The sequence below is a fragment of the Dolichospermum heterosporum TAC447 genome (genome assembly GCF_024584745.1).
GTDB classification, from domain to species: domain Bacteria; phylum Cyanobacteriota; class Cyanobacteriia; order Cyanobacteriales; family Nostocaceae; genus Dolichospermum; species Dolichospermum heterosporum.
This window is the reverse complement of the sequence record NZ_CP099464.1, coordinates 3,664,455-3,722,125: the sequence shown is the minus strand read 5'-3', so window position 1 is coordinate 3,722,125 and position 57,671 is coordinate 3,664,455. Positions and strand designations below refer to the sequence as shown.

Genomic DNA, 57,671 nt, shown 5'->3' with positions numbered 1-57,671 from the left:
TTCCACAAAATCAACACCAGTGCGGGATGCTACCAAAATATCTCCAGGATTAAAGTTACTGGCATCCATAGCATTATGAACTACCCTAGCGCGACCACTCACAGAACCCTGTCCCAGTCCAATGCCTTGACCTAGTACAGCAGTGACTATTTCTACCTTAATCAAGTCCGTTGACCCAGAAACCCCCTGAAGCGTACCAGCGGTCATGACCACTAAATCACCTTCAGTGAGGAGGTTTTTTTCCTGGGCGACATTAATAGCGGCTTGGAATGTCTGACCTGTAGAAGGTAGTTCTAGCACCAACAGCGGTCTAACTCCCCAGACCATCTGTAACTGTCGGGCTACATTAACATGAGGTGTAATGGCTAAAATTGGCGTTTTCGGGCGAAACTTAGAAACGTTGCGGGCTGTAGCCCCGGTTTGTGTCAAAGTCATAATTGCCGCTGCACCTAAATTCTCAGCAATTTGACTAACAGCTTGGCTAATCGCGTTGGGAATAGAACGCCTATTATCTCGTGATAGACGGGAATTGGTGTTCAGGGTTTCCTCTTGTTCAATTCGTTCGGCTATTCTGGCCATAGTGGCTACAGCTTCTATGGGGAAACTACCAACGGCGGTTTCATTGGACAGCATGACCGCATCTGTGCCATCTAAAATGGCGTTGGCGACATCGGATACTTCTGCACGGGTAGGACGGGGGTTGCTGACCATGCTATCTAGCATTTGGGTAGCGGTAATAATGGGAATTCCCAGGCGGTTGGCTGTGGCAATGAGCCGTTTTTGTAGCACGGGTACGTCTTCCGCCGGTAGTTCCACCCCTAAGTCACCTCTGGCAACCATCACCCCATCACATAAAGACAAAACTGCTTCCATTTGTTCAATGGCTTCGTGCTTTTCGATTTTGGCAACTACAGGGACATTTTTGCCGGTGCTGGAAATTAGTTCTTTAATTTCGATAATGTCCTGGGGGTTGCGGACAAAGGAAAGGGCTACCCAATCAACACCTTGGTCTAAACCAAACATCAGATCCTCGCGGTCTTTATCGGTCATAGCTTTGATGGATAAGTAAACTCCCGGAAAGTTAACACCTTTGTTGTTGGAAAGTTTACCTGGAACTGTTACCCGACAATGTAAATCGCCTTTTTCGCGGTTAATTTCCTCCACTACCATTTCGACTTTGCCATCATCGAGGAGGATATTTGAACCGACGGGGACTTCTTCGGCTAAGTAATCGTAGGTAACGCAGCTTATTTCCTGTGTTCCTTCTATGGGGCGATTTGTCAATGTGAAGCGATCGCCTTTTGCTAAAATTATCGAACCAGTTTCAAACCGCCCCAAGCGAATTTTCGGACCCTGTAAATCTTGCAGAATTGCTACCGGTCTATTCAGTTCAAAAGCGGTTTGCCGAATTAATCGAATACTCCGCTGATGGTCAGCATGAGTTCCGTGGGAAAAGTTGAGCCGTAGTGTTGTTGCACCCGCTTCAATAATCCCTTTCAGCATTTCTGGACTGCTGGTAGCAGGTCCGATAGTAGCAACAATTTTAGTTCGGCGCTGAGAATCTCTTAATTGCGTCATGGGCTGGGTTCAAAATTTTGGGGATCTACCTGGGAATTTATCGTCATCTTTTCTCATGCCATTTAATATCTGAGATTTTGGATCATGAAAACCTGACTGTATCAGCAAATCATTTTTCCATTGATCGCCATCTTTTTGCAAATGGTTATGAATTAAACAGACTCTCTCTTTTGGGTCACTACTATATCAATGTTATAAGCAGTTAGAGAGCTAATCATGGTATAGTTTTGATATCGTACACTAATCTGATCGGCCACTTTCTCCTCAGAAAGTTTTTTGTCTCAAAGCACTGCTTTAGCCAAGAATCATAGCCTTATTTACACATTCTTAACCACAACTCTGGATAAATCTTGCTTTACATAACTTTACTCTTCACTAAGATTAATAGTATGATCCGTAAAGATTCATTATGAAAGGAGTTAAGAATGATCACGTCGGAGGCACAAAAGCCACTGACAATTCCCCCCAAAGAACTTTTATCACCTCCTGGTGATTTTAATCCCACCCTATTAATGTTTTTAGTTGTGGTGATGATGTTAGTTTTGTCTAACTTTGGGTATTGGCTTTGGGAATGGCCGCATTGGTTGTGTTTTAGTGTCAATACTCTAGCGCTACATTGTTCAGGAACGGTGATTCATGATGCTTGTCACCAATCTGCCCATCGCAATCGAATTGTTAACGCTATGTTAGGCCATTGTAGTGCCTTGATTCTAGCTTTTGCTTTTCCAGTATTTACACGAGTACATTTACAGCATCATGGTAATGTTAATCATCCCCAAGATGATCCAGATCATTATGTTTCTACAGGTGGTCCCCTGTTCTTAATTGCGGTGAGATTTTTGTACCATGAAGTATTTTTCTTTCAAAGACGGTTATGGCGTAATTATGAACTACTAGAATGGTTTATTAGTCGCCTAATTATCATTACTATTGTTTATATTTCTGTCCAATATCATTTTTTGGGCTATATTCTTAACTTTTGGTTTATTCCCGCTTTCTTGGTAGGAATAACTTTGGGGTTATTTTTTGATTATTTACCTCACCGTCCTTTTGTTGAGAGAAATCGCTGGAAAAACGCCCGCGTCTATCCTGGCAAGGTTCTCAATATCCTAATTTTGGGGCAGAATTACCACTTAATTCATCATCTTTGGCCTTCGATTCCTTGGTATAATTACCAGCCAGCTTATTATTTAATGAAGCCATTATTAGACGAAAAAGGCAGTCCGCAAACTTCCGGGTTATTGCAGAAGCAGGACTTTTTGGAATTTGTCTATGATATCTTCATAGGTATTCATTTTCATCACTGAATTTAGCAATATAATGTAGGGGCGGGGTTTCCCCTACATTACGATTTGCTGACTGGATCTCATGGAAGTGCATACCGCTATAAGTAGGTTGGCGTTGAAAATTGTCGTTATGACAAGGCAAGAGGCAAGAGTAAAGAAGTTTTCAGCGATTTTACGTTTCTTTACACAGGTTGGTTTTATTGTGTTCACCTACTTAGTCGTTAATTGTTGGTAATCTATGTTTAACGACTCAGAATAGACAACAAACTATGATTTGGACGGAAATTGATACCCATATTAGCCGAGTTACTGACGAAAAATTTGTCAGTCAGCAGCATTTATCCATCAGTGGTGGGTGTATTAATCAGGGTTTTGCTATCAGCGATCGCCAATTGACTTACTTTGTTAAACTAAATCAAGCTTCTCAAGTCTCAATGTTTGCAGCAGAGATGCTTGGTTTACAGCAAATGTCCACCACAGCAACTATCCGCGTTCCTGGTCCAATCTGTTGGGGAACTACAGGCAATTATAGCTATCTTGTCTTGGAATGGCTAGAAATGACCACTGGTAACCATAAGTCTTGGCAAGAAATGGGACGCAAATTAGCAGCAATGCACAAAACTACCAGTAATCAAGGTTTTGGCTGGGATATTAATAATACTATCGGTTCTACACCGCAAATTAACAATTTTTCTAACTCTTGGGTTGAATTTTATATTGAACACCGTTTAGGTTATCAATTTCAGTTAGCAAAAAAACGCGGTGGTAGTTTTCCATTAGCAGAAAAACTATTAGCAGCTATTCCCGAATTATTAGCAAATTATCAAGTTCAACCGGCTTTAGTCCATGGGGATTTATGGGGGGGAAATGCAGGTTTTACGGTTGAGGGTGAACCAGTAATATTTGATCCTGCAACTTATTTTGGTGATAGAGAAGTTGATATCGCTATGACAGAATTATTTGGAGGTTTTCCGCCAACTTTTTATCAAGGTTATGAGGAGATATATCCTTTACATACAGGATATAAAACCAGAAAAACATTATATAATCTGTATCATGTTTTAAATCATTTTAATTTGTTTGGTGGTAGTTATAGTTCCCAAGCTAATCGGATGATTGAAAAAATTTTAACCCACATTCCGCACCCCAAACTGTTCCAGAGGGAAATTACGGAGATAAAAAATCAAAGTTAGCATAAAAACAGACATATACAGTGAAAAAAGGCATTTGAGAAACAGTAAATCACCAAAAATGGCATCAAAACCCATTCTCAATAAGGAGCAATAAGAATGAACACCACCTGGAGAGGTCAACATATAAATAAAAGAAGATATTCAAGAGAAAAATCATAAAATAGACTAATATTTACAGGATAAAAATGAAATTATAGACATAGTAAAATGGAGCTATAAATCAAAGAGATTAGCTCATCTTCACTTTTGAAAAATTAAATTGATAGAGATAATAATTAGGTGACTAATTGATAGTAACGTAAACAATCATCTGGTAAAAGACGCAAGATAAAATCTCTGTCCTGATTCCAATTAGAAATATATTCTTCCTGATTGATTGTCACCAAATGAATACATTGAAAGCATTGAAAAATCCAGCGTAAAGTAGGGCGGTTAGTTGCTTTACCTAATTGATTTTTAATTGTTGATTTAGACTCTTTCAGAGCATTTCTAATTTGTCGTTGAGCCAAAGTATAAACCAATAGACATAAACCCATAATCATTCCCAAAGACTCTATTCTTTCAGGACTTTTGAGGAAAATACTGTCTGCAAAAAATAATGGGTCTTTGAGAAAACCAAACCCTCTTTCACATGACTGCTGGGCTTTATATTCACTGAGCATGGAATCATCGCTAAGTTCTTTTGAATCTAAAACATTCGTCGCAATAATAAAACGTCCCGCACTCAGCAATTCTGTATTAATTTTACTTTCATCCTGGGAGACTGTAGCTGATATTTGGTAACATATTTCTTGTGGAGAATCTTTTGTCTTAGATTTGATTTGAGTAACAATACTTACGTTAATTTGGTGATATTTGAATTGTTTTGATAATTTTGATAATGCTTTGATAGCATCTGCAACATGCAAATTCTTCTTGTGATAATTTTTTCAAATCTTGCACAGCTTTTGATTCTGCTTTGATAATTTTTTGGGTGAGTTTACGCAGGTCTGATTCTCTTCTCTCTTGACTTTGTACCACTAGCCATCTTTGTTCTATTCCGGCATAATTTTCGGTTTTTGATGCTAATTTATATCCTGGTATTGTACTATCAATAAATTCTGATTCTGGTATTGTTGATATTAATGATTTTGCTGCTTTTATGGTTAATGGTACTCGACATAACCACTGTAAATCTGACATCATTTTTAGGTTTGATTCTGTATATAATGCCGAATCAGCAACAATGAGACTATTAACTTCTAATTGTTTTTGATATTCTACTGCTATTTGACCAAAGCATGATGAATCTGTTTGGTTTCCTGATGCTAGTTTTAAAAATATTGGGATGTCTCCATCCCCTGAACATATCATTTCTATAATGAACTGTTTTAAGTCTGGTCTGTGGTCACGGGAATAACCGTAGGTAATTGTAATTTCTTTTGGTGATTTTACTGCTAATTCCTCTAATTCTTGGTTATCTCCTACTTTTTGATTCTCAAATATTACTTCTGGTAAGCTAGTGTTATACTGCCCATGCACGTGCATTGATGATGAGTCTAGGTGTGATGTTGATAGTGATACTCCAAATTTTTTGGCTGCTTTTACTGCGATGATAAAAAATATTGTATCCAATCCTTTTATAAATAGTTTATCCATGACTCTCCCCAGTTTATCGTCGTTGAGATATTCTGGTTTTACTCCTGCTCCTATTAGATGTTCACAGGCGATTGTTTCAAAATATTTGGGAAACATATATAACGGTTTGGATACAAATCCTAACCCGTTTATGATCATGGCTTTTACTACTTGACCTGCATTTACTTTTTCGTCTTTTTCGATTCCTATTAATTCATTTATTATTTCTACTATTCCTATTGAATCTATTATTCCTGCTACTATCCCTAGATGGTCTATGTTCTGAATTTCTATTTCTTGCGGTTTTAATTTCACAACAGTTGCCTCTAATATTTCTGTTGTCATCAATTATTTCTTATTTGGTTATCAATTCATTTTTTTCTTTTGTTACCAAGTTTCACTTTCTCACACCATGCCCTTTCTAATGCTACTTCTTCTCATTAAGTATCTTAATCTTTGAGTTGTCTTTAGTTATTATGTACTACTTGGCTGGCTTTTTTGATCTGTGAAAGTTTAGGGTGCGGAATGTGGGTTACAAGGGGAAAGGGGGGTAACAATGTGATGAAAATTACGGGATACGACTTTTCAAACATCCTCTAAAAATTTATATGATCATAAACTCCGGGATATGATCTTAAATCTTGAGAGGTTATCAATTTATTCATTTTATGTCTATTTATCTGTTTCAAGCTACTCGTCGGCGGTTGGCAATTTGGTACACGGCTATAACGGCAATTTTACTATTATTATTTGCTAGTGGAGTATATTTATATGTTCGTAGTACATTAGTTGAGCGCATTGATGATACACTATATCATGTAGTGGAAGTTGTCGAGCGTTCTTTAGTAATTGAACCGATAAAATTTCAACCGACTCAATTACGAGTAAATGTAGAAGCTAGTTTTCCTAATAATGCTGAAAATGCCGAAGATGATCGGATTGATTTAGAGTGGTTTAGTCCTAATGGTGAATTATTGTGGTCAACTTTTTCGGAAATACTAGATATTCCTATTCATGCTCATCATACAGGTGAAACTGTGCGAATAGAGGGCATGGGAGGATGGGGAGAATCTGCACAGTTATTTAGACAAGTTACGAAAAGGATAGAAAAAGGAAGACAAGTTTTAGGATATTTACGAGTTAGTCATCCTTGGTTTGAGGTGACGAAACCTAGCCGGGAATTAATTTTCGATTTGGCTTTAGGTATTAGTTTAATGCTATTGTCAGTGGCGGCTAGTGGTTGGTTTTTATCGGGTAAGGCGATGGAACCTGTGGGAGAATCTTATCAACGCCTAAAACAATTTACTGCTGATGCTTCTCATGAATTAAGAAGTCCGATTGCTTTAATTCAAACTAATGTTCAAATTGCTTTGGCTGATTTGGATGCAGGGGAAGAAGAAAAGAATACGGTTGAATATAAACAACAATTAAAGGTAGTAGAACGACTTACTCAAAGATTGGGGAAGTTAGTTAACGATTTGCTATTTTTGGCTAGACAAGATAGTGGTATTAGCACAGATTTATTTTCATCTTGTCCTCTTGATGCTTTATTAATGGAAGTTGTAGAAGAACAACAACTGGTAGCTAGAGAAAAACAAATTAATCTGGTTTTGAATTTAGTTGATTCTGCGCTGACAAAAGTTAATCCTGAATTACTAGAAAATTGGTTTACTCTCAGGGGGAATTGGGAACAATTAGTCAGGCTATTTACAAATTTGATTGGTAATGCTTTGCAATATACTCCACCTCAAGGAGTCATAAAAGTGGAGTTAGAAAGAATAGAGGGGATAAATCGAGTTACAGGCAGGCGTTACACTAATTCTCATTTACAAATAAAAGTTAGTGATACTGGCACTGGTATTCCTGCGGACGCGCTACCAAAATTATTTGACCGCTTTTATCGAGTTGATCCAGCACGAACTCATAGAGGTGGGAAAACCGCTACAGCCACAACTACTGGTTCAGGATTAGGATTAGCGATCGCTCAAGCCATTATCAAGCATCATCAAGGACAAATTCAAGTAACTAGCAATCTAGGCGAAGGTACTACTTTCACCGTTACTCTGCCAATTTTGTCCCAGGAGTCAGGAGTTCAGGAGTATGGCTAAGAGGGTGTTTGAAAAGTCTAATTTATTACTTGCAAGGGCGACTAGAAGGTGCGGAATGTGGGTTCAAAAGCCTTGATTTTTAGTTAGTCCACGCAGGTGGTCACTGAGCAGTTCGACAAGCTCACTGTAACACCTGTCGAAGTGTGGACTTTGTTTGTGTAGTAGCGTATCCCTAACGGGAGCCGGAGGTATCTTTCTAATCGCCGGAAACTTTTCAAACATCCTCTAACGCCACGCTGCGCTATCAGGAGTTCAGAAGGAAGAAGGAGTACGATTCGTTGTGAGTGAATCACGGTGAAAGTCCGTAAATAACCTCACCAACCAAACCCGACGACGGAGAAAGGTTGAACTCTCGGCTAGATATGGGTGAAAGTCCCATCTACCAGACTCAGGTATGAACCCCTATCTGTCCACACTGACCAGACTCGGTATCTGGAGGGTGAAGCTGGAAACAGGGCGCAATCAGACATCCATTGTGGGGTGACACTGGCGCTAACGGGAAGTTCCCATGATGAAACCGAGCCTGGAAAAGCAACCTATCCGATTGCGGGACACAATACAAAAACCCGACCTCACTGGAGTTAATTCCCGCCGCATTTTCTTTCAATAGCGGCTTGAGTCCAGGGAATCCAGTGGTTGAATTGGCTACATCTAACGGAACAATCAATCAACGGAGGGAACGAATAAAAACGGATTGAAGGTCTAAGAGAGGTCAAACCCTAAGTAGGCTAGACGAGCAGTGGAATCCCTTCAATTCGGGTAGGACAGACCGTAATTGGTCTGAGGTGTTCAGAACACACAAATTAGAGTAGAGCATGGTTAGGCACAGTGACAACATTAGTGAACCTTGGATGACATTACCCACAGAAGAAATTCCGCCGTGATTTTATTCCGCCTACAAAAACGAGTGTATAAAGCGATTCTTGCAGGAGACAAGCGCAAACGCGAAAGCTAAGAACATCGGAAGCTGGGTGCAGTGAAAGCCGCACGCCCAGATTTAACAGAGAGGAGCGCGGGATAACCTGAGTTCGACTCTACCAGAAGGAAGAATAAAATTACCCAATGACCAATGACCAATGACCAATGACCATCCTATCTGATTTTGTTAAGCTATCTTAAGCGAAAGCGTTAGCGATAAGATTCTAATATTCGGACTAGAAGGTGGTAGTGTGCCAAAATATATTCGGTTAATTTCGCTTTTAGTGGCAATCAGTTTATGGAGTTTGCCAAAAGCTGCCCATGCTCAGGCATTCATTCCGCATACAGTGCAAGTTGATAATGCTCAGTTAGAGAAACAGGGCTTGAATTTAGCCCAGGAAGCGGCTCAATTAGCTCAGTTTCAGCAAGTTGAAACAGCTTTACTTAGAGCGCAATTGGCGGTGAAATTAGCCCCACAGAATGACAAAATATGGTGGTTACTGGGAAGTTTACATTTACAAAATCGAGATCTTGATCAAGCTGTCATCTCCTTGAACAAAGCCCAAACCCTCAATCCTAAAAATCCTGAAGTGCTGTTTGCATTGGGTTCAGCCAAATTTCAAAAAAAAGATTACCAAGGAGCTATTAGCCATTATCAAGCGGGTTTGAAATTAAAACCCAATTATTCCGGGGGTTTGTTTGATTTGGGTAATGCTTACTTTATGTTACAGAAATTCCCAGATGCGATCGCTCAATTTAATTTAGCAGTTAACCAAGATAAAAAGTTTTGGCCAGCAATTAACAATATTGGTTTAATTAAATACGAACAAGGTGACATTCCGGGCGCAATTCAGCAGTGGCAAACAGCAGTTAATATTGACAAAAAAGCCGCAGAACCTTTACTTGCTTTAGCCGTAGCATCCTATAATCAGGGCGATAAACAAAAAAGTTTAGAAATGGGAGTATCCGCACTCCGCATAGATTCCCGTTATGCCAATTTAGATTTTCTCAAAGAAAACCTATGGGGCGATCGCCTACTTGCAGAAACCAAAAAATTCTTAGAAATACCAGCAATTAAATCAGCCTCACAGCCAAAGGAGGAAATACCCTAATAGGGGAGTGGGGGGAGTGGGGGGAGTGGGGGGAGTGGGGGGAGTTGGGGGAGTGGGGGGAGGAGTTTTACTGATGACAACGGACAACTGACAACTGACAACTATCCTTGTGGCAAAAGAGCCATAATTTGGTCAATAAACAGTTGGTGATCGACGACAGGCTTAGAAATATAACCATCAGCACCACTTTGGTGCAAAAAATTCTCGCGATCGCCTTCCATCGCGTGTGCTGTTACTAAAATCACCGGTAAATTAGCTGTTTGTGGGTCAGACTTTAACATTTGTGTAATTTTGATCCCATCAACAGACTTACCTTGGTATACACTATGTGATAGGGACACATCCATCAAAATTAGGTCAATTTCATGGGATTGAGCTATTTTCATCACCTCCTCTACATCTTCTGTATGTTTTACATCCAACCCCCCACGTTTACTCAGTATTTTAGAAAAAACACGAGCATTAATTAAATCATCTTCAACAATTAGAACAGTTTTCATGAGATTTCATACTAAATAGGGCTAACATCTGATCAAAATCTATTGTATTTTTAATAATCCATAAGCATAGATCACATCAAAAATAATACTACTGCTTTTTCTCATCATGAGTATCAAGATTATGTGAGTATTTCTATTTGATCATCCGTTATGCTGTAATTTTAGAGCGTGTTATCTTCTAGCGGCTGTTGTGTAGTGAAAATTCAGGGAAAAACCTCATGGCAAAACAGTTAAACCTTCTCTCCAAGGGACAGGTCATCACCACCGCCCTGCACACCGAAATGCAACGGTCATACCTAGAATATGCCATGAGTGTGATTGTGGGGCGAGCCTTACCAGATGTTCGAGATGGATTAAAACCAGTACATAGGCGCATTTTATATGCCATGCACGAACTGGGTTTAACACCAGATCGACCTTATCGAAAATGCGCCCGTGTGGTGGGAGATGTTCTCGGTAAATATCACCCTCACGGCGATCAATCAGTTTATGATGCCTTAGTTCGGTTAGTCCAAAACTTTTCCAGCCGTTATCCCCTACTCGGTGGACATGGTAACTTTGGTAGCGTGGATAATGATCCACCGGCAGCCATGCGTTACACAGAAACCCGTCTTGCACCTGTAGGACATGAAGGAATGCTGGCGGAAATTGCCGAAGAGACAGTGGAGTTTACTGGCAATTTCGACAATTCTCAACAAGAACCAACCGTACTCCCCGCTCAATTACCATTTTTGTTACTGAATGGTTGTGCGGGTATTGCTGTCGGTATGGCTACAAATATTCCCCCCCACAATTTGGGAGAAATCGTTGATGGCTTAATCGCCTTAATTGACAACCCAGATTTAACCGATGAAAAATTATTTCAATTAATTCCCGGTCCAGACTTTCCTACTGGTGGGGAAATTGTTGATCATGGTGGCATTAAAGAAGCCTATACCACTGGCAAAGGTGGTATTGTCATGCGCGGTATCGTCACAATGGAAGAAATTCCCGCCACCAGGGGAACTAAACGCCGCACAGCATTAATAGTCACAGAACTGCCCTTTCAAGTTAATAAAGCTGGATGGATTGAAAAAATCGCCGATTTAGTCAATCAAGGTCGGTTACACGGAATTTCTGACATTCGAGATGAGAGTGACAGGGAGGGAATGCGCGTAGTCATTGAACTTAAACGCGATACCAACCCTCAAGAACTGCTCCAGCATTTGTATCACCAAACAGCTTTACAAACCAGCTTTGGCGCGATTCTCTTAGCTATAGTTGACGGACAACCCCGCCAACTAACATTACGGCAACTATTACAGGAATTTCTCAAGTTTCGAGAACACACCCTCAACCGTCGCTACAGTTACGAATTAGGGAAAGCGGAAAATCGGGTAAATGTCCTAGCAGGATTGTTAAAAGCTTTAGCAAATCTAGATGATGTCATTGCTATATTACGACAAGCCCCCGATGGCAGTACAGCCAAGATGACACTTTGTAGCCAGCTAGATTTAACGGAGGTACAAGCAGATGCCATTTTGTCTATGCCATTACGTCGTCTCACTGGTTTAGAACAGCAAAACTTACAACAGGAATTTGACCAACTTAACCAGGAAATTAGCCTATTGCGAACATTACTAGCAGACAGACGGGAATTACTCAAAGCCCTGAAAAAAGATTTGCGAACTCTCAAACGGAAATATAATGATCCTCGACGGACGAAAATAGTTCACATTACAGAAAAACCAGTTTCCGAAGAGAAAGGTAAAGCTAAACCAGCAGCAGTAGCCGCAGAAGAACATTCTCCAGCGAAAATCCCCACTCCTAAACCGGAACAACCCCCAGAAGAAACCATTTTAGAAGTTACTCAACGAGGTTATGTCCGGCGAATTTCCCCCAACAGTAAAAAAACAAAAGGGGAAAATGGCTTGCTAGATCATGATTTCCTGATCCAAACTGAATTAACTAATACTCACAAAGACCTGTTAATCCTCACCAGCGGTGGTAAAGTTTACCCGATTACGGTGGGAGATATTCCCCTAACTACTGGACGTTCAGCGCGAGGAACGCCATTGATTACGATGCTTACCAGTACCGCCCAAGGTAACACGGAAGCTATCATTACCCGGTTCTTGCTGCCAGAAAAACCCGAAACCTTGGAAATGGTTTTGTTAACTAAGGAAGGACGGATTAAACGCCTATCTTTATCAGAATTTGTCAATCTCTCACGGCGCGGAATTACAATTTTGAAGCTTAAAGACAAGGATGAATTAGCGTTTACCCAATTCCTCAGCAGCGGAGAACATCTAATTTTAGCGAGTTCTAGCGGTCGTCTACTCAGGTTTCCCGTTAATGATGAACAACTACCGATTATGGGTCGGGCTGCAATGGGATTACAAGCTTTCCGCCTTTTGAAAAATCAGCAAATGGTTGGTTGTGTCAATGTCAGTAAACATCATCAATTATTGTTGGTTACTGAGGAAGGATATGGCAAAATTATGGCTGCAAATCAGTTGAGGGCGGCGAATCGGGGGGATTTAGGAATACAACTTTTGAAATTTAATAATAAAACGGACAATTTAGCGGCTATGGTTCCCGCAAAACCAGGTTCAGAGGTCGCATTATTAACAAATAAGGAGCGAGTAATTCGCGTATCGGTAGATGCAGTTCCTAATCTCAACAAAGATAGTAGGGGTGAAAGTATTTGTCAACTTAACAGGGATGAGAGGATTATTAGTGTGGTGGAGGTAGAGTAGGGTTATAAGAACCCCACCCCCAACCCCCTCCCCGCAAGCGAGGAGGGGGCTATGATGTAACCTTGTTTAATAATTTCATTTTGGGTTTTCATCATTGCTTTCCTCTGTTTGTATTACTTCTGTCGACGTAGTTATTCACTCCCCCCCTCTAAAATTATCGAAACCCTTGATCTCTCGTTAAAGATAGGGGGGGAGTGTGAGCAGTTAAGTAATTGGACAAAAATATTTACAGTCATTGCGAGGGAAGGGAAGCAATCACAACCCTGGCGATTGCTTCATTTCACTTCGTTCCATATAGCTAACGCCACGCTGCGCTTACGCAATGACATTGTGTAATTAATTCTGTCTCACTACTTACCATCCCCGCAAGCGATGAGGGGCTAAGATGTAAGTAATTGGACAAAAATATTTACAGTCATTGCGAGGGAAGGGAAGCAATCACAACCCTGGCGATTGCTTCATTTCACTTCGTTCCCTATGGCTAACGCCACGCTTACGCAATAGCACTGTGTAATTAATTCTGTCTCACTACTTAATCTCCCCGCAAGCGATGAGGGGCTAAGATGTAAGTAATTGGACAAAAATATTTACAGTCATTGCGAGGGAAGGGAAGCAATCACAACCCTGGCGATTGCTTCATTTCACTTCGTTCCATATAGCTAACGCCACGCTGCGCTTACGCAATGACATTGTGTAATTAATTCTGTCTCACTACTTACCATCCCCGCAAGCGATGAGGGGCTAAGATGTAAGTAATTGGACAAAAATATTTACAGTCATTGCGAGCGAAGGGAAGCAATCACAACCCTGGCGATTACTTCATTTCACTTCGTTCCATATAGCTAACGCCACGCTGCGCTTACGCAATAACATTGTGTAATTAATTCTGTCTCACTACTTAAGATTGGAAATCGCTGTAAACTAAAATTTACTAAAAAATTTTCGGGTTATTTAGTCATCAAAAGACAACTTTTGCTATGAGACTGGGAATATGGCTAACGCCACGCTACGCTATCATTCCCAGGCGGGTTAAAGGTTTTTTGTCTACGGAATTTGTATGGTTATGTCACGCAAGCTAATCGCCGGATGTTTTTCAAACATTTTCTAAAATTATGCCTCTTAAACTCAGTGATTGGGATCAAGATTTACCAATAGAAGAAGATGAAGAATATCAAGCCTTTATTCGTACACTTCAGTTTACAGAAGGCTTTGGTATATTATTTGTGCGTTGTTCTCCGGCCGGAGGTGAACAATTAATTAGTCAAGTAAAAGCAGATATTCATGATCAAAATATAGAAGTTATCAAATTAGATAAAGATGTTACTAGTTTATATGAAATAGTTAATAAATTACCTAACAAAAACAATATCAATATATTATTTATTACAGGCTTAGAGTCTTCATTTTATAAATACGAAGAATCCAAAACTCTAGTAGGTTGGACTAGTCGAGAAACTCATCATTATAGTTGGGAAGGTGTACCACCAATTTTAATTAACATCAACCAACAGCGAGAACGGTTTAGAGATAGTTTTAATATTTGTTTTGTTTTCCTATTACGACAGTTTGCAATTAAATATTTTATTCACCGCGCCCCTGATTTCTTTGATTGGCGTTCTGGTTTATTTGATTTTCCTTTAGATTCAAAAACTCTAGAACAAGAAGCTACAAGGATTATTCAGGAAGGAACTTATGAGAAATATGCAAATTTAACCAATGAAGAAACAAATCAGAAAATCTTAGAAATTACAGAAATTATTGAACATGAAATAGATAATGAACAAAAAGCTGAATTATTTTTTGAATTAGGTTATTTGCAAAGAGTTAGAGAAAATCATGAAGAAGCCATATCTTCCTACGACAAAGCTGTGGAATTTAAACCTGATAATCACCAAGCTTGGTACAACCGGGGCTATTCCCTACGTAAATTAGGCAGGTATGAAGAAGCCATATCTTCCTACGACAAAGCTGTGGAATTTAAACCTGATAATCACGAAGCTTGGTACAACCGGGGCTATTCCCTATACAATTTAGGCAGGTATGAAGAAGCCATATCTTCCTACGACAAAGCTGTGGAATTTAAACCTGATAATCACCAAGCTTGGTACAACCGGGGCTATTCCCTACGTAAATTAGGCAGGTATGAAGAAGCCATATCTTCCTACGACAAAGCTGTGGAATTTAAACCTGATGATCACGAAGCTTGGAACAACCGGGGCTATTCCCTACGTAAATTAGGCAGGTATGAAGAAGCCATATCTTCCTACGACAAAGCTGTGGAATTTAAACCTGATAAACACCAAGCTTGGTACAATAAAGCTTGTGGTTATGCCTTGCAAGGTAATATTGAACAAGCAATTGAAAATCTGCAAATAGCAATTAATTTGCATCCTGAAGTTAGAGAATGGGCAAAAACTGATTCAGATTTTGATGCTATTCGGGAAGATGAACGTTTTCAAGCTCTACTTTAAAATAATCCCTACTTTCCCCAGGGCTAAGTAGTGAGACAGAATTAGTTACACAATGTCATTGCGTTAGCGCAGCGTGGCGTTAGCCATAGGGAACGAAGTGAAATCAAGCAATCGCCAGGGTTGTGATTGCTTCCCTTCGCTCGCAATGACTGTAAATATTTTTGTCCAATTACTTAATCCCTACTTTCCCCAGGGCTAAGTAGCGAGACAGAATTAATTACACAATGTCATTGCGTTAGCGCAGCGTGGCGTTAGCCATATGGAACGAAGTGAAGTGAAGCAATCGCCAGGGTTGTGATTGCTTCTCTTCCCTCGCAATGACTGTAAATATTTTTGTCCAATTACTTATTTAAATCTCGGTCAATGTCTTCATGGAAGATTCGCCGAGAAGTCCACACTCACCTGTTCGCGCAAGCGTGTCGCAGGGAATATGGGAGTGTGTGGAGTATGTCATTAATAGATAAACTCTGGCAATATGCTGTATATTTTTATTAATTGAAATTTGATAGAAAAATGACAACTACAACTGAGCATTTACAAATTTTAGAAAAACGGGTTTGGATTTGGAGAGATTACCAAATTCAATATACTGTGATGGGTACAGGACAGCCTTTGGTACTAATTCACGGTTTTGGCGCGTCCATTGGTCATTGGCGCAAAAATATCCCGGTTTTGGCTAGTGCCGGTTATCAGGTGTTTGCCTTAGATTTGTTGGGATTTGGTGGTTCTGATAAAGCTGTTATAGATTATAGCATGAATGTGTGGGCAGAATTATTAAAAGATTTTTGCAATGCACATATTCAAACACCAGCAATATTTATTGGTAATTCTATTGGCGCTCTTTTAAGTTTAATTGTTTTAACAGAATACCCAGAAATTGCGGCTGGAGGGGTCTTAATTAACTCTGCTGGTGGTTTGAGTCACCGTCCCCATGAATTAAATCCAGTTTTGCGAGTGGTAATGGCAACTTTTAACAAATTAGTGGCTAACCCAGTTACAGGTAAATTCGTTTTTAACCGTATTCGTCAAAAATCGCAAATTCGCCGGACTTTATATCAAGTATATAGCGATCGCACTGCGGTGACAGATGAACTTGTAGATTTACTTTATAACCCATCTTGTGACCCAGGAGCGCAAGAAGTTTTTGCTTCTATTCTCACCGCACCTCCCGGTCCTAGTCCAGAGGAATTATTACCAAAGTTGGAATTTCCGTTATTAGTAATTTGGGGTGCAGAAGATCCTTGGACACCAATTACCGGCGCGAATATCTATGAAGCAGCGCGAGAAAATGGTCAAAATATTAAAGTTGTTCCTATTCCCGGCGCTGGTCATTGTCCCCATGATGAAGTTCCAGAGATTGTTAATAGTGAAATTATTGATTGGTTAGGAGAAGTAACGGGTAATGGGTAATTATTAATTTACTGAATTTTAACACCAACATAACCGATAATAATTTTAGTTGGTTTTAAAGGATGAAAATGAAGTCTCCATGCACCTGGAGTCATCCGAATATGCCAACTAAATAATCTTTTTTCTCCATCAAGACATTCAAAAGTTAACTCTTTTTCAAAATTATCTAATCTTGATTTACTTTCTGGTATTACTTTACTAGCAAAATCATCTTTATTAAAAGTACCTGACATCCATTTTTTAGAATATTCTTCAAGTTCAGATAATTTTTTCATAATTTGTTGGAATATAGGAGAACCATTATTAATATTTTCTAATTGTTTCTCTACGGAATCACAAAATTCTAAATGAGGAAATATCTCTTTTCTGTTATTCCATAAATCTAAACCAGAATTAATATTATCATAAAGACGATTTTTAATCCATTCTTCATGTTCAATAACATGATTTTTACTACTTGCGTGTTTAACTTCTATAATTTCTTCCAGTAATTCTCCATCTTCGTTATTTGTAATTTGCAGGAGAGATATAACATTATTATTCCATAATTCATGGGTTTTGAAACTAACAGATAATACCTTTGATGTATGAGTACAAGCATAAATAAATCCTTGAGGGGTTTCATTATAATCTTCACAAGCATATAAGACTTCATTCGACTGAGATTGATCAAAAAATTCATCAAACTCATCAAACTCAAAAAATTGTATACTTAAAATAAAATCCTGTTCAACTTGATCAACATTTTGATCATTAAGCCATTTAGATATAGGATAATTAGAGGCAAGATTAATATTATGAAAACTATTATAACTTAGTAATTGTTGTTGTATTCCTTGTTCTAATGCTTCTCTTAAAGTTTGAATAAAGTTAGACATTAATTCTCTAGCTTTATATTCGTCATTTTTTAAAGTCAAAAGACATAATTCATTAAATACCAGTTGAATATCCATTATTTAATCTCCCACTGGTGCTAATAATGCTCTTGAACTTTTATTCCATTCATCAAAGAAATTTTTAGGAATTATATTAATACGTCCTTTTTTGTCTAATTTAGGAGAAATAATTTTAATTTCATTCATTTGACTTTGTATTTCAAAAAAGTGTAATTGTACATCTTCTGGCTTAATTTTGCCATCATGAACAGCAATTCTTATACCATTTAGAATATGATCACTGTGACTTTCAATGATTACTTGAATACCATGATTTGCAGCTAAAGCTAATAATTGACCTAGTTGTGATTGTCCTTGAGGGTGAAGATGAGATTCAGGATTCTCAATAATTATCATTGTTCCTGGTTTAGAGGAAAGAATTGCTGTTAGAATGGGTAAATAATAAGTGACACCAAAACCTACATTAAAAGGGGAATATTCTTTACTAACTCCAACTTTACTAACTCCAAAAGAATATTTTATTGTCATTGCATTGGCAACTTGTCTTATGTTAATATTAATATTGGGACTAATTTCTCCCATCCAAGCATCAACTTGATCTTTTAAACTTTGAGATTTACTGCAAGGATGACTTAATTCACTAATGGGAATATCTTGATTACCAAATTCATATAAAAAATGTGCCGTATATTCTCCTTTTTTACCTATTTGTCTATGTTTAACAACATCATTTTCAGATAAAGGATAAGATTCCTCTGGTGTAATTCTTTCTGCACCTAAATAGTGAAAATTATCATTAAATAAATTAAATTGATTAACTTGAGCATCATTAATTATTAATGCAATCGGTAGCACATTACTACTAGGAGAATCATAATCAAAATTCCAGATTGTTTGCTGATCATTTTCCCAAGCAATTCCAAAGCTAATTAATTCTTCTTCCGCATTTTCATATAGAGCATCTTCAGCAGTACCTATATAAGCTATCTTATTATCAAGTTTTATCCCATTATTAGGTAAATAATCTGTTATATAAGCATAGCGTAATAAAACTAATGATTGAATTATAGAAGATTTACCTGTACTATTTAAACCAGAAATTAAGGTAAGAGGTTTAAAATCAAAATTTTCATCTGCAAATGCTTTGAAGTTTTTTAAATGTAATTTTTTAATCATGACAATATACTTTGAATAATTCCTTGAATATGCTTAAATCGCTCTTTGACGATGTTAGCATCTCCAGCACTTTTATATAAGATACTATCAAACTTACCATTTTCTTGTTCTTTTAATAAAACTTTAAGTAAATCTTCTTTTCTTTGTTTAAGAATATTGATTTCCTGATCATTTAATTTAGCCAGGTTAATTGACCATGCTTCCAGTAGTGCTTTATTGATAGGATATCTTGGTTTCTCTCTTGGCTTCCTAAATGCTTGTCCCTCAAATAAATCATGAGCAAGATTCATAATTAACAAAAATCTTTGTTTAATGTTCTCTATTTCAGAATCATCCATTTGATTCATTTCGGTCATTTTTTTATCTAAAAAATAATCATAATCTTTGAAAGTCAGGTTATCTATATTACTTGTCATTAAAGATAAAACTTTTAAAATACATTCTTGGTCAATCATCCTTTTATCTTTAATTCCCTTATCTGTTGTTTTTTTAAATTCTGGAGATTCAGAAAGTTCTTTTAATAAATTTGTGATTTTATTTGAAGAGTTTTTAGCATAACGCATTTCCTGAGCAGAAAGTGCAGTTCCTCCTTGATTAATCCGTTTAAATATATTAAAAGTAATTTCGGGTGATGTTCCTCTTAAAAGTAAATATACTGTTAGTTTTGTTTCTTTAATTCTTCTTTTCCACCGAGGTGTAAGTTCCTGATATTTTTTACCATGTAAATCAGTGAAAAAATCTAATCCATTCAGATTAAAACTTTGATCAGTGACAAATTCCTTAAATGTTGTTATTCTTTGGATTCCATCTATGACTAACCATTGATCATCATTAGTTGCATCAATATAAAAAGCAGGTAAAGGAATTTGCAATAAAAGAGATTCAATTAACCGACTTTTTGCAGTTCTAGTCCAAATACCTTCTTTTCGTTGAAATTCAGGTGTGATCATTCGATGATTATTTAATCTGTCCAGAATTTGCTGTACGGTCATGATATTAGTTCCCATACTAATGCAAGTCGGATCAAATCCTTGAGAAAGAGTTGGTTCTTCTTCTTCCTCTTCCTCTTCAATGTCTATATCTTCCTCATATTCTGAATTAATATTATTTTGTTGCAAATAGTTTGTTTCTGTCATAATTATATTCTTAAATTATTGCTTGTACTTCCTCTACTAATGTATTTTTGCCCTCGACGGGATACCAAAATAAATCTTCATCTACAAATATATTTGGAGCATTAGCAAACAGATAATCTCAGTTTTGCTGAATTTCTACAAGAATAGGAAACTGAATTGTGTTATTTGCCACCAGTCGTCCGTCACAATCTGGGTAAATGACCTCTAGCTGGGCTGGTGCGGCGATTTGTGAAACCATAACCCTATCCTCAGCAAGATTTTTTCTAATTATCTACTAAATCAAGAAAATATAAAGTGATATCCTGGTTAGAAAATTAAGATGATTGATACTTTACTATAACCTGAGTAAAGATAGTATTATTAAGGATTGTTTCACTGTGTAATCTTTCCTTAGCCTGTCAATATGTCAGAAAATCTAGCTGCTTCTTTAAACGATGTGCTTCCAAACGCTCACAATAGCCAAAATACTATCCGTATTCGAGGTGCTAGGCAGCATAATCTGAAAAATATTGATTTGGAATTACCCCGCGATCGCTTAATTGTCTTTACTGGCGTTTCCGGTTCGGGTAAGTCTTCTTTGGCGTTTGATACCATTTTTGCCGAAGGTCAACGCCGTTACGTAGAATCCCTCAGTGCCTATGCTCGGCAATTTTTGGGACAGTTGGATAAACCAGATGTGGAAGCCATCGAAGGTTTAAGTCCGGCAATTTCCATTGACCAAAAATCAACTTCCCATAATCCCCGTTCGACGGTGGGGACGGTGACGGAAATTTATGATTATTTGCGGTTGTTATACGGTCGCGCAGGTGAACCCCATTGTCCAATGTGCGATCGCTCTATTGCCCCTCAGACCATTGACCAGATGTGCGATCGCATCATGGAACTTCCCGACCGTACCCGCTTCCAAATTCTAGCCCCTGTAGTCCGCGGGAAAAAGGGAACTCACCGTAAATTAATTTCTGGTTTAGCCGCCCAAGGATTTGTCCGCATTCGGGTAAATGGAGAGGTGCGAGAGCTATCGGATTCCATTGAGTTAGATAAAAATAACACACATACTATAGAACTGGTTATTGACAGATTAGTTAAGAAAGATGGTATTCAAGAGCGTTTGGTAGATTCCCTAGCAACTTGTCTTAAGCAATCTAACGGAATTGCTACAGTTGTCATTAGTCAGCCAGTGGTGAGTGGTAATGAAGAAACAACTGACAATGGACAACTGACAACGGACAAAGAAGAAGAAATGGTGTTTTCGGAAAACTTTGCTTGTCCCGAACATGGTGCGGTAATGGAAGAATTATCGCCCCGGTTGTTTTCTTTTAACTCCCCTTATGGTGCTTGTCCCCATTGTCACGGGATTGGGACTTTAAGAAGATTTTCCCCGGAATTGGTTGTACCTAACCCAGATTCGCCTATGTATGCAGCGATCGCTCCCTGGTCAGAAAAGGAAAACTCCTATTATTTAGAATTGCTGTATGCTGTCGGCTTGAATTATGGCTTTGAATTACAAACTCAATGGGGGAAGTTGACACCGGAACAGCAAAAAGTTGTCTTGTATGGGGAAGAAAACAAGAAAACTACAGAAGAGAAAAAGCAGAGTTTCAAAGGTGTAATTCCCATTTTACAAAGACAGTATGAAGGGGGAACAGAATTAGTCAAACAGAAATTGGAAGAATATTTAATTGACCAACCCTGCGAAGTTTGTGGTGGGAAAAGATTAAAACCCGAAGCCTTATCCGTAAAGTTAGGACAATATGGGATTTTAGATTTTACCAGTGTTTCCATTCGGGAATGTCGGGAAAGAATAGAAAAATTAAAATTGAGCGATCGCCAAACCCAAATAGCCGAATTAGTTCTCAGAGAAGTTAAAGCCAGATTACAATTTTTATTAGATGTGGGCTTAGATTACCTCACCTTAGATCGTCCCGCCATGACATTATCAGGTGGAGAAGCCCAACGCATTCGGTTAGCCACACAAATTGGTTCAGGACTAACAGGAGTTCTTTATGTTTTAGATGAACCCAGCATTGGATTACATCAACGAGATAACGGCAGATTACTCAAAACATTAACCAAATTACGCGACTTAGGAAATACCTTAATCGTCGTCGAACATGACGAAGAAACTATCCGCGCTGCTAACTATATAGTTGATATTGGTCCAGGTGCCGGAATTCATGGTGGAAATATTATTTCCGAAGGCAGTTTAGAGAATTTACTCAATGCTGAAGAGTCTTTAACTGGTGCTTACCTATCAGGAAGAAGAGTCATCACTACCCCAGCTAAAAGAAGAGAAGGAAATGGTCGCGCCTTAACTATTAGAAATGCCCATCGCAACAACTTACAAAATATAGATGTAGAAATTCCCTTAGGAAAACTTGTTTCGGTTACAGGTGTTTCTGGTTCAGGAAAATCTACCTTAATTAACGAATTACTTTATCCATCCCTACAACATCATCTTCTCAAAAAAGCTCCCGCACCCAAAGATATAGATGAAATTAAAGGTTTAAACTGCGTTGATAAAGCCATTGTCATTGACCAATCACCCATAGGTAGAACTCCCCGTTCCAACCCCGCAACCTACACTGGAGTTTTCGATATTATTCGTGATGTCTTTTCCCAAACCGTAGAAGCTAAAACTAGAGGTTACAAACCTGGACAATTTTCTTTTAATGTCAAAGGTGGCCGTTGCGAAGCTTGTAGTGGACAAGGTGTAAATGTCATCGAAATGAACTTTCTCCCTGATGTTTATGTCCAATGTGAAATTTGCAAAGGTGCGAGATATAACCGGGAAACGCTCCAAGTTAAATATAAAGATAAATCAATTTCTGATGTTTTGAATATGACAGTTGAAGAAGCATTAGATTTTTGTCAAAACATTCCCAAAGCCGTAACGAGATTACAAACATTATTTGATGTTGGTTTAGGTTATGTGCAATTAGGACAACCAGCCACAACCTTATCCGGTGGCGAAGCCCAACGGGTGAAATTAGCCACAGAATTATCTCGACGTGCCACAGGAAAAACACTTTATTTAATAGATGAACCAACCACAGGTTTATCTTTTTATGATGTTCACAAATTGTTAGACGTTCTCCAAAGATTAGTAGATAAAGGCAATTCCATTTTGGTCATTGAACATAATTTAGATGTAATTCGTTGTTCTGATTGGGTCATAGATTTAGGACCAGAAGGAGGAGATAAAGGCGGAGAACTGATTGCTGCGGGAACGCCAGAAGAAGTGGCGAAAAATCCCCGTTCTTATACTGGTCAATATTTACAGCAGGTATTGGCACAATATCCAGCGGTGGGGTGATTTTTCCTCATGCAAAGACCCAAAAAAAGAAAAAAATAAGACGTGAGGCTAGAATATTAATGCACAATCAAAAAGTAACGAGTTATGAATAAGGAGAAACTCAATGAATGATCAGGAGTTAGAAATTCTCCTAAATAATATGGAATCAGATGGAGTGGAACGTAAGGCTTCAATATCCGATAGAGGTAAACTTTGTGAAGCAATTTGTGCATTTGCTAACGATTTACCCAATCATCAAAAATCAGGAGTTTTATTTATTGGGGTTAATGATAATGGAACTTGTGCGAACCTGACCATAGATGATAAACTTCTGCTGACAGTTTCAGGTATGCGGGATGATGGCAACATTTTACCTTTTCCATCAACGATTGTCCAAAAACGCAATATTGGCGGATGTGAACTGGCAGTTGTAATTGTCGAACCATCGGATGCTCCTCCTGTACGTTTTAAGGGACGAGTTTGGATTAGAGTAGGCTCCCGCAGAGCTACTGCAACAGCAGAAGAAGAACATCGTTTAGCTGAAAAAAGACGTTCCAAAGATTTACCTTTTGATTTAAGACCTTTAACATCAGCAAGTTTAAATGATCTCGATTTAGAAATTTTTCGTCGAGTTTATTTACCCTCATCTTTAGCAAATGATGTTTTGCAAGAAAATCAACGTTCAGTTGAACAACAACTCAAATCAATGCGGTTTGCCACAATTGATGCGTTATCTAAACCAACTATTTTGGGTGTATTAGTTATTGGTAATGACCCTAGACAATTCGTTCCCTGTGCCTATATTCAATTTCTTCGTATTGGTGGTACTGAGTTAACTGATCCAATTAAAGATCAAAAAGAAATTGGTGGTGCGCTTCCAGATTTGTTGCGGATGCTCGACGAAATTTTTCAAGTTAATATATCTGTTGCTACTGATATTACAGCCCAACCAATTGAGTTACAACAACCTGATTATCCCATAGTTGCCTTACAACAATTAGGAAGAAATGCAGTGATGCACCGTACCTATGAAGGGACAAATGCACCAGTCAGAATTACCTGGTTTAATGATCGCATCGAAATTCAAAATCCTGGTGGACCTTTTGGTCAGGTAAATCGGCAAAATTTTGGTCAACCAGGGATAACTGACTATCGCAATCCTCACCTGGCTGAAGCAATGAAAAATCTTGGTTATGTGCAGAGATTTGGTTTAGGAATTGAACTTGCTCGTCAGCAACTTCTAAAAAATGGTAATCCCCCTCTGGAATTTACTGTGGAAGATGCCCATGTTTTGGTAACACTGAAGAAAAAATCATGAATGCAAAGATTATTGCTTTCTTTAATAACAAGGGAGGAGTTGGTAAAACTTCCTTAGTCTATCACTTGGCCTGGATGTATCAAGACTTAGGATTGCGAGTAGTTGCTGCTGATCTAGACCCCCAAGCTAACCTTACTACTGCTTTTTTAGATGAGGAACGCTTGGAACAAATTTGGTTAGGAAATAGTGAACCAACAACTGTCTTTGATTGCGTACAACCATTATTAAAAGGTATTGGTGATATTGATAATCCACATTTAGAATATATCCCAGAATCTGAAAACTTAGCTCTTTTAGTTGGAGATTTAGCTCTTTCTGGTTTTGAAGATGAGCTTTCAGCACAGTGGCCTAATTGTCTTGGTGGAGGTGGACAAGAAAGAGCTTTCCGCGTAATTTCTGCTTTCTGGAGGATTCTCCAACAAACAGCCGTTAAACACCAAGCAAATTTAATATTGATGGATTTGGGACCCAATTTAGGAGCAATAAATCGTGCAGCCTTAATTGCTGCTGACTATGTTGTTGTTCCCCTTGCACCAGATTTATTTTCTCTCCAAGGCTTGCGTAACCTTGGACCCACATTAAGAACTTGGCGTGCAGAGTGGCAAGAAAGGTTATCCAAAACAAATTCTTCAGGTAAAAAAAGTTTAGCAAAGGATTTACAACTTCCCCAAGGAATAATGCAACCTGTTGGTTATATTGTTTTGCAGCACTCAGTTAGATTAGATCGTCCAGTTAAAGCTTATGAACGTTGGATTGCTCGTATCCCCACAGTTTATAGAGAAGATGTTTTAGATCAGCCTGGTGAAAATATAATTTCTATCGAAAATGATCCCAATTGTTTAGCCTTACTTAAAAACTACCAAAGTTTGATGCCAATGGCTCAAGAAGCTCATAAACCGATGTTTTACTTAAAACCTGCTGATGGTGCTATTGGCGCTCATACTAAGGTAGTGAGAAATGTTCATGAAGATTTTCAAAAATTAGCTTATAAAATAGCCGAAAGGACACAAGTTGACATTCCCCAAATATAATTAATAAGTAGTGAGACAGAATTAATTACACAATGTCATTGGGAATGAAACGAAGTGAAATGAAGCAATCGCCAGGGTTGTGATTGCTTCCCTTCCCTCGCAATGACTGTAAATATTTTTGTCCAATTACTTACTGTATTAATCAATAGGAAAATAATGATCAAGGATTTATAAAACATCCTCTAAGACAATTACGTCAAAATCGCGCCACCCATTAACCGCTCATACCTATACCTTAACTCATCCTGCATTAATGGCCAACGCGCTAAACTTGCATCCATATCAATCACTTTTTCTGCTGCTTGTCGCGCTAACAGCAAAATGTCCTCATCTTCCACCAAACTCGCTAAAGTAAAATCTGCTACACCAGATTGACGAGTTCCCATCACCTCCCCAGGACCGCGAAACCGCATATCCATTTCTGAGATAAAAAAACCATCTTGGGACTGTTCCAACACCTTCAAACGTTGTTGAGCATCGGGACTTCTGGTACTACTCATTAGCAAACAATAAGATTGTGCTGCACCCCGTCCTACTCGTCCCCGTAATTGGTGCAATTGTGATAAACCGAATCTTTCCGCGTGTTCAATCAACATTACAGTTGCATTAGGCACATCCACACCCACCTCAATCACAGTTGTAGAAACAATGATTTGAGTTTCATTATCACGAAATTTATTAATTGCTTCTTCTTTTTCGGCTGAAGTCATGCGTCCATGCAATAACCCAACTTGAAAATCAGGAAACACACTTTCTTGTAACTTCTGATGTTCATCTACAGCCGAACGCAAATCTAATTTTTCTGATTCTTCCACCAAAGGTAAAACTATATAAACTTGTCTACCTTGGGCAACTTCTCGGCGGATTAAATCATAAGCTTGGGGACGCTGTTGTCCACTTAACATCGTCGTTTGAATTTGTTGTCTTCCTGGTGGTAATTCGTCAATTTGACTAACATCTAAATCCCCATGTACAGTTAATGCTAAAGTGCGGGGAATGGGTGTAGCCGTCATCGTTAAAACATGAGGTTGTTCGCCTTTTTGCTGTAACTTTGCCCTTTGTTGTACACCAAACCGATGCTGTTCATCTATGACAACTAAACCCAAACGTTGAAAATTGACTTTATCTTGAATCAAGGCGTGTGTTCCTACCAATAAAGGTAATTCACCTGTTTCTAACTGGGAATGAATTTCTCTTCTTTTAGCTACTTTTGTCGAACCTGTTAATAATTCAACTGGTAAATGGAGGAGATTAAACCAACTTACTAATTTACGATAATGTTGTTCTGCTAATACTTCCGTAGGAGCCATTAACGCTGCTTGATAACCTGATTGAATTGCTGCTAAAATAGCAATAACAGCAACAACAGTTTTCCCTGAACCAACATCACCTTGGACTAAGCGATTCATAGCTACAGGTTTTTGTAAATCGGTGAGAATTTCATTCACAACTCTCTGTTGTGCGCCAGTTAATTGAAAAGGGAGAATTTCGTCAAATTGTTCTAATAATTTACCTGTGGGTGTCAGTATGGCACTGGTTTGAATTTCTCGCGCTTTTTTTTGCCGTTGCAGTAAGCCAAGTTGTAAATAGAAAAATTCATCAAATACTAACCGACGACGGGCAATTTTTAAAGAGTCACTATCTTTGGGAAAATGAATATTAGGAATTGCCTCTTTCAATTCCATCAAAGCATATTTTTCTCGTAAACCTTTAGGCAAAGGATCTTTTAAATTTACGGCTGCTGTTAAAGCCGTCATTACAGCCTGTCTGACTGTATTAGCCATTACTCCTTCAGTCAAGGCATAAATAGGGACAACTCGCCCAATAGTTAAAGAATCAATGGTATCCCCTGGATTTGCCAAAACTTCTAATTCTGGATTATCCAAAGTTAAACCATATTTACCACCTTTGACTAATCCACAAGCTGCCAACATACTACCTACAGGATAGTTGCGTTTTAAACTTTCTTGCCAACCACGACCACTAAAACGCGCACCTGCGTAAAAACGGGTAACTTTAATTTGTCCGGTATTGTCTTTTAAAATTAATTCTAAAATTGATAACTTCTTATTTTTAGGACTGGTGAAAAAATTAAATCTTTTGACGGTCGCTATGATAGTTACTGTTTCCCCCCCTTCTAATTCACTAATATTCACCTGACGGGCATAATCAATATGATCACGAGGATAATAAAACAGTAAATCCCGAACGGTACGTAAATCCAACCGCGCTAAACTATCAGATTTTTTAATGCCAATTTCTGGTAAATCTCTAAGTTTTTTATCCAGTGTTGGTGCTAATTTTTTACTAATTTCGGCAACAATTGGCGTGGTGGGATGTTGGTTTTTAGCTTCGTAATTTATTTTGGTTTCTTCTGTTTCTAGTTCTTGTTGAAGTTGATTTAGATATCTTCTAATTTCTGCTACTAAGTGTTGTCTTTCTGGTAATGTTAAATTTGGATAGTTGGCAAATTCCATTCCTACTTGATGCCAGCGGGGTCTTTCTTTTGGTGGTAAGGCAGTTGGGAAATTACCAAAAGTCAAACACAGAAATTCACTAAAGCGATACTGCTTACCTATTAAATCTATAAAGCCTTTTTCTGCCTCAAACGCTAAGGCTTTATTTAATCTTATCCAATCGGGTGTTTCATTAGTCATTAGTCAGTTGTCAGTTGTCAGTTGTTAAGAGAGTATAGAGTTTTGAGAGATAGATTTTTCAATAAACTATATAGTTATGAATCTTTAATTTTGCATTTTTAATTCCCCTACCCACTTACTTAATCCTCAAACCAACTGGCACGCCAAGCGGCTTCGGCTTCAGCAATTTTAAGTTCTCTTTGCCTTTTTTGATATTCTCGTCCTAGTTTATTCAATTGCATTAAAATATTACGAATTCCTTTGCGTTCTGCCAATAGTGTCGCTTCAGCAAATTCTATTTCTCCTAGTCGTAAGTGAATAGCCATAATCTGAGTCAGGCTAGAATCTTCGGAATCTTCCTCATCACTAATTTCTATCACTAAGTTTAATAGATTGGGAGGGCTAGGTATCATATTACTAGAACCCTCTGAGGAAGCAGCAGCAGCGGTGGCAGCGACTAAAATCGGTTCTGGTAGTTTTTTGGGTAGGACTCCGGTTTTCTGGATTAAGATATTAACTGCTTGTGAGACTTTTTTCAAAGTTTCTTGAATTGCTTCTTCTAAATCTTGTTGCCATTCAACTAGTTCTACGGGGTTAGAAGGATCTAAGGCTTTAGGTTGTGGTTCGTTTTCTTCGTTCTCTTCATTTTCTTCCTCAATTTTCTCTTTTTCTTCAGTTTCTACAACTGCTTCCGTCTGAGTAACTTTTGGGGGTTGAATATAATTAATTAATTCTTTAGCAGCTTGTTGACTGAATTTACGAATGCCTTGTTGTAATTTTTGCCGCTGATTTAGTGATAAGTTCAGAAATTCATCAGGATATCCCTGGGTACAGAGGTAATAACTAGCTAAAATCAGTTGCTTTTGTAAGGCTGATCCGAGGAGATTTATATATCTAGTATAAGCTAAATTGAGTTCTTGAGCGATCGCACTAATCGCCTCTTTTAAGTCAGTAATATCTTTTTCTATCCGTTCAATTGCTCTCGCCATAAGTTTAAGCTGGTTAGTTGTTAATTGCTTTGTATAGTACAAATATACAGAATTTTGAATAAATAATCATCATATAAAGAACAGGACAGCGTGTTATTTGTTACCTTAAGTTGACACCAATCAGCACTAATAAACCTCCGCGAACGGTATCCAATCTTGTGGGATGGGCATCCTGCCCGTCCTTGTATTATTAGCAGTCAAGATGCTTGCACCACAAGACATTTTGGGACATTTTTTTATTTAGAAGTCTCTAAGAACAAAATTACTTAGCACCAATTTGGGCAGCAACTTCATCAGCAAAGCTCATTTCTTTCCTTTCAATACCTTCACCGAGTACATAACGCACAAAGCGACTGACTTGAATTCCCTCACCAACTATTTTTTCTACTTGCTTCACCAAGTCTTCTACCGAAATACTTTGATCACGGATAAAAGGTTGATCTAGTAAAGTCATTTCTTTAAGACGCTTTTCAATTCTACCTTGAACAATCTTTTCTTTGATGTTCTCTGGCTTATTACCCAAGTCGTCCTTACCCATTTCGATGCTCTTTTCTTTCGTGACAACTTCGGCAGGAATTTGGTCTATGCTAACGTACTCAACGTTAGGACAAGCGGCAACTTGCATTGCTGCGTTTCGTGCCAAGTTTTGGAACTCTTCCTTGGTAGAAGCTGCATCGGTTTGAGAATTTAATTCTAATAGTACACCAACACGACCACCAGTATGAATATAGCTATCTACTATTCCTGGTTTGTCAGTGGTAAGAGAGAAATTCACAAAGCGCCGGACTTGAATATTTTCACCAAGAGTTGCAATTGTTTCTTTGATGAATTCATCAACAGTAACGCTGGACTTTTCAGTATAGGGTTGAGCCAATAAAGACTCAAGGGTATCAGCATTTGCAGCTTGTTTTGCCAGGTTCTTAACTAAGGCTTTGAAAGCTTCATTGCGGGCAACAAAGTCTGTTTGACAGTTTACCTCTATTAGTACACCGACTTGTCCATCAGGTCGAATGTAGGTGTCTACTAGACCTTCTGCGGCAATGCGAGCGCTTCCTTTATCAGCTTTAGCAATACCTTTTTGCCGTAGCCAAGTTGTAGCCGCCTCGACATCACCTTCATTTTCCTTCAGTGCCTTTTTGCAGTCCATCATGCCAGCACCGGTTTTTTGGCGTAGCTCTTGGACGAGTTTTGCAGATATTTCCGCCATATTGCCTCAATTCTTAACTTGACAGATACAAATATTATTCAAGATTATCAGACGATCAGGACTCATTTGAAAATCATTTAAGAGACTTCCAATCAAAAAAATAAGTAATTGGACAAAAATATTTACAGTCATTGCAAGGGAAGGGAAGCAATCACAACCCTGGCGAGTGCTTCATTTCACTTCGTTCCATATGGCTAACGCCACGCAACGCTTACGCAATGACATTGTGTAATTAATTCTGTCTCACTACTTACCCCAATCTTTAGTATAGATTTAGGGGTAAAGCAAAAGCCCATAGGTGTCAACTTAAGCTCAAATCCCTACCGCATCTCGTTCCTAGTCTCTGACTAGGAATGCAGTTGATGAGGCTCTGCCTCTAATATCATTGAAGGCAGAGCCTTCTAGAATTTATTCCCAGTCAGAGACTGGGAATGAGACGAGTTGAGTTCTTTGCGGGATAGATATTTTGCGTTAAGTTGACACCTATGATCACTGCCAAACCCCTACTTATTTGCCAGACTACTAAAAAATTGGCTAATTTATTCTTTGGTACGCCTTAATCCCGATCACAGATGCTTATGCTTCGTCTTCTGACTCAGTGCTATCACTTTCATCATATTCGTAGTCTTCGTCAGCATAATCATCGTAGTCTTCTTCCGCTTCTAGCTGACCATGACGACCTTCATAGATAGCATCTGCTAATTTACCGATAATTAGTTTAATGGATCTAATTGCGTCATCGTTGGCTGGGATCGGAATATCTACAACGTCTGGGTCACAGTTGGTATCCAACATGGACACAATCGGAATCCCCAATTTTTCGCATTCTTGAACTGCGTTATATTCCCGCTTCTGGTCAACAATAACCACGATATCGGGAACTTTCCGCATATTTTTAATGCCGCCCAAATATTTTTGTAGCTTCGTCATTTCCCGACGCAGCATGGAGGCTTCTTTCTTGGGTAATAAATCCAGTGCGCCGCTTTCTTCTCTCCGTTCTAAATCTTTGAGACGCTCGGCTCTGGTTTTAATGGTTGCCCAGTTGGTAAGCATTCCACCCAACCAACGTTGATTAATGTAGTGAGAACCGCAACGGAGTGCTTCTTGGGCAATAATTCCGGCTGCTTGGCGCTTAGTGCCAACAAACAGGAATTTTTTACCTTGCTCTGACTGGGTTCGCATATAATTATACGCGTTATCCATCAACTGGGCTGTTTGTACCAAGTCAATGATATGTACACCATTTCGAGAGGTGTAGATATAAGGAGCCATTTTGGGGTTCCAACGTCTGGTCTGATGACCAAAGTGAACGCCTGACTCCATCATTTGAGCCAAGGAAACTACTGGCATATTTTGTTACTCCTATTCGGGTTAAACCTCCATCTAGGTGTATTTCTCAATTTAAGAAACACCCGAATTCCCAGATGTGCGGATTTTAGACAACTATACTAGGGTAACACAAATATGTTGAGTTTGGTGGTGAACTTGGATTTTTTGTAAAAGGTGTACGGTGTACACACAAGCCGATGTACAAAAAGAAAATATATAACAGGTGACAGGTGCTACGCATAATTTAGTATTTATTTTGTGAACTACCCACACTGACCTGACGGTACAGTGTCGGCTTCCTGTCCAACAGAAAGCACAGTAAGTAGTAGACTTCTTGCGTCCTCTATTACTGCGACTTATTTCTGGGCGACAGGCTTCTTGATGAAGTTGTTCATGGGGGAAACCCCCAAGACCACACTTCATCGCTTTATCCCCCGTTCCAGAGGTCAAAATTCGTAGTCCCTCATCTTTGAGGTTTATTGCTGCATTAATATCTCTATCATGTCTAGTCTGGCACTTTTCACAAGTCCAGAATCTTATATCAAGTGGCAAACTACCCACTTGATTAAGGCATACATGACAAGTTTTCGACGAAGGAAAGAATCTATCAACTTCTTGATAAATCTTCCCTTCGTTTTCTGCTTTGTATTTAAGCATGGTGCAAAACATCCCCCAGCCAACTTGTTGAATAGATTTGGCTAGGCAGTGATTTTGCATCATGCCTTTAACATTAAGATTTTCCACCACAATAACTTGGTTTTCGTTAACTATCCTACGAGATAGTTTATGGAGAAAATCTTCTCTACAATTAGTTATCTTTCTATGGACTCTAGCAACTTTCTTTCTAGTTTTATTGCGGTTGTTAGAGCCTTTTTGTTTTCTGGATAATTGCTGTTGTTTTATTTTTAAGTTCAACTCATGTTTATTCAGTATCCGAGGGTTATCAAATTTAGAACCATCACTGGTAATTGCAAAATGAGTTAATCCCAAGTCAATACCTATTGCTTTACCTTCGGTGACTAACTCTGGTTTCTCCTTGCCATCTTCAAATAAAATAGCAGCGAAATATTGTTCACTGCAATTTTTGGTGATAGTTACAGTTTTAATTTTCCCTTCAATCTCTCGATGAATAATTGCTGATACTTTTCCTATTTTTGGTAGGATTAATTGATTATCGGCAATCTTAACATTTTGAGGATACTGAATAGATTGTTTGCCATGTTTTGATTTAAACTTAGGATATTTAGCTCTTTTTTCAAAAAAATTGTTAAATGCAACTCCCAAATTTAAGCAGACTTTTTGCAAGCATTGAGAATAAGTTGATGATAACCACTCATGTTCTTTCTTTAGCTGAGGAATTATCTTTTTGACTTCGTATCCAGACAGTCCTTTACCCGTTTCTTTATATGTTTCATTCATCAAATTCAAAAAATAGTTCCATAACCAACGACAACTGCCAAAAGCTTGTGCTAATGACTGCTGCTGCTGGGCATCTGGATATAATCTGATTTTGACAACTTTTAACATATTAGAGCGAAAGAAATTTACTATAAAACACTGTAACACACCATAACACAAGATTTGTGAATTGCCTCCATGTTTTTCTCCCTTGCTGTCGCTTTGGTCGAAAAACTGTCGTTAATTCACGCGCCATTCATCCCACGCTGCCCTTCGGGTCAGTCGTGGGGCTTCTGTCGGTTAAGCTAAATCCTTTATTTCCTTGGGAACTCCCGCTGTTAAAACCTCATTTCCATCTGCGGTAACTAATACATCATCTTCAATGCGAATCCCAATCCCTACCCAACGGGGGTCAATTTCCGGTTGGTCTTCGGCGGGTTTGGTATGCGGTACAATATAAAGCCCTGGTTCTACGGTTAGCACTTGTCCAGGTTGTAAGGTTTGGGGGTTTTCTCCATGTTGATAAACGCCCACATCATGAACATCTAAGCCTAACCAATGACTGGTTCGGTGCATATAAAAGGGTTTATATTTTTCCTCTGCGATTAATTTGTCAATTTCTCCTTTGAGTAAACCCAGTTCAACTAATCCTTCTGTTAATATCCGCACGGCTGTATTATGAGGTGCATGGAAGGAATTACCAGGTTTTACTTCTGCTATTGCCTGTTTTTGTGCTGCTAATACTATTTCATATAATGCTTTTTGTTCTGGTGTGAATTTACCACCGACGGGAAATGTCCGGGTAATATCAGAATTGTAATAACCATAAGCGCAACCAGCATCAATCAAGAGTAAATCATTGGCTTGCATTTGACAGTTGTTTTCTATGTAATGCAGTACGCAAGCATTTTTACCTGATGCGACTATGGAAGGATAAGCTGGTCCCATGCCACCTCGTAAACGGAAAATATGTTCTATTTCGGCTTGGATTTCATATTCATAACGTCCCGGTGCGGTGGTTTTTAAAGCATGATTATGAGCTTCTACGGCAATTTCTACGGCTTGACGCATTAGGTCTAATTCTGTTTTGCTTTTATATAACCGCATGGTATTAATGACAGTACCAGGATCAGTAATGGATGTGGGTCCTGTACCGCGTTTGGGATAGGTTCGGAGTAAATTTTGATAATGTTTGAGAATTTTGTCGTTGAAATTGCGATCGCGTCCTAAATGATAATAAATACAATTGGCTTTTTCTAAATATTGGGGTAACTTCTCATCTAACTCCGCAATGGGGTAAGCTGCGTCTGCACCATAAAACTCCTTCGCTGCATCTATTCCACAACGATAACCACTCCAAACTTCCTTTTCCCTATCCTTGGGTTGCACAAATAATATAAACCGATGTTCTGGATGATGGGGTGCTAAGACTGCGACTGCTTGGGCTTCATTAAAGCCAGTTAAGTAAAAGAAGTCACTATCTTGACGATAAACATACTCGACATCGTTGTGCATTACTGCTGTTGGCGCACTTCTGAAAATCGCTGTACCGCTGCCTATTTTCGCCATTAACTGCTCACGACGTTGCCGATATTCTGTTTGCATAGCTGATTTATTGATAGTGTTGTTTTTGACTTTAACAATTATAGACTACTGATAAATGTTGTTGAAAAAATTGCTAATCTCAGTTATTTTAACCAATTTTTAATTTCCTTGACAATCCATGAGGACTTTTAGGGATGAGATTGTCAATGAAACAGGATTTAATTTTTAAATGATGACATTGATAAACAGAATATAAAATATTTTTTGATTGTTTAGATATTACTTCCAAAATTAAAAGTTAGTGTTGATGAACATTATTAAAATGTCTATGAATAATGACATTCAATAAAAATAATTAACCAAATGTTTGTTATTCACAGAATCTTCATGAGAATCAAATTAAAAATGGATATTAATTAATCATAAAAACACATCATGTTTCAAGAAGTGAGTCAGTCAGGATTATATTCAACCAACCTAGAAAATTCTGGATTAGTATCTCTCCAAAAATCACAAGAATTGACGACATTTAGTGATACTCCTATGAGTAGCAGTTCTTCTGTTTCTGCATTAGCAGATCCATTAGTACCAACCAATCCATTAGCTCAAATCCCCATTGGCGGTAGTGCTAACCCGAATCCTAATCCTTATTTAACCAGTGCAGCTATTGTTCCTGATTTCAATGGTGATGGGAAAACAGATAAACTTTGGGTAAATGCTCAAACTGGTGAAATTTTAGTTCGCTTGATGAATGGAACTCAAGTTTTAGAACAGGCTTCTTTGGGTAAATATGACTTAAATACCTGGGAATATAAAACTGCTGATTTTAATAGCGATAATAAGACTGATTTCTTATTACGCAATAAGGCAACTGGTGATAATGTAATTGTACTAATGGATGGGGCAAAAGTTTCCAGTTACTTGACTTTAGATCGAGTTGATCCAGGTTGGAGTGCGAATATTGGCGATTTTAATGGCGATCGCAAAACTGATATTTTCTGGAATAATGCTACTACTGGTGAAAATGCTATTTGGCAAATGGATGGCACAAAAGTAGCCAATGCGACTGTTTTAGAACCTACAGCACCAGGATTGACTGCTACCATTGTTGATTTTGATGGTAATGGTAAGAGTGACATCTTCTGGCGCAATTCCAGCACAGGCGCAAATACCGCTTGGTTTATGGATGGTAGCCAAGCCACTAAGTATGATCTCCAATCTCAAGACGCTTCTTGGACTTCTACTCTTGGTGATTTTAACGGCGACTTCAAAACTGATGTTTTATGGCGCAATACCGCTACAGGCGAGAATAAGATTTGGACAATGAATGGCGTTTTTGTGACTGAAGGTGTTGTTAGCACATTGGGTACAGATTGGAGTGCGAGAATTGGCGATTTCAATGGCGATGGTAAAACTGACATCTTCTGGCACAATGCGACTAGTGGGGCAAATACTGCTTGGTTAATGGATGGTACAGCGGTAAGTTCTGAAGCTTTCCTACCTAGCAATACTCCTGGTTTGACAGCATCTTTAGGTGATTTCAATGGTGATGGTAAGACTGATATCTACTGGCGTGATCAACAAACGTCCGCAGATAAAATCTGGACTATGGATGGAACTCTAGCGACTGAAACTCCTGTTGCTGATACAGAGAAGCTGACTCCAGAATGGTATACAGGTTGATTTGGTAATTGATCTATGATCAATTTATATTAGGCGATCGCTCTTTTGATTTTATGAGTCAGATCCCCGACTTCTTAGAGAAGTCGGGGATCTTATTGATCATCGCTCTTTTGATTTTACGGAAGGCGGCGACATAGGAATCGCTTTTTTGTGGCTGTTAAAGCTAATTACCCATTCTTTCGCTAAGATTGTGTGGGTATTCTCATGATTAGTGATTAGGTGAATGATCGAAGTTGAGCATCTGAGTAAAATTTATGGTTCGACAACAGCAATTACTGATGTTACCTTTAGTGTTGAACCTGGGGAAATTTTAGGTTTTTTGGGACCGAATGGGGCTGGTAAAACCACAACTATGCGAATTTTAGCTGGTTATTTACCGGCTACAACTGGGACAGCCAAGATTGCAGGTTATGATGTTCATGATCATTCTCTGTTGGTGCGACAGCGAATTGGTTATTTACCAGAAACACCGCCATTATATCCAGAGATGACTGTGGAGGGTTTTTTACACTTTGTCGCTCGGATTAAGGGAGTTTCTTCAGGCGATCGCCCGACAAAAGTAACAGCAGCTATTAATCGTTGTAACTTAGAAGATAAGCGCAAAGTTATTATTCGTAAACTTTCTAAAGGTTATCGGCAAAGAGTAGGGATTGCCCAGGCGATCGTTCATGATCCACCAGCTATTATTCTTGATGAACCTACCATTGGTCTTGACCCTCGGCAAATCATCGAAGTGCGAAACTTAATTAAAAGTTTAGCAGGAACACACACCATTATTTTGTCTACCCATATTCTCCCAGAAGTGAGCATGACCTGTAGCCGAGTTGCCATTATTAACCGGGGGCAAATAGTCGCAACCAATACCCCAGAAAATTTGATGACACAGTTAACAGGTGGGGCGGGATATGAGTTAGAAATCGGTGGAGATGCAGCTTTAGCTAGACAAATGCTGCAAAATATAGCCGATGTAAGTTCAGTAGAATTAATGCCTAACCATCAGCAATCGTCAGACAATCATACTTGCCTCCGGGTAATATTGCAGCCAGGAACAGAACCAGGAAAAGAAATTACTGCTGCTTTAATTCGGGCTGGGTTTGATTTATATGAAATGCGACGAATCAATGCCACACTAGAAGATGTTTTCTTAGAATTAACTACAGCAGAAAAGAATTTACCAACGGAAATAACCCCAGAAATTGAAGAAGGAGAAGCTGCATAAATGGGTATAGTTATCCCTAACATTATTGCCATTTATCGTCGAGAACTACAAAGTTATTTTGTTTCGCCATTAGCCTATGGAGTAGCTAGTGCATTTTGGTTCTTAGCCGGGTTGTTTTTCGTGATGATTTTGTTAGGACCAGAAGGAATTTTAGTCACAGTTTCTAGCTATGATTTACAAGGGCAACAAATGGGAGTTCCTGCCCCAACAATAGATGTTCCCTACGAATTTGTGCGGGCATTTTTAGATAGAATGGGGTGGTTAATGTTATTTGTATTACCGATTCTCTCAATGGGACTCTATGCCGAAGAACGTAAACGGGGAACTTTAGAACTACTAGCCACATCGCCGATTACCAACTGGGCTGTAGCTGTGGGTAAATTATTAGGGGTATTGACATTTTTCTTAACCATGATTTTACCATTAATGGGATTGGAGGCGATCGCATTATCCAATTCTCATCCTCTCATATCCCCCATAATTCCTCTACTTGGTCATTTAGGATTACTCCTCTTAGCAGCAGCAATTTTATCTTTAGGAATGTTTATTTCCTCATTAACAGACAGCACAATCTTATCGGCTGTCCTCACCTTTGCCCTCGTCATTTTGCTATTATTTATTGATTTAATCGCCAAAGCCATTCCCGGACAAATGGGTGAAGCAGTGAGTCATTTATCCCTTCTCAAACATTATAACACCCTGATTCAAGGCATTTTTGATACTAGCAGCTTGATTCTATTTGCCAGTTACATTGTCTTAGGTATTTTTCTCACCGCCCAATCAATTGATGCACTCCGCTTTCAACGTCAGTAATTGTCAGTTGTCAGTTGTCAGTTGTCAGTTGTCTGTTGTCATCAGTAAAACTCCTCTCCCTACTCCCCTACTCCCCCTACTCCCCCCACTCCCCCCACTCCCCCACTCCCCCCACTCCCCCACTCCCCCTACTCCCCCGACTCCCTACTATAAAGAATGAATAAAAATAAACTTTGGCAACTTGTATTTTGGCTAGGACCATTCTTTTTAACTTCCGGCTTAACCATTGGTTTAATATCAGAAAAATGGGGAATAATCCCTTTATTATTAACAATACTAGGTTTAATAATTTGTGGACTCTGGATAATAATCCAAAGCCAGCAAAGTAAATGGTGGCAAAAACGTTCCACCCAATCTGGTACTAACGCCCTTGTCGCCACCTTATCAGTATTAGTTATCTTAGGATTAATTAACTTTTTAGGTATTCGCTATCACCTGCGCCTAGATTTAACAGATAGTCAATTATTTACCCTATCCCCTCAATCAAGAGAATTAGTCAGTAACTTACCAGAAACCATAAAAGTTTGGTTATTTAGTAAAGACCAAAATCTCCAAGATCGAGAATTACTAGATAACTATCATCGTCAAAGTAATAAATTTAAATTTGAGTATATTGACCCTCAATTAAAGCCAGGAATGGCCGAAAAATTTGGTATCAAAGATTATGGCGAAGTTTATCTGGAATTTCAAAACAAACGGCAATTAGTCCAGATAATTAATGAAAATGAACGTTTATCAGAAATAAAATTAACTAATCGGTTACAACAAATTACCAGTTCCACAACTGCTAAAGTTTACTTTCTTCAAGGTCATGGTGAACATCCACTTACAGCTAGTAAAGGGGCAATTTCCCAAGCAATTAAAGCATTAACCGATAAAAACTTTACCACATCAGCTTTAAATTTAGCAGAACAGCCGCAAGTTCCTGATGATGCTACTGTTATAGTTGTCGCTGGACCTAAACAAGAATTATTGATAGGGGAAGTTACAGCTTTACAAAGTTATCTCAATCGTGGTGGTAACTTATTATTGATGATTGACCCCAATACTAACCCGAAAATAGACACTATTTTAAAAGATTGGGGTGTACGCTTAGATAATCGTTTGGCTATTGATACTTCTGGCGCAAATTTACAACTAGGACCCGCTGCTATTCTGGTGACAGAATATGGACAACATCCTATTACTAAAGATTTTGCTAAAAATATTTCTGTATATCCCTTAACTCGTCCTTTGGAAATTGATCCTGTTTCGGGTATCGAGTCTATGGCTTTATTAAAAACTAAACCCTATCCCAACAGTTGGGCAGAAAGTGATCAAAAAAGTGAAAAATTAGAGTTTAATGAAGGTCAAGATTTAAAAGGACCTTTAACTTTAGGAGTAGCATTAACTAGAAAGTTATCAAATGCAATTCCCACAACTTCACCAACACCAACTTCCACAACTTCACCAACACCAATTCCCACAACTTCACCAACACCAACTTCCACAACTTCACCAACACCAATTCCCACAACTTCACCAACACCAATTCCCACAACTTCACCAACACCAATTCCCACAACTTCACCAACACCAACTTCTACAACTTCACCAACACCAATTCCCACAACTTCACCAACACCAACTTCTACAACTTCACCAACACCAACTTCCACAACTTCACCAATTCCAACTTCCATAAATTCTCAACCTACTGCTAAAGAATCCAGATTAGTAGTATTTGGAAACTCAAATTTTGCCGTTGATGGTTTATTTGAACAACAATTAAATGGAGATGTATTTTTAAACTCAGTTAGTTGGCTAAGTCAACAAGATCAACAACTTCTCTCAATTCGTCCTAAAGAACCGAAAAATCGCCGCATTGTTATATCAACCCTTCAAGCTAACTGGTTAACAATAATTGCTGTGTTTATATTACCTTTAATTGGATTAACCACAGGATTTATTATTTGGTGGAAACGCCGATGAAAAATAAATTAGTAATTCATGATGCTAAATTCAAGCATTGGCTTTGTTTTCAAAATCCCGATGAAATTATCAAAGCTGATAGTATTGATCAAGTTGTTCCTAAATTGCAACTTGTAAATGATTTAATCGCCAAACATCAAATGTATGCGGCAGGTTTCATTAGTTATGAAGCTTCCACCGCTTTTGATTCCGTACTAGAAACCCATTCTTCTAGTTCATTTCCCCTACTTTGGTTTGGATTATATAAAAAACCAGAAATTATTGAATTACCAAAACCAACCTTACCAACAGAATATCAACTCAATTGGAAACCTTCAGTTAGTGAAGCCGAATATCATCAAGCCATTAGTAAAATCAAAGAATATATTGCTTTGGGGGAAACATATCAAGTTAATTATACCTTACGACTAAATGCACCCTTTAATGGCGATACTTGGGAATTATTTCTCAAATTAGTGCAAGCGCAAAACGCCGACTATGGTGCTTATGTTGACATTGATAACTTTGCTATTTGTTCCGCTTCCCCCGAACTATTTTTTGATCTTGATGGTAATAATTTAACCTCTCGTCCCATGAAAGGAACAGCAGCTAGAGGTTTAACATTAGCAACCGATCATAATATTGCTAATCAACTACATTTTTCTGAAAAAAACCGCGCTGAAAATGTGATGATTGTGGATATGATTCGCAATGATATGGGAAGAATAGCTGATATTAATACTGTCAAAGTTCCCCATTTATTCAATGTTGAAAAATATCCCACAGTCTGGCAAATGACATCCACAGTCACAGCCAAAACTACAGCTTCCCTAAGTGAAATTATGAGGGCGTTGTTTCCCTGCGCGTCTATTACTGGCGCACCTAAAGCCCGGACTATGCAAATTATTCAGAAGTTGGAAAATACACCACGCCGCATCTATACTGGATGTATTGGATTTATTAGTCCCCACCGTCAAGCGCAATTTAATGTGGCTATTCGGACTGTATTAATTGATAAGGAAAATAGTCAAGCTGAGTATGGAGTCGGAGGAGGAATTGTTTGGGATTCTGTAAGTAGTGATGAATATCAAGAATGTCAAATTAAAGCCCAAGTTCTCACATTAAATCAACCAGATTTTTCACTTTTAGAAACGATATTATGGCAACCCAATCATGGTTATTTTGTTTTAGATTATCATTTACAACGGTTGCAGTCCTCAGCAATTTACTTTAATTTTAATGTTGATATCAATAGTCTGAAAAAACAACTTGATGAATTAACAAAAACATTTTTAAGTCAGGCTTATAAAGTGCGGTTGTTATTAGATTATTATGGTGATATTACATATCAAACTATACCTTTATCTCCTGTGAATAATCAGGAATTTGTTAAACTAAGTATGTGTTGCACAGCCATTGACTCTAATAATCCATTTTTGTATCATAAAACGACTAATCGCCAAGTTTATGAAACAGCGAAAGCTGCTTTTCCTGATTGTGATGATGTTTTACTATGGAATGAAAGAGGTGAAATCACAGAAAGTTGTATTGGTAATATTGTGGTAGAGTTGAATGGAGAATTATTGACACCTTCGGTAAAATGCGGTTTGTTAGCAGGTACTTTTCGCGCTGATTTACTTGAAAAAGGAAAAATCAGAGAAGAAATTATTGCAGTGGAACAGTTACAATATATCAATCGCATTTATATAATTAACTCAGTGCAAAAATGGCGAGAAGCAGTTTTAATTTTTAATTGATTAAATAATTTATTAATCTTCAATATGAAATTGCCAAAAACAACTTTAATTTTAATACTTTTAGCCTTGGGATTAGGTAGTTTTGTCTACTTCCATGAAATCAAAGGTAAAAATCAGCAAACAGAAATAAAAACCCAAAAACAGAGAATTTTTGCTTTTAATGCTGATGATGTTCAATATTTAACAATTCAAGTCAAGGAGATAACATTACAATTAGAAAAAAGAACTACATCTGAAAAACCCCAATGGGAAATCAAATCTCCCATATCAGCACCAGCCAATGATGCAATTGTTGCTTATTTAATGGATTTGTTGGTTGAGGGGAAATGTGAGAGAATAGTGTCAGTTTCAAGTGCTGAATTATCAGAGTTTGGTCTGGATAAACCTGTAGCTACTATTGATGTTAAACTAAAAAATCAACAAAGTCATCAATTAATTTTAGGTAAAGGTGATTTTAATAATCAATTTTTATATGCTCAAGCTGATGGTAACAAAAGTATGAATTTATTGTTAGTTTCTAAGGATTTTGTGAATGCAGTTAATCGAGATATATCTGAATGGAAACAACCAGAGGAAAAGACTGATGTACAGCCATTACCTAGTCTTCCTTCCCCAACTCCTCCAAATAAATAATGTAGAGACGTTCTATGTAACGTCTCTACAAAAATTATCTCGTTCCCAGTCTCTGGCTGGGAATGTCACTACAGAGGCTCTGCCTCTACTGTTAAGTAGTGAGACAGAATTAATTACACAATGTCATTGCGTTAGCGTAGCGTGGCGTTAGCTACAGGGAACGAAGTGAAATGAAGCAATTCCAAGGATTGTGATTGCTTCCCTTCGCTCGCAATGACTGTAAATATTTTTGTTCAATTACTTATTGAAGGCAGAGCCTTCTAGAATTCATTCCCATACAGAGTATGGGAACGAGAAACGAGAATGGGAACGAGAAAACGAGAAACGAGAAAATTTACCTAACATCTAACCTTTAAAAACTCCAATGACAAAACAAACAGCAACTTTATTAATTTCTTGTCCAGATCAACGGGGATTGGTGGCAAAATTTGCCAATTTTATCTATGCTAATGGTGGCAATATTACTCATGCAGATCAACATACAGATTTTGAAGCTGGACTATTTCTAACTCGCATAGAGTGGCAATTAAAAGGGTTTAATTTACCCAAAGATGTAATTACTCCTGCTTTTAATGCGATCGCTCAACCTTTAAATGCAAAATGGGAATTACACTTTTCTGATACTCTTCCCCGCATTGCTATTTGGGTAAGTCGTCAAGATCATTGTTTATTTGATTTAATTTGGAGACATCGTGCTAAAGAATTTCATGCAGAGATTCCTTTAATTATGAGTAATCACCCTGACTTACAACCGATAGTTGAACAATTCGGTATTGATTACCATTACTTACCAATTACTAAAGAAAATAAACAAGAACAGGAAGCTAAACAACTAGAATTACTGCATGAATACAAAATTGATTTAGTTGTCTTGGCAAAATATATGCAAATAGTTAGTGCAGATTTCATTGAGAAATTCCCGCAAATTATTAATATTCATCATTCATTTTTACCTGCATTTATTGGGGCTAATCCATATCATCGCGCCTTTGAAAGAGGTGTGAAAATTATTGGAGCAACAGCCCATTATGCCACTGCTGACTTAGATGCAGGACCAATTATTGAACAGGATGTGGTGCGGGTAAGTCATCGAGATGAGGTAAATGATTTAATTAGAAAAGGGAAAGATTTAGAGAGAATTGTGTTAGCAAGAGCGGTAAGATTGCATTTACAAAATCGCGTTTTAGTCTATGGCAATAGAACTGTAGTTTTTGAGTAGATTTATAATCATCATACGTAGGTTGGGTTGACGGTAGGAAACCCAACATTATTATTAATAATTGCGTTGGGTTGCGCTGTCGCTTAACCCAATCTACGCCTATCCCCAGTCTCCAGACTTGCCACCTGTCTTACTGACTAAATGAATCGCCTCAATTTGAATAGACTTTTCTAACGCTTTAGCCATATCATATAAAGTTAAAGCGGCAATAGATACCGCTGTTAAAGCTTCCATTTCCACACCTGTTTCTGCTTTGGTTTTGACAGTGGCATCAATTTGATAACCAGGTAGTTGGGCATCGGGGATAATCTCAACGGTAATTTTTTGCAACGGTAAGGGGTGACAGAGAGGAATTAAATTCGCTGTTTGTTTAGCAGCCATGATTCCCGCTAACCTAGCAGTTGCTAAAACGTCCCCTTTGGGAGTGTTTCCGGCTTGAATAGCGGCGAATGTCTCAGGTAACATTCGCACCTTACCAGTGGCTACAGCTTGGCGAACAGTGGCGACTTTGCCGGATACATCAACCATTTGGGCTTGTCCCTGGGCATCCAAATGGGTTAGTGGAAAAGAATTTGGAAAATTAGCTTGCGTCATTGGGAAAGTATGTGCTATTATAAAAGTCATGAGTCAAGGGTGTGTAGCTCAGTGGACTAGAGCACGTGGCTACGAACCACGGTGTCGGGGGTTCGAATCCCTCCTCGCCCATTATTTGATTTTAAATGCACAAGTTCCTTTTTTGGAGTTTGTGCATTTTTGATAATTATCAGTGCAGGATATGGAAGGGCGCAGGCCCTGCGCCCCTACGGTTATTTGACGGCGTAGATATCTTCTGTGCGACCAAGGGCAAAACGCAGAGATTGAGGAATATTGCGGCTAGACTGGGTGAGGAAGATGATCATGGCAATGACTGTTAAACCTGTAGTCAAACCAAACATATTTCGATAACCAAGTGTTTCGGCAAATGTACCAAAAATTGGCCCTGCGATCGCTAAACCGATATCAAATCCCATTAAGGAAGCGCCAAATATTCTCCCGCGTTCGTGGGGTAAAGCCCTATCTGTCATCAATACAGAAATCATGGGAATGAGTGTACCAGAAGCAGCACCTTCCATGAATGCTCCCAATAAGAACATGAAAGAGTTATTTGCTTGCCAAACGCAGATGACAGAGAATGTATAAGCTATCAAACTCATGGTGACAAATAAACCCCTTCCATATCTATCAGAAGCTTTACCAGTAAATAATCTACAACTAAAACTGGAGACAGCCGCCGCAGTAAAAAATAAACCTGGATTTAAATCAACTCCGGTTGATTTGATAAATAGGGAGATGAAAGTATGCAAACTACCTAAAGTCAAACCACTCAGGAGTAAGACGATAGCGGGAATCCGCACCCGATGACTAGTTAATATTTGCCAAAAGTTATCATTTTTACTGTTAGTTGGTTTGGTGGCAATTGGTGGATTAATAATGGGAATGATACATAATAAACCCAAGGAACATAAAGCCGCAGATGAGAGAAATAATGGGGTATAACCAGCACTTGCTTGTAAAAACCCACCTATAGCCGGACCTATTCCCACACCTAAAGGATTCACCAAACTCATGTAACCAACGACTTCACCGCGACGGTGTTCTGGTGCTAAATCGCTGACTAGGGCAATGTAAGCTGTGGCAAAAGCGGCGATACTAATGCCATGAAAGGCACGAATTACCATGAGGGGAATAATTGATTTTACACATAAATATCCCAAAGGAGCGATCGCCGCTGCGGACATTCCAATCAATAATACTATTTTACGACCCCGAATATCTGCTAAAGCACCCATTGACGGGCGACATAGCAACATCCCAATGGCAAAGCTACCCATAACAATGCCAATTTCCTGTTTGCTTGCACCAATATGTTCAATATATAAGGGTAGGGTAGGCAATAATGAAGCCAAACCTGACCAGAAAAACAGACCCGCTGCAAATAACATGATCAGGTTTTTTCGCAGATTAGCGTCAAAAGTATCAAAGGCTTTCACGGCAGATGCAATAATGTAAAAAGTATTATTTCTCTATTGTTACGTTACTTAACATTTTTTGCCACAACTTCTCGCACCCGATAGATTGGTCGTCCTTGAGATTCATGATAAGTTCGCATCAGTAATTCTGCCAAAAGACCGAAGCAAAATAACTGGACTCCTGTTACTAACAACAACACCGCCAAAATCAATAAAGGACGGCTACCAATATCTACATGAAAAGCCAATTTAACGAAAGTTAAATATATACCTATTCCCCCACCAGCAATCATGGAAATCAATCCCAACAAGCCAAAAACGTGCATGGGACAGGTGAGAAACTTCTTCATAAATAGAATAGTTAATAAATCCATCAATACCCGGAAAGTCCGTGATATCCCATACTTACTTTGTCCAAACCGCCGCGCATGATGACGCACAGGTACTTCTGTAATTCTTGCCCCTTCGATATATGCCAAAGCAGGTAAAAAGCGGTGTAGTTCTCCATAAAGATTCATATCTGCCACCAATTCAGACCGATAGGCTTTCAGAGAACAACCATAATCATGAATATAGACGCTTGTAGCCCCACGGATTAACCAATTGGCAATTTTAGAAGGAAGCAACCGATTGACCGCCCCATCTTGGCGATTTTGCCGCCAACCACTAACTAAATCATAACCCTCATCTAGCTTGGCTAATAACATCGGAATATCAGCGGGGTCATTTTGCAAATCAGCGTCTAAAGTCACAATTACTTTAGCTGTAGCATAATTAAAACCCGCAGACATAGCCGCAGTTTGTCCATAATTACGTCGCAAAATCACCGCTTTTAAATCAGTGCGAATTTGCGCTTGTTCCTTGAGAAATTCCGCTGTACCATCACTAGAACCATCATCTACACAAATAATCTCATAATTCAACTTACTAGTGGTGAGAGTCGTAGAAATGGCTTCTAGTAATAAAGGTAAACTTTCGACCTCATCTTTAATTGGGACAACTACGGATACATCTAAACTTGGTGATTGGTAATTGGTCATAAGGATATTGAAACAGTCTTGATTTAATTAGAGACAAAAATGTGGTTCATTCATAACTTTTCACAACTCTCCCAGCGCCGCGTAACTGTTGATAATAAGCCTGACTAACTTTGTTTCCCTGTTCCGAAAGTTGGTCAATACCAATACCGTTGCGTCCTTGTTCTTTTCCTGAACTGTGAATATAGCAATTATTACCCAAATATAATCCTACATGAGTGGCTTTTTCAGGAGTTCCAAAAAAGATTAAATCCCCTGGTTGTAATTCAGTAATATCAATTGCTTGGGTAAAAGCTTCTTGTTGATAAGCGTCTCTCGGTAGCCACACACCCACAGATTTAAATGCTGCTTGCATTAAACCCGAACAATCATAATTAGGTGCGACTGTGCCACCCCAAAGGTAATAATTATCTTCTGCTTTTGCTGCTTGGGTAAAAGCGATAACTGTGGGTATGTGCTGTTGAATTTCTGCGGTTGAGATGAATTGAGGTTGATATATTGTTTCTGTTGGTTGAAGAAATTGCAAATCTTGAAGTGATAACCATCCTGGATAGTCATCTTCACATAAACATACTGCAACTGCTGTATCTGGATTATTTGATGTTATTTGTAAATGTCGTCCGGTGGCGGCTTGGGTAGCTAAACGGATACATTTAGGGGAATCATAGATATTTAGGTTGGTGTTACAGAAATATTCTGCTGTTGGGGAATGGGGAACTATTAGGTTTATTGACATAAGTAAGTAGGTTGGCGTTGAAAATTGTCGTTATGGCAAGAGGCAATAGGCAATAGGCAAGAGTGAAGAGGGTTTGGGCGATTTTACGTTTCTTTACACAGTTTGGTTTTATTGTGTTCACCTACTTACGCCACGCTATGCCTGATGCGTTCGGCACACTACGTGAACGCTATCAGGATTTAAGGATGAACAGGTTTCACATGATAGTATAAATCGCTTTTTATGGTAACACTTTCTTTAATAAATCCCGATGTAAAAAAGCCTCATTTACTAAGGATTGAATTTTATGAGGTGACAAAGCCACACCATTATTATAATAATCAATCCAAATTTTACTGATTAAATCTACATCATCTGGTAAATCCTTTAAATCCCAACCAGGTATTTCTAAATCTTCCATTAATCGGTTGACCTTGGGATCATAACTTAATGCAAAACAACGAGAACCTTCACTAGCTGCCATAATTAAACTATGGAGGCGCATTCCTATGGACATTTCCACACCGCGAAATACACCTTTTAAAATTTGTGGATCTTCGGAACAAAGAACTCTACTCACATCTGGTAATTGAGTGTGAATTTTTTCCGCAATTCCTAGATCTTCGCTTTTTTGAAATGGTAATAATAAAATAAAAGCTTGGGTTTCTTTTTGCAAATTAACTAAAGCTTGAGTTAAATTTGCTAACCTATTTTCTGTCAATTGAGGATGATTTCTTAAAGTAACAGCAATTCTGGGTTTTGGTAAATCTACTAATTCCGGGACTGGCTTCGATTCCAATGCCCAAACTGGGTCAGGGGCGAGGATATGGGGTATACTCCAATCTGATAATAACCGAGAACTGGAGCGATCGCGCACACTCACTTGAGTACAACCTGTAAAATTCCCCTTTGCTAACCAACGAGTTTGGAAATGCAACAAAGGACCTATACCCTGTCCCCAAGCCACAGTCTTCAAACCCATAACTTGAGCTAAAGCCATCAATCCGCCATAATACAAAGGACTAATGCTGCTGGTAGCATCTTGAATTAAACTTCCTCCACCCCAAACAAAAGCATCACAAGAACGCAAAGCCTTGATAACCTGTAAAACCGCCATCCGGTTGTAACATTCCACACCATAATGCCGATGAGTTTCTTCAGGATTTCCAGAAAGCACCACAGGAGTAACATCAGGTGGTAGCATTTGCAGAAGTGTGGCTAACAAAGCTTCATCACCACCATTACCCTTACCATAATACCCAGACAATAAAACCCGCATTTTCCCCATTTTGAATTTTAGATTTTAGATTTTAGATTTTAGATTTTGGACTACCAATTTTTTTAACCTAGTTATCTACCACTGACAACTGACAACTGACAACTGACAAACAATTATGCACGTACTTTCAATCCCCACCTGGATAATTCATATTTCTAGCGTCATTGAGTGGATAGCCGCAATTTGGCTAATTTGGATATATGGTGAACTTACAGAAAATCGTAGTTGGTGGGGATTGTCCTTTGCCATGTTACCAGCTTTAATTAGCGCAATGTGTGCTTGTACTTGGCATTATTTCGACAATTCTGAATCATTAGAATGGTTAGTCAACCTACAAGCTACCATGACATTAGTTGGTAACTTTACCCTTTGGGCGGCAGCTTATGTAATTTGGCGTTCAACCAAGTCTGCAAAGCCCACTGAGACACAATCTATCAAATCAGAACAATGATATCAAAAGAAACCCTCTTTGCCCTCTCTCTGTTTCCCTATTTGGGTTTCTTGTGGTTTATTAGCCGCAGTCCACAAATGCCACGTTTAGCCCTATATGGATTTTACGGCACATTGGTATTTGTCGCCATCACCATCCCCGCCGCCATTTACGCCAAAGTGCAGTACGGAGAACAACTAGCCAATGTAGACTGGTTACATGGTGGTGCAGAAATCTTTTTAACCCTTGCTAACATCTTACTAGTCTTAGGTTTTCGCCAAGCAGTACAGGAATTAAAAAGCAAAAATTAAACTCCGTCTTTCTTCTCTGCGCCTCTGCGTGAGAAAAAACTATTGTTTATCAGGAAAAAAATAAATGGAAGTAATCCCCGCAATTGATTTACTAGAAGGTCGCTGTGTGCGACTATACAAAGGAGACTACGAGCGATCGCAAGTATTCAGCGAAAACCCCGTTGAAGTAGCGAAAATGTGGGCAGACCAAGGCGCGACAAGACTGCATTTAGTTGACTTAGACGGGGCAAAAGCTGGGAAAATTATCAACTTAGCCGCCATAGAAGCCATTAGAAATAATCTTGACATACCCATTGAAGTTGGGGGAGGATTGCGCGATCGCACCAGTGTCGTACAATTATTCAACCTGGGTGTAAATTGGGCAATTCTCGGCACTGTCGCCGTCGAACAACCTCAATTAGTCCAAGAACTTTGTCAAGAATTTCCCCAACAAATTATTATTGGCATAGATGCCCGTAACGGCTTAGTTGCAACTCGTGGTTGGTTAGAAACATCAACAGTATTAGCCACCCAACTAGCAGTACAGATGCAAGAACTAGGTGCAGCAGCCATTATTTACACTGATATCAACCGTGACGGCACACTAGAAGGCCCCAATTTAGACGCATTACGAGAACTTGCAGCGGCAACTTCCATACCTGTAATTGCTTCCGGTGGAGTAAGTTCTGTGACGGATTTGTTAAGTTTATTAGCCTTAGAACCCCAAGGTGTGACAGGTGTGATAGTTGGGAAAGCTTTGTATACGGGTGATATTATTCTCAAAGAAGGATTACAAGCTATTGGTCCGGGAAGACTGCAAGATATTCCTCCCAATTTCGGTATTTCTAGTATTGCTTAAAATGAAAAAGATTGTAGAGATGTTCTCTGGAATTTCTCTACAAAGCTTCTGAAAAATACAGATAACAGTTTTCATCCCCTTGCGGGGAAGTGGTTATGAAAAACACTCTACTGTGTGCAATTAAGTAGTGAGACAGAATTAATTACACAACGTCATTGCGTTAGCGCACTCAATTACGGATTAACGTCTATCTTTTAAGTGATCAAAATGACTTCTCTTCACCCTGTCCCCTGCACTCTGTCTAATTACTCCAGCATTCTTGAATATCAGATACATTATTAAATGAGTGCAATTATGATCAGGGAAAATGTCAAAAGAATCACAACAGAAAAAAGTCATCGTTGTTGGTGCTGGTTGGGCTGGTTTAGGGGCTACTTACCATTTAGCCAAACAAGGTTATGATGTCACATTACTAGAAGCTGGACAATATCCTGGTGGGTTAGTAGCAGGTTGGCAAACAGCCGCAGGTAAATCCGTAGAAGCCGGTATTCATGGCTTTTGGTATTGAGTTTAAATCACAAAAATATAGTCAAACATAGTCAAATATAATCATTTGTGTGATGATTGGAGAATGCTGTTTCCAAAAAAGCCTTAAAACAAGGTTTAATCTCACCTTCGGGATTACCCATAAGTATTAAAACTAAGCTAACACAAATTGAAGAAGTGAGGATAATTCCTAAAAATAATGTTTATATTCTTGAGGCAGTTTATGAAAGAGAAGAAACCACCATAGAAGTTAATAATAGAATCGCCGCGATTGATATAGGACTAAACAACTTAGCTACTGTCAGTAGTAATTGTTTAGATTTTCAACCTTTTATTGTTTGCGGCAAAGCAATTAGATCTTGTAACCAGTTCTACAACAAAGTTAAAGCTAGTCTTCAATCTCAGTTACCTAAAAATCAAAAATCTTCTCGAAAAATAGAAGCATTAACACTCAAGCGTAATAATAAAGTGGATTACTACCTCCACACAGCTAGTAGATTTATTATTAATCAGCTAGTTAGTCAAAATATAACCCATTTAATTATAGGTAAAAATGAGAATTGGAAACAGAATATTAACTTAGGGAGTAAAACTAACCAAAACTTTACCAATATTCCTCATGCGCGATTCATCCAACAGTTAGAATACAAAGCTAAACTTGTAGGAATTAAGGTACAAATTGTAGAAGAAAGCTATACCTCAAAATGTAGTTTTCTGGATTTTGAACCAATCAAAAAGCATGAGCAATATTTGGGAAAAAGAGTGAAAAGAGGTTTATTTAGGTCTAAGTCGGGTCAGCCTTATTCAGCAGATTTAAACGGTTCTCTGAATATATTAAGAAAAGTAGTTGGGGAGTCTATCTTTGATAGAAACTCAGTAGAGAGGCTTGTAGTTAGCCCTGTAAGGTGTAAGCCTTACCAAGCTGGAAATATTTGACTATATTTTTAGTAACTATCCTTACAGAAATATTTTTTCTCTGATTAATGAATTGGGAATTAGTCCGTTTACAACTTGGACTCGTTCCGCACAATATTCTCCCGCAGGTTTGGAAGTAGAATCTCCGATTTTTCAAGATTTACCTAGACTTCCCACACCTTTAGGAACTTTTATATATCCTCAATTTCAAAGATTACCATTAATTGACCGTTTGAGTGCCTTACCCTTACTTTATAGTTTGATTGATTTTGATAATTCAGATCAGGCTTGGAAACGTTACGATTATCTGACAGCCCGTGAATTATTCAAAACTTTTGGTGTTTCTGCCCGACTCTATAAAGAAGCTTTTGAACCAATGTTATTAGTGGGTTTATTTGCCCCGGGTGAACAATGTTCGGCGGCGGACACATTGGGAATGTTATATTATTTTATTCTGGCACATCAACCGGATTTTGATGTGGTTTGGTGTCGTGGAACTGTGGGAGAAAAAATCTTCCGTCCCTGGGTAGAACAAATAGAAAAATTAGGTGCAAGAGTTCTATCTAAACATAAAGTTACAGATGTAATTATAGATAGCAATAATCACGTTAAAGGTGTAGTTTGCAATGATGAAATTTTTGATGCTGACGCTGTAATCTTTTCCGTCGGTGTCACAGGAATGAAAAAGATTGTTTCCAGTAGTCCGAGTTTACAAAATCGTCCAGAATTTAGAAACTTAAATAATTTAGGGGCTGTTGATGTTTTAGCAACTCGGTTATGGTTTGATAGAAAAATAGATATTCCCCGTCCTTCTAATGCTTGTTTTGGTTTTGATGATTCTACAGGATGGACATTTTTTGATTTGAATGCTTTACATGATGAATTTAAAAATGAACCAGGAACAGTAATAGAAGCAGATTTTTATCACGCTAATCAATTTCTGCATTTAAGTGATGAGGAAATTGTGCAAATAGTTCAAGGTTATTTAACAAAATGTATTCCCGGTTTTAGAGAAGCGAAAGTCATAGATAGTAGTGTGATTCGTTTAGCAAATGCAGTGACACATTTTGCCCCTGGTAGTTATCGTTATCTGTTACCAGCTAAGACAAGTTTACAAAATCTGTTTATGAGTGGAGATTGGATTATTAACCGTCATGGTTCATGGTCACAAGAAAAGGCTTATGTCACAGGTTTAGAAGCTGCAAATTTAGCTATTTCCTATTTAGAAACTGGGGAAAAAGCCAATATTTTAGCAGTGGAAGCAGACGAAAATCATATCCAATTTGCCAGAAATATCAATCAAGTTGTTCGAGATGTGGGTAAATCTATTTTACCTAATTTCTGGTTGCCATAAGATAAGACAAGAATTAAAAAGCCCCCTCCTCGCTTGCGGGGAGGGGGTTGGGGGTGGGGTTTTTGTATTTCACTCAAACGAAAAACGCTATAATAATGTTGGGTTTCCTTACGTCAACCCAACCTAAATAATTTAGGCTCTTTTTCTACCATCTAAACCTTTTTGCACCCAATTTAAACATTCATAAGGTGATGAAAATAATTTGGGGGCGGCAATATTAGTTAATGAGTCTGGTGCATAATGGTCATAATAACATCTACTATTTCTTTGATAAACAATAATTAGATTATGACGATAAACATAGCGTGATTGAAAAAAATTACCTTGACTCACAAAGTCCATATTTAGATCAATATGTTCTTTAGCAATATCAACAATATTGGTAACAGTATTACTATACATTGCCGCTGGATTTTCTGAACCATGAAACCGGCTTTTATGTCCAACTTCCGCTAATAACTTATATGAATAGATTTCATAATCATCAACCTTGCCAAAAACAAAAGGGATAATTAAATATCCTTTATATGCAACAGAACTTTCATAAAGCAGCCGATTCATTTAAATCTCCTTAGAGGGATAAGTATTATATTATTACCACAGACTGAGTTGATGCGAAGATTGTTGTAAATTATTCTCAGGAAGAGGGGGAACGACTACACCACTTTCTTCTAATAACTGTTGGAAATAACGGGCATTATGAGGAGACATATCTTCTATGGGACAATGCACAAAGAAATAAATTTTTATTCCTGCTTGTAACCATTCTTGAATTTGTCTAACCCACTCCTCCATAAATATCTGATTCATTGGTAACTGTGGGTGAGAGATAAAACGAATCAAAGCAAAAGGCGCAGTTATACTAAATTGCACAGGTAATTTGGGTTTACGTCGTTCTGATAATAATTGCGGGTCATCATCTCCGGTATAAATTGGACGTGAATCTAATAATACTCTTCCCACACCTAATTCCTCTAGTAATGCTGTCAAATTACTAGCATGAGGTTCTTGAAACCACTCACTATGTCTAACTTCCAATGCTAAGGGTGTCTCTGTGCGCGGCCAAGCCGTCAAAAAAGCCGTCAAATCGTCCAGTAAAGCCGGAGAATAGCTGGGAGGGAGTTGGGCAAATAGGGGACCCAAATGAGTACCTAAAGGGCGCATTTTCTCCAAAAAAGCTAAGGCTTCGGGAATATGGGGTTGTAGTAATTTTTGGTGGGTGATATTTTGCGGTAATTTCAGGCAAAATTCAAACCCTGGTGGCGTTTCTGTCGCCCAACGAGTAACGGTTTCTGCGTTAGGTGTGGCATAGAAAGTAGTATTTCCTTCTACAGTGCTAAAGCGGCGACTGTAAAGATTTAAGAAGTCAGCATTGCGAGTTCCTGGGGGATAAAGTTCTCCCAACCAACCCTTGTACGCCCAAACTGCACACCCGATATAAAAGTTCACAAAATTAAAATGCTTGGATATGTTTTATTTAATTATACAATTCGATAAAAAACATTGACTATTGATATTATTGTATAAAGATTATACTTGCTAAATAAATTAGTAATTTTATGCCAAGAAAAGACCAGGGTTGGGTGACATTCCAAGCATCTGAAGAAGAACGCAAGATATTAGAAGAATTTTGTCAAAGTTCCCAACGGACTAAAACAGAGATTTTGCGAGAATTAGTCCGGGGACTTAAACAATATTCAGCACCGCCTATATCATCAACTTCACCGGAACAAGTAGAAACAAAAAATAAAAATATTGAATTTGAAATTGTTAGTCCCAAAAAAGCCTTAAAAGTTAGTTCTCGTAATGTTTTAAAAGGAGTTGTAAAACGAGTAACTACAGGCAGTATAAATGCCGAAATAACTTTAGAAATTGTGCATAAAGTTGAATTAACTTCCATGATTACTAGGGTTTCGGCTGAGGAGTTAGAATTATCTGAAGGGACAGAAGCCTATGCTGTAATTAAATCTAATGATATTGTTATCGCCAAAGATTAGAAATTAGAAATAGATGTAAATAAACTTTCTCAAACTTCAAAAAGCTAGAAAAAATTAGTCGGTTTCAACCGACTTTAGCTATTAGACAGGGAATTTATTCCCTGGCTACAATGGCTACAATGGCTACAATGGCTACAATGGCTACAATGGCTACAATGGCTACAATGGCTACAATGGCTACAATGGCTACAATGGCTACAATGGCTACAATGGCTACAATGGCTACAATGGCTACAATGGCTACAATGGCTATATGGTTAATTTAATCTTAGTCTAAGCCTCGACTTTTACGCCCTTCCAGAAAGCAACATAACCTTGGATATTTTTAGCCTTTTCCTTAGTGCTAGGATAGTACCAAGCGGCATCTTTATTAACTTGTCCACCAACTTCAATACTATAGTAACTGGCAACCCCTTTCCAAGGACAAGTGGTATGAGTGCTGCTGTCTGTAAAGTATTCCTTATTAATAGTGTCAACCGGGAAATAATGATTTCCTTCCACAACTACCGTATTATTGCTTTCGGCTAGAATAGCACCGTTCCAAATTGCTTTCATGATTTGAGTCTCAAAAAAAGTTAATAATTCATATTGTTACATTTAAAATGATAATTTACCAACGTGATACAGTGAATTCTAGTAATTTTTTTCAAAATACCACCTGTCAATCTCGAAATAACTTTTATTGATTATAGTAAACCTATGAAACCAGAGGATTTTGCCACAACGGCGATTGATGATTGGGATGCCTTCTTGCCCAAAAACCATAAAAATCAACCCATAGACAATCAAGCATACCGCATTTTTGAACCCCAATGGCAACCAGCAATATTATCCTGGTTTGGACGGGAAGATGTACCCAAAGAGTCAAAAGAGGCATTTATTCAAGCTTTGGTCAATTTTGAAGATGGCTGTGTACCATATCAGGGTAAGGGTTTTTATGGTTATCGCGCCTATTTTTTAGCAGCAGCGGCGATCGCTCAATTCCCAGAATCGGCAAAAGCTGATAACATAGTTCAACAACTGGTAAATTGGAAATTAGATTATTATCGTTTCAATAGCATTGAACAGCAAGTCACTGTAGGACTTCAAGAAACCGACAGAACCAAAGCCATAGATACTTTAGTCCAATCAATCAACACATTACAACAAAATTTTACCCTTTTTCTCGCCATTACCAGCTTAGAAACAATCGGATCTGGTAGTGAAAAATCCATTTCCGCTTTAACCCAACTATTGAATACGTCACAGGATAAAGACATCCGTAGACGAGTAGTTAAAAGCTTAGGAAAAGTAGGCTATGGTAATGAACAAGCTATTTCCGCCATAGTAAAAATTATAACTACATCAGATAATAATGATATCCGTAAGCAAGCGACTGAAAGCTTAGGAGAAATAGGCTATGGTAATGAACAAGCTATTTCCGCCTTAGTGCAGATTTTAGATACAGCACAAAATGATGCTATTTATTGGCAACTAGCTGAAAGCTTAGGTAAAATAGGCATTGGCAATGAAAAAGCCATTTCTGCTCTAGTACAATTACTAGATAAATCAGGCAATAAATATACAAGTCAATTAGGGAAAATAGACAATAACCACCAAAAAGCCGTTATTCTCCAAGCGGCTACAACCCCAGATAAAATAGAAACTGATCACGAAAAAGCCATTACCGATTTAATCCAAATTTTAGATGTATCAGAGGATGATGAAGCTCTTATTCAAGCACTTTATACACTAGGAGAGATAGGCAAAGGTGATACAAAAGCCATCTCTACTTTAGGGCAACTCCTGGACACATCACAGAATGAGTCTATCCTTGTGCAAGTAGCCGAAAGCTTAGGAAGTATAGATCCTGGTAACGAAAAAGCTATCTCCGCTTTATTGCAACTTATTAACACATCAGAAAATGATGAAATTATTGTCTATGCACTAGAAAGCTTAGGCAATATAGGTATGAATAATGAAAAAGCCATTGCCGCCTTAGTGCAACTTCTGGATAAATCACAGAATGAGTACACCCATAAACTAGCCGCTAAAAGCTTAGGAAAGATAGTCACTAGCAATAAAGATATATTCTTGGTGGTGCAAGCTTTACGTCGCTATAACCCACATTCCGCACCCCAACTGTCACAGGAGTGGAATTAC

Annotated in this window: 44 protein-coding genes, 1 tRNA gene and 3 pseudogenes (2 of these 48 cut by a window edge); 27 read left to right on the top strand and 21 right to left on the bottom strand. The window is 38.4% G+C overall.

Annotation, left to right across the window (positions count from 1 at the left end; all coding sequences use genetic code 11):
* A protein-coding gene (gene pyk, locus NG743_RS16585) for a pyruvate kinase (protein WP_027403929.1) crosses the window boundary here: on the bottom strand, window positions 1-1,578 show its 5' portion. Its footprint begins 192 nt before the window's first position; only the first 1,578 of its 1,770 coding nucleotides appear in the window; the start codon lies at window positions 1,576-1,578; its stop codon lies beyond the left edge, outside the window.
* A gap of 425 nt (window positions 1,579-2,003) precedes the next feature.
* Between pyk and crtR the strand changes: the two genes are divergently transcribed.
* Both crtR and NG743_RS16575 read left to right on the top strand, forming a co-directional pair.
* On the top strand, window positions 2,004-2,885 hold the full coding sequence (gene crtR / locus NG743_RS16580) for a beta-carotene hydroxylase (protein WP_027403930.1): 882 nt from the start codon (window positions 2,004-2,006) through the stop codon (window positions 2,883-2,885).
* 248 nt (window positions 2,886-3,133) lie between these two features.
* Window positions 3,134-4,057 carry a fructosamine kinase family protein gene (locus tag NG743_RS16575; protein WP_257120464.1) on the top strand — a complete coding sequence of 308 codons (924 nt, stop codon included), beginning with the start codon at window positions 3,134-3,136 and terminating at the stop codon, window positions 4,055-4,057.
* Here NG743_RS16575 and NG743_RS26940 read toward each other — a convergent pair.
* Together NG743_RS26940 and NG743_RS16570 are read right to left on the bottom strand one after the other, a co-directional pair.
* Entirely contained in the window at window positions 3,992-4,180 is a 189-nt protein-coding gene (locus NG743_RS26940) for a C4-dicarboxylate ABC transporter (protein ID WP_284083287.1), read from the bottom strand. The genes NG743_RS16575 and NG743_RS26940 overlap by 66 nt on opposite strands.
* Before the next feature lie 152 nt (window positions 4,181-4,332).
* Window positions 4,333-6,019 (bottom strand): annotated as a pseudogene (locus NG743_RS16570) (IS1634 family transposase).
* A gap of 335 nt (window positions 6,020-6,354) precedes the next feature.
* Here NG743_RS16570 and NG743_RS16565 point away from each other — a divergent pair.
* Window positions 6,355-7,782 carry a sensor histidine kinase gene (locus NG743_RS16565; RefSeq protein ID WP_035083052.1) on the top strand — a complete coding sequence of 476 codons (1,428 nt, stop codon included), beginning with the start codon at window positions 6,355-6,357 and terminating at the stop codon, window positions 7,780-7,782.
* A gap of 1,169 nt (window positions 7,783-8,951) precedes the next feature.
* Window positions 8,952-9,812, top strand: a complete 861-nt coding sequence (locus tag NG743_RS16560) for a tetratricopeptide repeat protein (protein ID WP_027403799.1) — start codon at window positions 8,952-8,954, stop codon at window positions 9,810-9,812.
* 101 nt (window positions 9,813-9,913) lie between these two features.
* Here the strand turns inward: NG743_RS16560 and NG743_RS16555 are convergent, their stop codons facing one another.
* Window positions 9,914-10,312: a response regulator gene (locus tag NG743_RS16555; RefSeq protein ID WP_257120463.1), complete on the bottom strand. Its 399-nt coding sequence runs from the start codon at window positions 10,310-10,312 to the stop codon at window positions 9,914-9,916.
* Between the two features lie 218 nt (window positions 10,313-10,530).
* Between NG743_RS16555 and NG743_RS16550 the strand changes: the two genes are divergently transcribed.
* The 3 genes from NG743_RS16550 (at window position 10,531) to NG743_RS16540 (ending at window position 16,931) form a co-directional block, all read left to right on the top strand.
* The gene (locus NG743_RS16550; protein ID WP_027403797.1) at window positions 10,531-13,050 is read left to right on the top strand and encodes a DNA gyrase/topoisomerase IV subunit A; all 2,520 of its coding nucleotides are present in this window, start codon (window positions 10,531-10,533) and stop codon (window positions 13,048-13,050) included.
* Window positions 13,051-14,162: 1,112 nt separating this feature from the next.
* Window positions 14,163-15,521 carry a tetratricopeptide repeat protein gene (locus NG743_RS16545; RefSeq protein ID WP_257120462.1) on the top strand — a complete coding sequence of 453 codons (1,359 nt, stop codon included), beginning with the start codon at window positions 14,163-14,165 and terminating at the stop codon, window positions 15,519-15,521.
* A 513-nt stretch (window positions 15,522-16,034) separates the two neighbouring features.
* A complete protein-coding gene (locus tag NG743_RS16540) occupies window positions 16,035-16,931 on the top strand; it encodes an alpha/beta fold hydrolase (protein WP_257120461.1) in 897 nt (298 codons plus the stop codon).
* 8 nt (window positions 16,932-16,939) lie between these two features.
* Here the strand turns inward: NG743_RS16540 and NG743_RS16535 are convergent, their stop codons facing one another.
* Genes NG743_RS16535 through NG743_RS16525 form a run of 3 tightly spaced genes read right to left on the bottom strand, consistent with a single transcriptional unit; the run spans window position 16,940 to window position 20,139 of the window.
* Complete coding sequence (locus NG743_RS16535; RefSeq protein WP_257120460.1) at window positions 16,940-17,884, bottom strand: hypothetical protein; 945 nt, start codon at window positions 17,882-17,884, stop codon at window positions 16,940-16,942.
* Window positions 17,885-17,887: 3 nt separating this feature from the next.
* On the bottom strand, window positions 17,888-19,003 hold the full coding sequence (locus NG743_RS16530; protein WP_257120459.1) for a DUF3696 domain-containing protein: 1,116 nt from the start codon (window positions 19,001-19,003) through the stop codon (window positions 17,888-17,890).
* Window positions 19,000-20,139: a DUF262 domain-containing protein gene (locus tag NG743_RS16525; RefSeq protein WP_027403792.1), complete on the bottom strand. Its 1,140-nt coding sequence runs from the start codon at window positions 20,137-20,139 to the stop codon at window positions 19,000-19,002. The genes NG743_RS16530 and NG743_RS16525 overlap by 4 nt, the downstream gene beginning before the upstream one ends.
* 403 nt (window positions 20,140-20,542) lie before the next feature.
* Between NG743_RS16525 and uvrA the strand changes: the two genes are divergently transcribed.
* The 3 genes from uvrA to NG743_RS16510 all read left to right on the top strand — a co-directional run bounded on the left by uvrA (window position 20,543) and on the right by NG743_RS16510 (window position 25,780).
* Window positions 20,543-23,452 (top strand): excinuclease ABC subunit UvrA, encoded by a 2,910-nt coding sequence (uvrA, locus tag NG743_RS16520; protein WP_027403791.1) that lies wholly within the window; start codon window positions 20,543-20,545, stop codon window positions 23,450-23,452.
* Window positions 23,453-23,555: 103 nt separating this feature from the next.
* Entirely contained in the window at window positions 23,556-24,749 is a 1,194-nt protein-coding gene (locus NG743_RS16515; protein WP_027403790.1) for an ATP-binding protein, read from the top strand.
* Window positions 24,746-25,780 carry a ParA family protein gene (locus NG743_RS16510; RefSeq protein WP_257120458.1) on the top strand — a complete coding sequence of 345 codons (1,035 nt, stop codon included), beginning with the start codon at window positions 24,746-24,748 and terminating at the stop codon, window positions 25,778-25,780. The genes NG743_RS16515 and NG743_RS16510 overlap by 4 nt, the downstream gene beginning before the upstream one ends.
* A gap of 191 nt (window positions 25,781-25,971) precedes the next feature.
* Here the strand turns inward: NG743_RS16510 and recG are convergent, their stop codons facing one another.
* The 6 genes from recG to NG743_RS16480 form a co-directional block, all read right to left on the bottom strand.
* Window positions 25,972-28,437, bottom strand: coding sequence for an ATP-dependent DNA helicase RecG (gene recG / locus NG743_RS16505; protein ID WP_027403788.1), 2,466 nt, complete (start codon window positions 28,435-28,437; stop codon window positions 25,972-25,974).
* 119 nt (window positions 28,438-28,556) lie between these two features.
* Window positions 28,557-29,405, bottom strand: a complete 849-nt coding sequence (locus tag NG743_RS16500) for a hypothetical protein (protein WP_257120457.1) — start codon at window positions 29,403-29,405, stop codon at window positions 28,557-28,559.
* Window positions 29,406-29,667: 262 nt separating this feature from the next.
* Entirely contained in the window at window positions 29,668-30,612 is a 945-nt protein-coding gene (gene tsf / locus NG743_RS16495) for a translation elongation factor Ts (RefSeq protein WP_027403786.1), read from the bottom strand.
* 576 nt (window positions 30,613-31,188) lie between these two features.
* Window positions 31,189-31,962: a 30S ribosomal protein S2 gene (rpsB, locus tag NG743_RS16490; protein ID WP_027403785.1), complete on the bottom strand. Its 774-nt coding sequence runs from the start codon at window positions 31,960-31,962 to the stop codon at window positions 31,189-31,191.
* Between the two features lie 93 nt (window positions 31,963-32,055).
* Window positions 32,056-33,468 carry an RNA-guided endonuclease InsQ/TnpB family protein gene (locus NG743_RS16485; RefSeq protein WP_257120456.1) on the bottom strand — a complete coding sequence of 471 codons (1,413 nt, stop codon included), beginning with the start codon at window positions 33,466-33,468 and terminating at the stop codon, window positions 32,056-32,058.
* Window positions 33,469-33,639: 171 nt separating this feature from the next.
* Window positions 33,640-34,944, bottom strand: coding sequence for an aminopeptidase P N-terminal domain-containing protein (locus NG743_RS16480; RefSeq protein ID WP_257120455.1), 1,305 nt, complete (start codon window positions 34,942-34,944; stop codon window positions 33,640-33,642).
* 375 nt (window positions 34,945-35,319) lie between these two features.
* Here NG743_RS16480 and NG743_RS16475 point away from each other — a divergent pair, with 375 nt between their 5' ends.
* The 7 genes from NG743_RS16475 (at window position 35,320) to purU (ending at window position 44,158) form a co-directional block, all read left to right on the top strand.
* Window positions 35,320-36,567: an FG-GAP repeat domain-containing protein gene (locus tag NG743_RS16475; protein ID WP_027403783.1), complete on the top strand. Its 1,248-nt coding sequence runs from the start codon at window positions 35,320-35,322 to the stop codon at window positions 36,565-36,567.
* Between the two features lie 223 nt (window positions 36,568-36,790).
* Entirely contained in the window at window positions 36,791-37,786 is a 996-nt protein-coding gene (locus tag NG743_RS16470) for an ABC transporter ATP-binding protein (protein ID WP_027403782.1), read from the top strand.
* Window positions 37,787-38,599 (top strand): ABC transporter permease, encoded by an 813-nt coding sequence (locus tag NG743_RS16465; protein WP_027403781.1) that lies wholly within the window; start codon window positions 37,787-37,789, stop codon window positions 38,597-38,599.
* 156 nt (window positions 38,600-38,755) lie between these two features.
* Entirely contained in the window at window positions 38,756-40,570 is a 1,815-nt protein-coding gene (locus tag NG743_RS16460; RefSeq protein ID WP_027403780.1) for a GldG family protein, read from the top strand.
* Window positions 40,567-42,306: an aminodeoxychorismate synthase component I gene (gene pabB, locus NG743_RS16455; RefSeq protein WP_035082686.1), complete on the top strand. Its 1,740-nt coding sequence runs from the start codon at window positions 40,567-40,569 to the stop codon at window positions 42,304-42,306. Before NG743_RS16460 ends, pabB begins: the two co-directional genes overlap by 4 nt.
* 24 nt (window positions 42,307-42,330) lie before the next feature.
* The gene (locus NG743_RS16450) at window positions 42,331-42,939 is read left to right on the top strand and encodes a DUF4340 domain-containing protein (RefSeq protein ID WP_027403778.1); all 609 of its coding nucleotides are present in this window, start codon (window positions 42,331-42,333) and stop codon (window positions 42,937-42,939) included.
* A gap of 364 nt (window positions 42,940-43,303) precedes the next feature.
* Window positions 43,304-44,158 carry a formyltetrahydrofolate deformylase gene (purU, locus tag NG743_RS16445; RefSeq protein WP_027403777.1) on the top strand — a complete coding sequence of 285 codons (855 nt, stop codon included), beginning with the start codon at window positions 43,304-43,306 and terminating at the stop codon, window positions 44,156-44,158.
* Between the two features lie 99 nt (window positions 44,159-44,257).
* On the opposite strand, the gene moaC is transcribed toward purU, so the two are convergent.
* The gene (gene moaC / locus NG743_RS16440; RefSeq protein ID WP_027403776.1) at window positions 44,258-44,752 is read right to left on the bottom strand and encodes a cyclic pyranopterin monophosphate synthase MoaC; all 495 of its coding nucleotides are present in this window, start codon (window positions 44,750-44,752) and stop codon (window positions 44,258-44,260) included.
* Window positions 44,753-44,789: 37 nt separating this feature from the next.
* On the opposite strand from moaC, the gene NG743_RS16435 reads away from it, so the two are divergent.
* A tRNA-Arg gene (locus tag NG743_RS16435) sits at window positions 44,790-44,863 on the top strand.
* A 101-nt stretch (window positions 44,864-44,964) separates the two neighbouring features.
* Here the strand turns inward: NG743_RS16435 and NG743_RS16430 are convergent.
* From NG743_RS16430 to csaB, 4 genes are all read right to left on the bottom strand, one after another.
* Window positions 44,965-46,188 carry an MFS transporter gene (locus NG743_RS16430; RefSeq protein WP_027403775.1) on the bottom strand — a complete coding sequence of 408 codons (1,224 nt, stop codon included), beginning with the start codon at window positions 46,186-46,188 and terminating at the stop codon, window positions 44,965-44,967.
* A 44-nt stretch (window positions 46,189-46,232) separates the two neighbouring features.
* Window positions 46,233-47,207: a glycosyltransferase family 2 protein gene (locus tag NG743_RS16425; RefSeq protein ID WP_257120454.1), complete on the bottom strand. Its 975-nt coding sequence runs from the start codon at window positions 47,205-47,207 to the stop codon at window positions 46,233-46,235.
* A gap of 46 nt (window positions 47,208-47,253) precedes the next feature.
* On the bottom strand, window positions 47,254-47,940 hold the full coding sequence (locus NG743_RS16420; protein ID WP_027403773.1) for a C40 family peptidase: 687 nt from the start codon (window positions 47,938-47,940) through the stop codon (window positions 47,254-47,256).
* Between the two features lie 220 nt (window positions 47,941-48,160).
* A complete protein-coding gene (gene csaB / locus NG743_RS16415; RefSeq protein ID WP_027403772.1) occupies window positions 48,161-49,207 on the bottom strand; it encodes a polysaccharide pyruvyl transferase CsaB in 1,047 nt (348 codons plus the stop codon).
* A 106-nt stretch (window positions 49,208-49,313) separates the two neighbouring features.
* Here csaB and NG743_RS16410 point away from each other — a divergent pair, with 106 nt between their 5' ends.
* The 6 genes and pseudogenes from NG743_RS16410 to NG743_RS16385 form a co-directional block, all read left to right on the top strand.
* Window positions 49,314-49,649: a DUF2499 domain-containing protein gene (locus NG743_RS16410; RefSeq protein WP_027403771.1), complete on the top strand. Its 336-nt coding sequence runs from the start codon at window positions 49,314-49,316 to the stop codon at window positions 49,647-49,649.
* Window positions 49,646-49,939: a DUF3593 domain-containing protein gene (locus NG743_RS16405; protein ID WP_027403770.1), complete on the top strand. Its 294-nt coding sequence runs from the start codon at window positions 49,646-49,648 to the stop codon at window positions 49,937-49,939. The genes NG743_RS16410 and NG743_RS16405 overlap by 4 nt, the downstream gene beginning before the upstream one ends.
* Before the next feature lie 64 nt (window positions 49,940-50,003).
* Entirely contained in the window at window positions 50,004-50,777 is a 774-nt protein-coding gene (hisA, locus tag NG743_RS16400) for a 1-(5-phosphoribosyl)-5-[(5-phosphoribosylamino)methylideneamino]imidazole-4-carboxamide isomerase (protein WP_027403769.1), read from the top strand.
* Window positions 50,778-51,084: 307 nt separating this feature from the next.
* Window positions 51,085-51,282 (top strand): annotated as a pseudogene (locus NG743_RS16395) (FAD-dependent oxidoreductase); the annotation flags it as partial.
* 59 nt (window positions 51,283-51,341) lie between these two features.
* On the top strand, window positions 51,342-52,199 hold the full coding sequence (locus NG743_RS16390; RefSeq protein WP_257120453.1) for an RNA-guided endonuclease InsQ/TnpB family protein: 858 nt from the start codon (window positions 51,342-51,344) through the stop codon (window positions 52,197-52,199).
* A 16-nt stretch (window positions 52,200-52,215) separates the two neighbouring features.
* Window positions 52,216-53,532, top strand: a pseudogene (locus NG743_RS16385) (hydroxysqualene dehydroxylase); the annotation flags it as partial.
* 132 nt (window positions 53,533-53,664) lie between these two features.
* On the opposite strand, the gene NG743_RS16380 reads toward NG743_RS16385, so the two are convergent.
* Both NG743_RS16380 and NG743_RS16375 read right to left on the bottom strand, forming a co-directional pair.
* Complete coding sequence (locus NG743_RS16380; RefSeq protein ID WP_027403767.1) at window positions 53,665-54,093, bottom strand: hypothetical protein; 429 nt, start codon at window positions 54,091-54,093, stop codon at window positions 53,665-53,667.
* A 33-nt stretch (window positions 54,094-54,126) separates the two neighbouring features.
* The gene (locus tag NG743_RS16375; RefSeq protein ID WP_027403766.1) at window positions 54,127-54,981 is read right to left on the bottom strand and encodes a DUF72 domain-containing protein; all 855 of its coding nucleotides are present in this window, start codon (window positions 54,979-54,981) and stop codon (window positions 54,127-54,129) included.
* 110 nt (window positions 54,982-55,091) lie between these two features.
* On the opposite strand from NG743_RS16375, the gene NG743_RS16370 reads away from it, so the two are divergent.
* Together NG743_RS16370 and NG743_RS16365 are read left to right on the top strand one after the other, a co-directional pair.
* Entirely contained in the window at window positions 55,092-55,529 is a 438-nt protein-coding gene (locus tag NG743_RS16370; protein WP_027403765.1) for a TOBE domain-containing protein, read from the top strand.
* A gap of 110 nt (window positions 55,530-55,639) precedes the next feature.
* On the top strand, window positions 55,640-55,795 hold the full coding sequence (locus tag NG743_RS16365; RefSeq protein ID WP_236630620.1) for a hypothetical protein: 156 nt from the start codon (window positions 55,640-55,642) through the stop codon (window positions 55,793-55,795).
* Window positions 55,796-55,802: 7 nt separating this feature from the next.
* Here NG743_RS16365 and NG743_RS16360 read toward each other — a convergent pair whose 3' ends face one another.
* On the bottom strand, window positions 55,803-56,087 hold the full coding sequence (locus NG743_RS16360; RefSeq protein WP_027403764.1) for a DUF427 domain-containing protein: 285 nt from the start codon (window positions 56,085-56,087) through the stop codon (window positions 55,803-55,805).
* A 141-nt stretch (window positions 56,088-56,228) separates the two neighbouring features.
* Here NG743_RS16360 and NG743_RS16355 point away from each other — a divergent pair, with 141 nt between their 5' ends.
* Window positions 56,229-57,671: the 5' portion of a HEAT repeat domain-containing protein gene (locus NG743_RS16355; RefSeq protein WP_257120452.1), read on the top strand. It continues 15 nt past the right edge of the window; the window shows 1,443 of its 1,458 coding nt (coding positions 1-1,443); its start codon is at window positions 56,229-56,231; the stop codon falls past the right edge of the window.

Excerpts from the sequence above, each read along its gene's own strand:
- crtR (WP_027403930.1), top strand. The coding sequence starts at position 2,004 with ATGATCACGTCGGAGGCACAAAAGCCACTGACAATTCCCCCCAAAGAA.
- NG743_RS16575 (WP_257120464.1), top strand. The coding sequence starts at position 3,134 with ATGATTTGGACGGAAATTGATACCCATATTAGCCGAGTTACTGACGAA.
- NG743_RS26940 (WP_284083287.1), bottom strand. The coding sequence starts at position 4,180 with ATGTTGACCTCTCCAGGTGGTGTTCATTCTTATTGCTCCTTATTGAGA.
- NG743_RS16555 (WP_257120463.1), bottom strand. The coding sequence starts at position 10,312 with ATGAAAACTGTTCTAATTGTTGAAGATGATTTAATTAATGCTCGTGTT.
- NG743_RS16550 (WP_027403797.1), top strand. The coding sequence starts at position 10,531 with ATGGCAAAACAGTTAAACCTTCTCTCCAAGGGACAGGTCATCACCACC.
- NG743_RS16545 (WP_257120462.1), top strand. The coding sequence starts at position 14,163 with ATGCCTCTTAAACTCAGTGATTGGGATCAAGATTTACCAATAGAAGAA.
- NG743_RS16540 (WP_257120461.1), top strand. The coding sequence starts at position 16,035 with ATGACAACTACAACTGAGCATTTACAAATTTTAGAAAAACGGGTTTGG.
- NG743_RS16535 (WP_257120460.1), bottom strand. The coding sequence starts at position 17,884 with ATGGATATTCAACTGGTATTTAATGAATTATGTCTTTTGACTTTAAAA.
- NG743_RS16530 (WP_257120459.1), bottom strand. The coding sequence starts at position 19,003 with ATGATTAAAAAATTACATTTAAAAAACTTCAAAGCATTTGCAGATGAA.
- NG743_RS16525 (WP_027403792.1), bottom strand. The coding sequence starts at position 20,139 with ATGACAGAAACAAACTATTTGCAACAAAATAATATTAATTCAGAATAT.
- uvrA (WP_027403791.1), top strand. The coding sequence starts at position 20,543 with ATGTCAGAAAATCTAGCTGCTTCTTTAAACGATGTGCTTCCAAACGCT.
- NG743_RS16515 (WP_027403790.1), top strand. The coding sequence starts at position 23,556 with ATGAATGATCAGGAGTTAGAAATTCTCCTAAATAATATGGAATCAGAT.
- NG743_RS16510 (WP_257120458.1), top strand. The coding sequence starts at position 24,746 with ATGAATGCAAAGATTATTGCTTTCTTTAATAACAAGGGAGGAGTTGGT.
- recG (WP_027403788.1), bottom strand. The coding sequence starts at position 28,437 with ATGACTAATGAAACACCCGATTGGATAAGATTAAATAAAGCCTTAGCG.
- NG743_RS16500 (WP_257120457.1), bottom strand. The coding sequence starts at position 29,405 with ATGGCGAGAGCAATTGAACGGATAGAAAAAGATATTACTGACTTAAAA.
- tsf (WP_027403786.1), bottom strand. The coding sequence starts at position 30,612 with ATGGCGGAAATATCTGCAAAACTCGTCCAAGAGCTACGCCAAAAAACC.
- rpsB (WP_027403785.1), bottom strand. The coding sequence starts at position 31,962 with ATGCCAGTAGTTTCCTTGGCTCAAATGATGGAGTCAGGCGTTCACTTT.
- NG743_RS16485 (WP_257120456.1), bottom strand. The coding sequence starts at position 33,468 with ATGTTAAAAGTTGTCAAAATCAGATTATATCCAGATGCCCAGCAGCAG.
- NG743_RS16480 (WP_257120455.1), bottom strand. The coding sequence starts at position 34,944 with ATGCAAACAGAATATCGGCAACGTCGTGAGCAGTTAATGGCGAAAATA.
- NG743_RS16475 (WP_027403783.1), top strand. The coding sequence starts at position 35,320 with ATGTTTCAAGAAGTGAGTCAGTCAGGATTATATTCAACCAACCTAGAA.
- NG743_RS16470 (WP_027403782.1), top strand. The coding sequence starts at position 36,791 with ATGATCGAAGTTGAGCATCTGAGTAAAATTTATGGTTCGACAACAGCA.
- NG743_RS16465 (WP_027403781.1), top strand. The coding sequence starts at position 37,787 with ATGGGTATAGTTATCCCTAACATTATTGCCATTTATCGTCGAGAACTA.
- NG743_RS16460 (WP_027403780.1), top strand. The coding sequence starts at position 38,756 with ATGAATAAAAATAAACTTTGGCAACTTGTATTTTGGCTAGGACCATTC.
- pabB (WP_035082686.1), top strand. The coding sequence starts at position 40,567 with ATGAAAAATAAATTAGTAATTCATGATGCTAAATTCAAGCATTGGCTT.
- NG743_RS16450 (WP_027403778.1), top strand. The coding sequence starts at position 42,331 with ATGAAATTGCCAAAAACAACTTTAATTTTAATACTTTTAGCCTTGGGA.
- purU (WP_027403777.1), top strand. The coding sequence starts at position 43,304 with ATGACAAAACAAACAGCAACTTTATTAATTTCTTGTCCAGATCAACGG.
- moaC (WP_027403776.1), bottom strand. The coding sequence starts at position 44,752 with ATGACGCAAGCTAATTTTCCAAATTCTTTTCCACTAACCCATTTGGAT.
- NG743_RS16425 (WP_257120454.1), bottom strand. The coding sequence starts at position 47,207 with ATGACCAATTACCAATCACCAAGTTTAGATGTATCCGTAGTTGTCCCA.
- NG743_RS16420 (WP_027403773.1), bottom strand. The coding sequence starts at position 47,940 with ATGTCAATAAACCTAATAGTTCCCCATTCCCCAACAGCAGAATATTTC.
- csaB (WP_027403772.1), bottom strand. The coding sequence starts at position 49,207 with ATGGGGAAAATGCGGGTTTTATTGTCTGGGTATTATGGTAAGGGTAAT.
- NG743_RS16410 (WP_027403771.1), top strand. The coding sequence starts at position 49,314 with ATGCACGTACTTTCAATCCCCACCTGGATAATTCATATTTCTAGCGTC.
- NG743_RS16405 (WP_027403770.1), top strand. The coding sequence starts at position 49,646 with ATGATATCAAAAGAAACCCTCTTTGCCCTCTCTCTGTTTCCCTATTTG.
- hisA (WP_027403769.1), top strand. The coding sequence starts at position 50,004 with ATGGAAGTAATCCCCGCAATTGATTTACTAGAAGGTCGCTGTGTGCGA.
- NG743_RS16380 (WP_027403767.1), bottom strand. The coding sequence starts at position 54,093 with ATGAATCGGCTGCTTTATGAAAGTTCTGTTGCATATAAAGGATATTTA.
- NG743_RS16370 (WP_027403765.1), top strand. The coding sequence starts at position 55,092 with ATGCCAAGAAAAGACCAGGGTTGGGTGACATTCCAAGCATCTGAAGAA.
- NG743_RS16365 (WP_236630620.1), top strand. The coding sequence starts at position 55,640 with ATGGCTACAATGGCTACAATGGCTACAATGGCTACAATGGCTACAATG.